The sequence below is a fragment of the Deinococcus budaensis genome, assembly GCF_014201885.1.
Taxonomy (GTDB): domain Bacteria; phylum Deinococcota; class Deinococci; order Deinococcales; family Deinococcaceae; genus Deinococcus; species Deinococcus budaensis.
The window spans coordinates 54,807-110,975 of the sequence record NZ_JACHFN010000011.1 but is presented as its reverse complement, the minus strand read 5'-3'; the positions used below and the strand labels follow the sequence as shown (position 1 = coordinate 110,975).

Sequence of the window (56,169 nt, the reverse complement as noted above, 5' to 3'; positions counted from 1 at the left end):
ATCTGGCTGTTGGCAAGGTCCACCCGCACGACGTACGCCTCGATCTTGTCACCGGGCTTGTACATCTCCTGGGCCTGCTCCAGCGTGACGGGTTCGTCGCCGATCTGGTTGAGGGGAATGGTGCCCTCCACCTTGGCGCCGACATCCACCGCGATGCCTTCCTGGCCGATAAACACCACGGTGCCGTCCACGATGTCGCCCCGGCTGACCGCCTGGTGCTCGGTGGACTCGCTGGCCAGCACGTCCTCCATGGTCATGGCGGGGTACTCGCGCTCCTCAGGGCTGGCCTGGGTGCTGGCGGCCTGCGCCGGGGCGGCGGCCTGCGGGGTGGGGGTCTGCTGCTCGGTGCCCGGCGTGGGCTGAGTGTTCCCGCCCTCTGCGGCGGGGATCTGGGTCTGGTCTTCCATGAACTCCTGCTCCTCCTGCGGAAGCGCTGCCCTGGGGCGGCGCGTCCCGCATAACCTGTACCTGCGCTGTGCGCGGCAACACCTCAGTGTAACACCACCCCCGAGAGGGGGCAAGCGCGATTTGAACGCGGTCCACTCGGCCTTCCCGGTACCCGGCAGGTCTCCCCCGAGGCCCCGGCCCCGGCCCGGGGAGTTGACGGTCCCCCCGCCTCCCGCTATACTCCCTCACGCTCACCCCCGGGAGAGCAGGTCAGAGTGTTCGCGTTGGGGCATCGTCTAATGGCAGGACGACGGTCTCTGACACCGTTAATCTAGGTTCGAGTCCTAGTGCCCCAGCCAGCCCATCCCCCCGCCCCGTGCGGGGGGATTTGCTTGGCCGGGCGCAGGCCAGTGGGAACGGCCTTGTCTCGCGTGCAGGACGGAGTCCGCTTAGCCGGATGCCATGTGCGCCTCCAGGCTCTGGCCCTTCGGCCGCACGACCCGGCCCGCACCGCTGCTTTAAAAAACAAAGCGTGCCCGGCTGACCTTCGGGCCGAAGCCGCTCTGGTAGGCTGCGGGCATGACCAGCGTTCCCCACACGCCCCAGGACTACGACGTGGTGATCGTCGGCGGCGGTCCCGCCGGGCTGACGGCGGCCATCTACACGGGCCGCGCCAGCCTCCGCACGCTCGTGCTCGAAAAGGGCCTGCCCGGCGGGCAGATCGCGCAGACCGAGGAGGTCGAGAACTACCCGGGGTTTCCCGAACCGATTCCCGGCATGGAACTCGCGCAGCGCATGGTGCAGCAGGCCGAGAAGTTCGGCGCCCGCATCGAGATGGAGGAAGTGGAGGCCATCGGGCGTGAAGAGGGCGCGCCCGAGTACCCGTTCACGGTGCGCGGCTACGGCGGCACCTACCGCGCCAAGAGCGTGATCCTGGCGACCGGGGCCAATCCCAAGCGTCTCGACGTGCCCGGTGAGGAACATTTCTGGGGCAAGGGCGTCTCGACCTGCGCCACCTGCGACGGCTTCTTTTACCGGGGCAAGAAGGTCGTGGTGGTCGGGGGCGGCGACGCGGCGGTCGAGGAAGGCCTGTTCCTGACCAAGTTCGCGGAGGAGGTCACCCTGATCCACCGCCGCGATACCCTGCGCGCCAACAAGGTGGCCCAGGCCCGCGCCTTTGCCAACCCCAAGATGAAGTTCATCTGGGACACGGCGGTCGAGGAGATCGAGGGCGAGGGCCACGTGACGGGCGTGCGCCTCAAGCACCTCAAGACCGGCGAGGTCACGGCGATGCCCACCGACGGCGTGTTCATCTTTATCGGCCACGTGCCCAACACCAGCTTCGTGCAGGGCACCGTGGGGCTGCGCGACGACGGGTACGTCGAGGTCACCGACGAGATCTACACCAGTGTGCCGATGCTGTTCGCGGCGGGCGACGTGTCCGACTACGTCTACCGCCAGCTGGCGACCAGCGTGGGAGCGGGCACCCGCGCCGCGATGAGCGCCGAGCGGGCGCTGGCGGCCCTGGAGGTCGAATCCGGCGACGCCGGCGACGCCGCCGCCGATTGAGCGCCCGCGAGACGGTCCGGGGCCGCGCCGGGCCTTCTTCCCCGGAGCGGGGCGGGGTGGAGGGCCCCACGGCCCGCCTGCCCCCAGTGGTTCCGCCGCCCCGTCTGCCGGCCCTGACCCTGGCCGCCCGGCTGGAGCGCAAGGCGCGCGGTTACCTGGGCAAGGTGCGGCGGCTGGCCCGCAGCCTCAGCCCCCGGCTGGCCTACCCGCAAGACGCCTGGGCAGGGCCGTGGCTGACTCCTGCCGAAGTGCGGGTGTACCTGGGCATGGACCCCCGTGACCGCGAACACGCCTGCCGGGTGGCGCGCCACCTGCTGCGCGATCACCCCGGCGCCGCCCCGGAGCTGGTGGCGGCCGCCCTGCTGCACGACTGCGGCAAAAGTATCCGCCCCTACCGGGTGGCCGAGCGGGTGCTGGTGGGGGCGGTGCCCAACCGGGTGGCCCGGCTGCTGCCGTTCGGAGCGCTGTCGGTGCGGGCCTATCACCCCGAACTGGGAGCGCAGCTGCTGGCCCGCGCGGGCGCCCGGCCCCAGGTGACCCGCCTGGTGGCCCGCCACCACCACGCGGGCGGCGACCCGGGAGCGGCGCTGCTGCACCACTACGACGACCTGGAATGAGATGGGGGCGGCGGCGCTTGACTTCCCGGGGACTTCCCCGCTACACTCTCTCTTCGCGCCTGACACCCGCCCACCCGGGCGGCGCACCCCCCCGGACGGCCCCATCGTCTAGCGGTCAGGACAGCGCCCTCTCAAGGCGCAGACACGGGTTCAAGTCCCGTTGGGGTCACCACCCTGCACGCCGTTTCCGCCCCGGAGACGGCGTCTTTTTTGCGGGCCTGTGTGCCGGGCGGTTATGGCCGCCGTTCGCGACAGCCTCGCGGCCCGGAGGGGCCGGCGCTGCGGCTAGTCTGACGGCATGTCGTCTTCCGGGCTGCCCTCCGTTCTGGCCGAACTGGTGGCTTATTTCGCTCCCCTGGCGTCCGAGCGGCGCGACCGGGGCGGCGCGGTGACGTTGCAGACCCCCGGGGTCAACGTGCTGGCCCTCAACGCGACCTTTCTGCCCGGCGCGGACTGCGCCCCGGACGGGACCTCGCCGCAGGGCCGCGCCCGGCTGGTGGCGACCGCCGTGCCCGTGGCTGGAGAGGAGGTCGGGGCGGTCCGGGTGGGCAGCTACCTGCCGCAGGGGCGGGCCGGGGGCGTGGTGGTCGAGCAGGTATCGCGCCTCTCCTTACCGCTGTGGGCCGGGGTCCTTGCCGAGGCCTACGAGACGCCGGAGTGGGCACCTGCCCTGGCGCGGCACCTGGCAGCCCGCCTGGAGGGCGACCGCGACACCGCGCTGCTGCTGGCCTACGCGGGCGGCGAGGCGCTGGGGGCGCTGCTGTGGCGGGCCGGGCCGGGAGGCGGCGGACACGCCCACCTGTGGGGCACGCTCGACCCCGGTGTGGACGCGCCGCTGCTGAACGCGGCCCAGGCGCTGGGGACCCACCTGCGCGCCAGCCTGCCCGACTCCAGCCCCCTCGCGCTCGTGGGCGGGGAGACGGTGCGCTTCTCGCTGCTGTGAGGTCAGCGGGTCTGAAACGGGCCAGCGGCGCCCCCACCCGTCCATGAGGGCCACGTCTCCTTTACTCATCCTTTACTCGTCGGGGGTGGGTCTACTGGGGGCCATGTGCCTGTTGAAACGCGCCGCCCTCCTCGGAGGCCTCCTGACCCTCGCCGCCTGCGGTTCGGTGCCCCCGGCGGGGTCCTCGCCCACGGCGGGAACTCCGGCTCCCGGCCTTGCCACGCAGCTGGAGACCCAGGCCAGCGCAGGCTCGCTGGTGGTCGGCCAGACCCGGCAGCTCAGCGTCACGGTCGGGGGCCGCGCGCCGCTGCCCGGCGAACTGACCTGGACCACCAGCAACGCGGCGGTCGCCACCGTGACCCAGACGGGCCTGATCACGGCCCGGGGCGCGGGCAACGCGGTTATCCGCACGGCGCTGACGGCCAACCGCAGCGTCTATATCGACTTCACGCTGACTGTGACTGCGGCCACGACGGCTCCTGCGCCGGCCCCGGCTCCGGCCCCCGCACCCACCCCGGGTACCTTTCCCCAGCGGGTGCTGGAGCTGACGAACGCCGCGCGTGCCCAGGCCCGCAGCTGCGGCGCCACCTCCTTTGCCGCCGCCGCCCCGCTGGCCTACAACGCCCAGCTCGCGCAGGCGGCGCAGGGGCACGCGGCAGACATGGCGGCCAAGAACTACTTCAGCCACACCAGCCTTGACGGGCGCACGATGGCCCAGCGCGTCACCGCGACCGGCTACCCCTGGCGGACCATCGGCGAGAACATCGCCGCCGGGCAGCCCACCCCCGAGAGCGTGGTGGACGGCTGGCTGCGCAGCGAGGGCCACTGCCGCAACATCATGAACCCCGCTTTTCGCGAACTGGGCGTCGGCTACGCGCAGGGCGGCTCTTACAGCCACTACTGGGTCCAGAACTTCGGCGCCCGCTGAAGCTGAATAAGGGGGAGTTTGCCTCTCCCCAGTCGCGGCGGTCCCCTTTCTGGTAAGGGGGGCCGCCGCGTCCTGATCGCCCCGGCCTTACAGCGGCAGGTTTCCGTGCTTCTTGAAGGGCCGCGCTTCGGCCTTGCCGCGCAGCATCTCGAACGTCTGAATCAGGCGGCGGCGGGTGTCTTCCATCGGGATCACATCGTCGATATAGCCCTTGGCGGCGGCCACGTAGGGGTTGTCGAACGTCTCCTTGTACTCGGCGATCTTGGCGGCGCGGGTGGCTTCGGGATTGTCTGAGCGCCCAATCTCGCGGCGGTAGACGATGTTGGCCGCTCCCTCGGCGCCCATCACGGCGACGGCGGCGGTGGGCCAGGCGTACACCACGTCGGCGCCCATGTCGCGCGAGTTCATGGCGAGGTACGCCCCGCCGTAGCTCTTGCGGGTGATCAGCGTGATCTTGGGGACGGTCGCCTCGGCGTAGGCGTAGAGCATCTTCGCCCCGTGGCGGATGATCCCGGCGTGTTCCTGCGCCACGCCCGGCAGGAAGCCGGTCACGTCCACCAGCGTCAGGATCGGCACGTTGTAGCAGTCGCAGGTGCGGATAAAGCGCGCGGCCTTGTCCGAAGCGTCGATGTTCAAAGTACCTGCCATCACCCGGGGATTGTTCGCCACGATGCCGACGCTCTGCCCGCCCAGCCGCGCGAACCCGCAGAGGATGTTCTTGGCCCAGTTCGGCTGGATTTCCAGAAAGGTGCCCTCGTCCACGAGTTCGTGGATCACGTCGTGCATCGCGTAGGGCTTGCGCTGGTCCGGCGTCACGATATCGAGCAGCCGGGTGTTGGGGCGGTCCAGGGGATCGAGGCACTCGCGCACCGGCGGCTGCTCGCGCGCGCTTTGCGGCAGGTACGAGAGCAGGTCGCGGATGCCGTCCAGCACCGCCTCGTCACCGTCATAGGCCAGGTGCGCCACGCCCGACTTGCGGGTGTGCACGTCCGCGCCGCCCAGCCCGTCGAACGTCACTTCCTCGCGGGTGACCGACTTGATGACCTCCGGCCCGGTGATGAACATGTACGAGCTGCCCCGGCTCATCACGATGAAGTCGGTCAGGGCGGGCGAGTACACCGCGCCCCCCGCGCACGGTCCCAGGATCGCGCTGATCTGCGGCACGCTGCCCGAGTAGATCGCGTTGCGGTAAAAGATCTCGCCGTAGCCCGACAAGGAATCCACGCCCTCCTGAATGCGGGCGCCCGCGCTGTCGTTGAGGCCGATCACCGGGCAGCCCGTCTTGGCGGCCAGGTCCATCACCTTGGTGACCTTGGCCGCGTTCATCTTGCCCAGCGAGCCACCCAGCACCGTGAAATCCTGGCTGAAGACGAACACCTGCCGCCCCTGAATGGTGCCGCGCCCGGTCACCACGCCCTCTCCCGGCGCGTCCACGCCCGCCATCAGGCGGTTGGGGCCGTGCTCGACAAAGGTCGAGAGTTCCAGAAAGGACCCGGGGTCAAGCAGCCGCTCGATGCGCTCGCGCGCGGTGAGTTTGCCGCCCTCGCGCTGCTTTTGCTGGCGCTCGGGGCCGCCGCCCGCCTCGACCCGGGTGCGGCGCTGCTCCATCTCGGCGATCAGTTCCTGAAGTTCTGTACCCGGTTGAGTCATGTGGCCATGCTACCCGCCTGCCCAATTTGGCCGCCATGTTCCTGCCGGAGGCACAAGGGGGGCGCAGCCCTCTTTCCTCGCCGCCTGCGGCCACGTCCGGGTGCTCCCTGCGGAGGGGGCCGCCGGGGTGAACCGGCAGCCCCCGCCCTGGCCCGCCCCCAAGACGGGACGGCCACGGGCGCCAACGGTTGGGCGGTCCGTTCGTGGCTCCCGGGACTTGACAGGCCACCCCCTCGCGGCGCACACTCGAGACATCTCAATGTAATCGTTTGCAAGACTGTGTGGCGTACTCAAGCGGCCAGGCGCCTTGCCTTCTCGGAAAAGGGTGTAAAGGTTTGCAATGTCGAGCATTCAGGAGGTCGCCGCCCTCGCCAACGTCTCGACGGCCACCGCGTCGCGCGCGCTGAGCCGCCCCGATATGGTGGCCCAGGCGACCCGCGAGCGGGTGCTGAGTGCCGCGCGGCATCTGGACTATCAGCCCAACGTGCTCGCCCGCAGCCTGCGCCAGCGCCAGACGCGGACCATCGGCCTGGTCGTCACCGACATTCTCAATCCCTTTCACGCCACGCTGGCCAAGGGCGTGCAGGACGCCGCCGATCGGCACGGCTATACGGCCTTTTTGTTCAACACCGACGAGGACCCCGGCAAGGAGGGCCGGGCGCTCGATACCCTGCGCGGTCACCTGCCGCAGGGCCTGATCCTGGTGCCCACGGCGCGGGCGCGCGAGAATCTGCGCCTGCTGCCGAACCTGCCGGTCGTCGAGCTTGACCGCGTGACCGGCAATCCGGCCGCGACCACCGTGACGGTGGACAACGTGGGCGGGGCCGAGGCCGCCACAGCCCACCTCGTCGCGCTGGGCCACACCCGCATCGGGATGATCGTGGGTCAGCAGGACATCAGCACGGCGGTCGAGCGCCACGCCGGGTTTCGGCAGGCCCTGCTGGGGGCGGGCGTGCCCTACCGCGAACAGCTGGTGCTGCCCGGTCACCACCGTCAGGAAGACGGCCGCCAAGCGGCGCTGCGCCTGCTGGACCTGCCCGCAGACGAGCGGCCCACCGCCCTGTTCGTCGGCAACAACGAGATGACCGTGGGCGCGGTTCTGGCCGCGCGGGAACGTGGCCTGAACATCCCGGGGGACCTGTCCATCGTGGGGTTCGACGATTCCCGCTGGGCACAGACCATGCTGCCCCCGCTGACGGTGGTCGCGCAGCCGACCTATGACCTCGGCGTGCTCGCGTGCGACCTGCTGATCGCCCAGTTCAGCCGCCCGGCGAGGAGCCGCGCCTCCCCGGCCCGGGTTCAATTGCCCACCACCCTGATCGTCCGGCAGTCCACCGCCGCGCCGCCTCCCTAACCCGACCCCCGGCCGTCCGCCCCGTCTCGCCGCCCTCTTTCCCTCTCCAGGAGCCTGCCATGCGCCACGCCAAGCTGATCCCTGCCTTCACGCTGACCCTGACCGCCGCTGTGAGCCTGGCCCTCGCGCAGAGCAGCGCGCCCCCCATCATCGGGTTGATCACCAAGACCGAAACCAACCCCTTTTTCGTGAAGATGAAGGAGGGCGCGCAAAAGGAGGCCACCCGGCTGGGCGCCAAACTGCTCACCGCTGCCGGAAAGGCCGACGGCGACAACGCCGGGCAGGTCAGCGCCATCGAGAACATGGTGGCTGCCGGGGCAAAGACCATCTTGATCACGCCCAGCGACGCCAAGGCGATCATCCCGGCGATTCAAAAGGCCCGCGCCGCAGGCGTACAGGTTATCGCGCTCGACAGCCCGACCGAGCCGGTCAGCGCCGTGGACGCGCTGTTTGCGACCAACAACTACCAGGCGGGCGTGTTGATCGGCCAATGGGCGAAGAAAGCGATGGGCAACAAGAAGCCCGTGATCGCCACCCTCGACCTCTTTCCCGGTCACCCGGTCGGCATCGCGCGCCACAACGGCTTTCTGGCGGGCTTCGGCACGCGCGGCATCACGGCCAACACGAAAAATCAGGTCAGCACCGGCGTGGCCTGCGCGCAGGATTCCTTCGGAGACCAGGCCAAGGGCCAGACGGCGATGGAAAACTGCCTGCAACGCAACCCCGACATCAACCTGGTCTACACCATCAACGAACCGGCGGCGGCGGGCGCCTATCAGGCCCTCAAGGCCCTAGGCCGCGAAAAGGACGTGATGATCGTCTCGGTTGACGGCGGCTGCGCGGGGGTACGCAACGTGCAGTCCGGCGTGATCGCCGCGACCAGCCAGCAGTACCCGCTGAGGATGGCCAGCCGGGGCGTGGCGGCCGGGGTCGCCTACGCCAAGACGGGCAAAAAGGTCAGCGGCTACACCGACACCGGCGTCACCCTGATCACCAACAAGGCGCAGCCGGGCGTCAAGAGCAGCGACACGAGGTTCGGCCTCGCCAACTGCTGGGGCCAGTAAAGCCCAGGCCCGCCTGGACAGGCTCAGACAGCCGCGCGCGCAGGCAGGAAGCTGCCGGACCGGCGCGCGCGGCTCCGGTTCCCCCACCCCCCGAGTCCGAGGAGGTCTTCCGTCATGACGCAACCTGCCGCCGCGCCTCCAGCACCCAGGCGCCCCGCGCTGCCCAGCCTCTCGACGCTGGGACCCCTGATCGCGCTGCTGCTGGCGTGTCTCTTCTTCGCCACCCAGTCCGACCGCTTCTTGACCGGAAGCACGTTGTCGCTGGTGCTCAAGCAGATTTCTTTCGTGGCGGTCATCGCCATCGGGCAGACGCTGGTGATCCTGACGGCGGGCATCGACCTGAGCTGCGGCGTGATCATGGCGCTGGGCAGCATGATCATGACCAAATTCGCCGTGGAACTCGGCGTGCCGCCCGGACTGGCGATTCTCGCCGCGCTGGCCGTGACCACGACCATCGGCGCCCTCAACGGCGTGCTGATCACCCGGCTGCGGCTGCCGCCCTTCATCGCCACGCTGGGCATGTACGGCATCGTCTTCGCGGCGACCCAGATCTATTCCAACGCGCAGACGATCAGCAACCTGCCGCCCGCTCTGAACTTCCTGGGGCAGACCTTTACCGTGTTCGGAACGGCCTTTACGTACGGCGCGGTGCTGATGCTGCTGCTCTTCGGGTTGGCGTGGTTTTTCCTGACGCAGACGGCGCCGGGCCGCCACGTGTACGCAGTGGGCAACAACCCCGAAGCGGTGCGCCTCAGCGGCATCTCGACCACCCGGCTGCTGATCGGGGTGTACGCGGCGGCCGGGCTGCTGTACGGCGTCGCGGCCCTGATCCTGGTCGGGCGGGTGGGCGCCGGTGACCCCAACGCCGGACAGACCGAGAATCTGGAGAGCATCACCGCCGTGGTGCTGGGCGGCACCAGCCTCTTTGGCGGTCGCGGGAACGTGCTGGGCACCTTCCTGGGGGCGCTGATCGTGGGGGTGTTCCGGGTGGGCCTGACCCTCAGCGGCGTCAACAGCGTGTACCAGATTCTGATTACCGGCGTGCTGATTATCCTGGCCGTCGCCACCGACCAGTTTTCCCGGAGGAAGGCCTAGCATGGACGCTCTTCAGCATGTTCCGGTGCCCGCCCCGGTGCCCGCCGTCCCGCTGGTGATGGAAGCGCGCGGCCTGGTCAAGCGCTACGGACAGGTCACCGCCATAGCGGGCGCCGACTTCGCGCTGCGGCGCGGCGAGATTCTGGCGGTGATCGGCGACAACGGCGCGGGCAAGAGCAGCCTGATCAAGGCGCTGTCGGGCGCCGTGGTTCCCGACGAGGGGCAGATCTTCCTCGACGGGCAGCCGGTGACGTTTCGCAGCCCCAGCGACGCGCGGCGCCAGGGCATCGAGACGGTCTACCAGGACCTGGCGGTGGCTCCGGCGATGACCATCGCGGAAAACCTGTTTCTGGGCCGCGAGATTCTGAAGCCCGGTCCCCTGGCCCGGCTGCTGCGAATCGTGGACAAGAAAAAGATGCATGGCGAGGCGGTGCGCCACATGCAGGGCCTGCAATTTGCCATCAAGAGCATGAGCCAGCCGGTCGAGACGCTCTCCGGTGGACAGCGGCAGGGCGTGGCGGTTGCCCGCAGCGCGGCGTTTGCGCGCCACGTGGTCATCATGGACGAACCCACGGCGGCGCTCGGCGTGCGCGAGGGCAACATGGTGCTGGACCTGATTCGTCAGGTGCGCGGCAGCGGCCTGCCCGTGATCCTGATCAGCCACAACATGCCGCATGTCTTCGAGATCGCCGACCGCATTCACGTGCACCGCATGGGCGCGCGCGCCGCCGTGCTCGATCCCCGCAAGATCAGCATGGCCGACACCGTCTCGGTGATGACCGGAGCGCTGAGACCCGATCAGCTCAGCGCGGACGTGCTGGCCCTGTGAGCGCGGGTAGACCCCGGCCAGAGGGCATCCGGCCCGCGCCTGCCTGCGCGGCGGCGGCAGGGAGCGCCCTCCTGAGTCCGCTCAGCGCGGCGGCAGGCCCGACAGCAGCGTGCGGGCCTGCTCGGCCACGTCGCTGTCGGCCAGGATCACGTACTGCTCGGCGCGCATTCCGCCGACAGAGGTAAAGTCGCGCCGCCCGCCGCTCATGGCGTAGCCCACCACGCCCCACACCACCCCGGTGATCGCGCCCATCACCATGCCGTAGGCGGCGGCGAACAGCAGGTTGCCGCCGCCCAGCCCCAGCAGCCCGAACAGCAGGCCGATGAAGAGGCCCAGAAAAATCCCCTGCCCGAAGCCTAGGCCCGCCGCGCGGCCCCAGTCGAGCCGCCCGGTCACCTGCTCGATGGTCTTGAGGCCCTCGCCCACGATCGCCATGCGCTCCACCGGAAACTTCTGGTCGCTGAGGAAATCCACCGCCCGCTGCGCCTCCGGGTAGGTGGCGTAGGTGGCGACATTCACGCGGGAACGCTGGTCGGGAATCATGGCGGAGCGGGGATCAGGCTGGGTCATGGGGGTCACGTCCTTTGGCAGTTTGCCCCCAGCCTAGACAGCGCGCCGGCGCCTCATCTGAGGGTCAGGTTGAGACGTGCTCACGCTTGGGCGGGCCGCCTGGGTCTGGGCACTGTCCCGGGCAGCGGCCGCGAGTCCCTAGAAAGCCTTCAGGTCCGCTGAGAAACTGAAAGTCGGGGGAGGGGGAGCGGCGCTTAGGCTCAGACATGACCTCTGCCCCTCCGCACGCGGCGGCCCGGACCCTGGCCTGGGCGGCGGCCCTGCCCCTGGGCGCCTGGCTGGCGTGGAGCCTCTACAGCCGCGCGCGCATTCCGCACGACCTCACGCCGCCGCCCGCCCTCGAGGCCGAGCGCCGGACCCTGGACGGCCGCGCGGGGCCGCTGAACGTGTACGTGGCGGGATCGGGCGCGCCCCTGCTGCTGATCCACAGCGTCAACGCCGCCGCGAGCGCCTACGAGGTCCGGCCCCTGTTCGAGCACCACCGCGCCTCCCGGCGGGTGTACGCCCTCGACCTGCCCGGCTTCGGCTTCTCGGCCCGCACCGACCGCAACTATACCCCCCGCCTGATGACCGACGCCATCCACGACGTGCTCGACGAGATCGCCTTGGAACACGGCGGTCCGGTGGACGCCCTGGCCCTTTCGCTGGGCGGCGAGTTCCTGGCCCGCGCCGCCGCCGAGCGCCCGGAGCGGTTCCGGTCAGTCGCCCTGGTCACGCCCACGGGCTTTGGCAAGACCGAGCAGTTCTACGGGGGGCTGGGCAGCACGCGGGGCAGCGCGGCGCTGAAGCGGGCCTACGAACACCCGCTGCTGGGGCAGCCCTTCTACGACCTGCTGGCGAGTTCGCCCAGCCTGCGCTTTTTCCTGGCGCTGACCTTCGGCTCGTTTGGCACGGTGGACGAGGGGCTGTTGCGGTACGACTACCCCACCTCGCACGTGCCCGGGGCGCGGCACGCGCCGTTTGCCTTTATCAGCGGGACGCTGTTCAGCGCCGACATCGACCGGGTCTACGAGGCCCTGACGGTGCCGGCGTGGCTGGCGTACGGGACGCGCGACCGCTTCACCGACTTCGGGGACCTGAGCAACGTGGAGAATAAGCCCAACTGGAGTTTCCAGCGGTTCGAGACGGGCGCGCTCGTGTACTTCGAGCAGCCCGAACGGTTCTTCGCCGCCTACGGCGCCTTCCTGGCCGGGGTGCGGGCGGGCTGAGCGTTGCCCCGCGCCCCTCACCCGCCGAGGTCGGTGATCTCCGGCCGGAAGCCCACCTCGCGGATGTAGCGCAGGTACTCTTCTTCGCTGAGCGCCTCCCGCCCGCCGCTGAGGGCCACGAAAAAGGCCTCCAGCACGTTGGTGGCGAAGTTGCGGCTGCCCATGCGCGGGGTGGTGGTGACCAGCCGGGCCACCCCGCGCTCCTTCATCCAGGTGCGGTCGGCTTCGGTGATGGTCTGGGTCAGGATGGTCTTGCCCCTCAGGTCGCGCGGGGCGTAGCGCTTGGCGTAGTGGGTGTCTCCGGCGATCACGTCGGCCCAGGCGTAGTAGCGGGTGCCCTTGCCCTGCACGCTGGAGTCCTGTTTGTCCCCGGTGGGGTAAAACCAGTCCTGCGGCAGCCGGGTGATCGCGGGCAGCGCGAGGTGCGCGACCCGCCGCAGCGCCCCGATGGACCGCAGCGGCACGTCGAGGTTCAGCCCGAAAATCAGGTCGCCGTACACCACGTCGGCGCCCGACCCCGCTAGGGCCTCGGCCATCCCGAAACGGTCCACGGCGCTCACCATCAGCACCTTTTGCGCCTTCCAGTTCAGCAGCGGGTCGAGCTGGGCCACCGCGTCGCGCTCCAGGGTGTTTTTCAGGCCGCTGCCGTCGAGCACCGGGGTCAGCTTGGCGTGCGAAACCAGCTTGCGGACGTTGCCGAAGGTGTAGCGCCGCCCCGCCGCGATCACGTACAGGTCGGCGCCGCCCAGCCCGAAAGCGTCCACCCGCCCGTCGAGCGCCTGAAAGAGCGCCGCTGCCCTGCCCACGTCGCCGTCGGTGCCCAGGCGCTCGAGCACGAACGGCTGGCCCAGCACCGTGAGTTCCTCGCGGGCGTTGCGCTTGCTGCCCCCCAGCGACACGCTCACCACATGCTTGAAGCCTGCGGGGGCGGGCTGCCAGCCGCTGAGAAGATCGGTCATGGAGGGCATTCTAAGCGGCGGACCCCCTGTCCCCGGGGCGGGGGGCGGGCAAGGGGCGGCGCCGAAGGTGAAGCGGGCTTAAGCAGGCTCGGGAGCGCCGCGCCGCGCCCGCGTGAAACCCTGGGCGCATGACCGACGACCAGACCCCCAGTGTGCCCGACCAGCCCTACACCGAGACGAACAGTGAAGGTGTGAGCGGCGCGGACCCCGTCTACCAGCCCCCCGCCAACGCCGAGGAGAGCGACCTGCTCGACGCGGCGGTGGACGGCACCAGCGCTTCACACTACGGGGCCAACGATCCGGCGCTCTACGAGGAGACGGACGGCGGCCAGAAGCCGGGCGGCAGCTGAGGCGGGAACGCGGCCCCACACGGAGACGGGAACCTGATCGCCAGGTTCCCGTCTCCGTGCCGCTTGGCCGCAGGCTCAGGGGTACAGGCCGCGCAGCGCCCGCGCTTCGAGCACCCGGGTGCAGGCCACGATATACACGGCGGTCCGCAGGGTGACGCCGTGGCGCTCCTTCACGTCCCACAGGCTCAGGAACGCGTCGGACATGATGCGGTCGAGCCGGTTGTTGATCTCGTCTTCCGTCCAGAAAAAGCTGGAAAAGTCCTGCACCCACTCGAAGTAAGAGACGGTCACGCCGCCCGCGTTGGCCAGCACGTCGGGCACCACCGTCACGCCGCGCTCGGCCAGCAGGTCGTCGGCGGCGGGAATGGTGGGGCCGTTGGCGCCCTCCACGATCACCCGCGCCTTGATGCGGCCGGCGTTCTCCAGCGTGATCTGCTTTTCCAGGGCGGCGGGAATCAGCACGTCGCAGTCCACGTCCCAGAACTCGCTCTTGCTCAGCTCCTCGGTGCCGGGCAGCCCGGTGATCTTGCCCGTCTGGCGCAGGTGCGCGAGGGCCGCTGCCGGATCGATCCCGGCGGCGCTGTAGACCGTGCCCGTCACGTCCTGAATCGCCACGATCTTGGCCCCGTGCGCGTGGAAGATGCGCGAGGCGGCCTCGCCCACGTTGCCGAAGCCCTGCACGGCGATTCTCGCGCCTTCCAGCGGCATCCCCAGCTTCTTCATCGCCTGGGCGCCGGTCACGAACACGCCGCGGCCGGTCGCGTCGGCGCGGCCCAGCGAGCCGCCCAGAGTCACGGGTTTACCGGTCACCACGCCGGTCGCGGTGCGGCCCACGTTCATGGAGTAGGTGTCCATCATCCAGGCCATCGTCTGCGGGCCGGTGTTCACGTCGGGCGCGGGGATGTCCTTGTCCGGGCCGATGATGAGGCCGATCTCGGTCGTGTAGCGGCGGGTCAGGCGCTCGAGTTCGCCGGTCGAGTACTTGCGCGGGTCGATGCGGATGCCGCCCTTGCCGCCGCCGTAGGGCAGGTTCACGGCGGCATTCTTGACGGTCATCCAGGCCGAGAGCGCCATGACTTCACTGAGGGTCACGTCCTGGTGGTAGCGGACGCCGCCCTTAGCCGGGCCGCGCGAGGTGTTGTGCTGCACCCGGTAGCCCTCGAAGTGCGCGACCGTGCCGTCGTCGAGGTGGATGGGCACGTCCACCACCAGGATGCGCTTGGGCCTTTTCAGGGTCTCGACCCAGTAGGCGAGCTTGCCCAGATACGGCGTGACGCGCTCGACCTGCTCCAGAAAGATCTCGTAGGGGCCGAGATTGTTGGGGTCGAGGTAGCTGGGAATGGGATGCTGGCCGAGCCGCTGCGGGCTGAGGGCCTGGGCCTGGGGGTCTTCGGTGGTGGTCATAGGGAGAGCCTCCGTGGGGCGAGAAGAAGAAGCGGTCAGGAGTCCGCCGTCCGCTTTCAGCAAGAACGTGCGGTGCCTGACGGATGAGCGCTGAGCGCCGACGGCTTCATGGATACACCCCGCGCATCACCGCCGCCTCGTGCAGGCGGTTGAGCGCCAGGGCGTAGGCGGCGGTGCGCATGTCCACCTCGCGGGTGCGCATCAGGGCAGTCACATGGTCCACGGCGGCGTTGACGCGCAGGTCGATGGCCCGCTCGATCTCCTCGGGGGTCCAGAAGAAGTTGCTGGCGTCCTGCACCCATTCGAGGTAATTGACGACCACCCCGCCGATGCTGGCGACGAGGTCGGGCAGCACGGTCACGCCCTGGCCCTTGAGAAAGCGCTCGGCTTCGGGCAGCACCGCGCGGTTGGTGGCCTCCACCACGTAGCGGGCGCGCACGGCGTGGGCGTTTCCGGCGTTCACCGAGCCGTAGTCGTAGGCGAGCATCAGCACGTCCACGTCGAGTTCGATGACCTCTTCCGGGGTAATGTCGGTGGCAAAGCCCTGCACGCTGCCGCGTTGCTCACGCCATTCGGAGAGGGCCGCGAGGTCCAGGCCGCCGCTGGCGAAGGTCGCCCCCTGCTGGTCGGACACGGCGATCACCAGCGCGCCCTGCGCGGCGAGCGTCTGCGCGGCCTTGCGGCCCACGTCCCCAAAGCCGTAGACGGCGACCCTGGCCCTGTCGAGGCTCTCGCCCCGCGCCTCCAGCACCCGCGCGGTGACCAGCGCGGCGCTGCGGCCCCGGGCGTCCTTGCTGCCGTAGCTGCCGCCCAGCGGGAGGGGCTTGCCCACGACCACGCCGTTCGCGGTCGAGCCGGTGCTCGCCCCGTAGGTGTCGAGCATCCAGGCCATCATCTGTGCGTCCGACCCCACGTCGGGTGCCAGGATGTCCTCGGACGGCCCGACGAGTTCGACGAGTTCGCTGGTAAAGCGCCGGGTCAGGCCCTCCAGCTCGTGAGAGGTCAGGGTCTGCGGGTCCACGTCCACGCCGCCCTTGGAGCCGCCCAGCGGCAGGTCGGCCACCGCCGACTTGAGGGTCATGATCGCGGCGAGCACCTCGCACTCGTGGGCGTTGAGGCCCGCCTTGAAGCGCACGCCGCCCATGCTGGGGCCGCGCGCGGTCGAGTGGACGGTGCGGTAACCCCGAAAGACGCGGATGCTGCCGTCGTCCATGCGAACCGGCAGGTTCACGCTCAGGGTGCGTTTGGGATACTTGAAGTAGGCGAGCGACTGGTCGCTCACCTCGCAGTGGGGCAGCGCTTCTTGGAGTTGTTCCATGAGGCCCTGCCAGTTGAGTCCTGATGCCCTCATCACGCAGTCTCCTTTGGGTGGTTCTGGCCTCCCGAGGATACACGTGGGTCGGCCCGGCGCCGCCGCCGCCGGGCGTGCCCGGACCGCCGCAGAACCGCCCCCCGTTGTATCCACGATCCTGCCGGGCGTCAACCGCCCTGAAGCCGCGCCCAGCGCGTGCCAAAGCTGAAGCGCTTCCAGGCTTCAGCGGTCCGCGCTGCCCGCTTCCTACCTGGCATTTGCTAGGCGCGTCCCGGGGCGCCAGGCAAGCTGACCCCCTCCGCGCTGTCCGGATAGGCGGGACAGGGGGGAGGGGGGTTCAGGAGGCGCGGCGGCTCTCGTGCAGGGCCAGGTCGGCCAGGGCGTCCCGCGCCCCGGAGGGCGGGAGCGCGCCCAGGGCCTGAACGGCCAGACCCGCGTGGCGGCGGATCTCCTGGCGGGTGCTTTCGGCCGCTCCCTCCAGCAGGGCGAGGTCGCGCACGCGCGCCGCGTCGCCGGGTTCGGCGGCCCGGCGCTCCAGCACGGCGCGCACCTCGCGGGCGTGGGGACCTTTCAGCAGCTCGAGCACCGGGAAGGTGGCCTTGCCCTCGCGCAGGTCGCCGCCGACGGGCTTGCCCAGCGCCTGCTCGTCGCCCATCAGGTCAAGCAGGTCGTCTTGCATCTGAAAGGCCAGGCCGTACGCGCGCCCGAAGGTGGCGAGGGCCGCCTGCTGCGGCGCCGGAGCCGCCCGCAGCAGCGCCGGGGCCGAGGCCGCCAGTTCGACCAGCGCGGCCGTCTTGCCGTGAATCACGTCGAGGTAGTTGTCCAGGCTGTAGTCGGCGTAGGCGGCAACCTGAAACTGCAAGACCTCGCCCTCGCAGATGCGGGTGGCCGCCGCGCCAAACGCCTGGGTCAGCGCCGCGCCGTGGGGCATTCCGGCCAGCAGCGTCAGCAGCCGCGCGAGCATGAAGTCGCCGCTCATCACGCTGACCACGTTGCCGAATCTGCGGAAGGCCGCCTGCTGGCCCCGCCGGGTGTCGGCGTCGTCGATCAGGTCGTCGTGCAGCAGGGAGGCCGAGTGCAGCAGCTCCACGCACACGGCGAGGTCCGTCACGGCGCTCCAGGCCGGGCTGTCGGGGTCGGCGCCCAGGGCCTGGGCCGCCAGAAAGGTGACGCCGGGCCGCGCCCGCTTGCCGCCCGCCGCGACCAGGTCGTCGCCGATCAGTTCGATAAAGGCCACGCGCGAGCGCAGCACCTCACGCAGCCGCGCCTCGAAGACGGCACCGGGGAGGGTCAGGGCGGCCACGCCAGTCATGCCCGCAGTATAGAAAACCTGCCCTGGGCGGAACGTACCGGCGCCCGCAGGAACGGGGCCGGGTCCGGGGCGCGCGCGTGCGTGCCCCGTGCCACCTTTGTCCCTCGCCCCGGTGCGGGGGAGCGTGGTAAAACCGGAGGAATGGAAAGCGTCGTTGCCCTCTTTCGCGAACCGCAGCAGGTCCAGGGTGCCTTGAGGGACCTTCAGGCGCGCGGGTTTGACCGTGACCACCTCGGCTTTGCCCTGACCGACGCGGTCGCCGAGAACGATCTGGCGCAGGCCACCGGCATCAGCCCCGAGGAGGGGGCGCCCGGCGGCTCGGCCAACGTCATTCGCGGCGCGCTGATCGGCATCTTTGCGGGCCTGGCGCTGACGGTTCCGGTGTGGCTGCTGCTGCTCCTGATTCCCGAAACGCGCGTCTATCAGGAAGGCGGCCTGATCGCGGTCCTGTTCGGCGTGCTCGGCGGCGGCGGCCTCGGCGGCCTGTTCGGCGCGCTGGCTGGCAGCGACCACGGCGACTACGTCAAGCTGCTGCGCCGCATGGGCGTGCCCGCCGCGCAGGCCGAGCGTTTTTACAGCGGCCTCAAAGACGGCCACATCCTGGTCATCGCCCGCGACCCCGACGGCTCCCGCGCCGACGAGGCCCTCAGCCTGATGCGCCGCCACGGCGCCCTGCGCCTCGACGAGGCCAGCGGCGGCGGCCGCCTCCAGAGCGAGCGCGTGGGCCAGGACGGGCGCTGAAGCAAGCTGGGCAAGCAGGCGGGGCGGTGGGGGAGACTTCACCGCCCCTCTTTCGTTGCTGATTTCGCAGCTGATCGCGGTGCTGCGTTACGTTGATGGGGGAAAGCGCCCCATCAACTCCACTACGACCGCTCACCGTCACGGTTGCTCGCTTTGCTCGAACCCCATGAGTTGCTGGGCTTGCAGCAACTCATGGGGTCACCGCTGTGAGGCGTTAGCCCGGGTCCTCTGCGGGCCAGACGAGCTGCGGGTCGGTCGTCCCGGGCCAGCGGGCGGGCAGGCCGAGGCGCCATCCCTCCGCGCTGATCTCGCGCACCGGGACCACCCCCACCCCGCTGCCACAGACCCAGGCGCGGGTGACGCCCGGCAGCGCCCCTGTCGAAACGGGCCGCTCCTGCACAGGCCGCCCCGCCAGAAAAGCCGCCCGCGTCAGCCCCGGCAGCCCGCCCGCAGGCACCACCAGCTGCCCCGCGATCTCCAGCAGCGGCGAGGTGCGGCCCCCGTCCACCACCCGGCCCGCCGCGTCGGTCAGCCAGCCCTCGAACGCGCCCGCCCGCGCGGCCTCCCGCCCGGCAAGCAGGTACGGGAGGTAGTTGCCGGTTTTGTGGCGGGCAAGCTGGGGATGGACCTGCGCGGCCGTCAGGTGAACGCGCACGCCGCCCGCCGGACGCGGCCCCGGCGCGAGCGCCCGGTGTGTCCAAAAGACGCCCTCCCGGGTGGCCGTCAGCCGCAGCAGGCCCCAGGGCAGAGGGTCGAGGGCGGGAGGCGGGGGGTCGCCCGGGGGCGCGGGCAGGTCCAGAACAGCGCAGGTGTGCGCCAGCCGCGCCAGATGCGCCGCCCACAGCAGCGGACGGCCCCAGCGGGTGCGAACGGTCGTGAAGGCCGACTCGCCGTGCCGCCAGGCGCCCGAGTCGAGGTGGGGCGGCAGCGGCCTCAGCCCGGGCCGCGTCACGGCCCCGCCGGGCGGCTGGCGGCGGCGGGGCGGCCCGCCGCCTGGGCACTCAGCCGCAGCCAGTTGCCCAGCAGCACCCGGCCCGCCGGACTCAGGACGCTCTCGGGATGAAACTGCACCCCCCAGGCGGGTTGCCCGGGCAGCTCCAGGGCCATAATCTCGCCCCCTGCGCTGCGGGCCGTGACCTGCTCCGGCGGCAGGCCGCGCACGACCAGGGAGTGGTAGCGCCCGAACGCGGCGCCGTCCGGCACGCCCGCGAACAGCCCGGTCCCGCCGTGGCGCACCCGCTCGGCCCGGCCATGCACCGGCTCCGAGCGCACCACCCGGCCGCCCAGCACCTCGCCCAGCGCCTGATGCCCCAGGCACACGCCCAGCAGCGGCACCCCGCGCGCCAGGCACAGCCGGGTCAGGGCCAGCGTGCAGCCGCTGGTCTGCGGCGTGCCCGGCCCCGGCCCGGTCAGGACCGCGTCGGGGCGGGTCGCGAGCAGCGCCGCTGCGTCCTCGTCCTGGCCTCGCAGGTCCACCCGCGCCCCCAGCGCCAGCAGGTCGTGCGCGAGGTTGAGGGTAAACGAATCGCGGTTGTCGAGCAGCAGCACCCGCAGGCCCACGGGCGTGCCCTTCGGCGCGGGCGGCGGCGCCCAGGCCCGGCCCGGCACCGGGGGCGCGGGCGGCTGCGCGGGCCGCCCCGGTTGCCCCGACAGCACCGCCAGCAGCGCCTGGGCCTTGTGGACGGTTTCCCGCGCCTCGCGCGCCGGGTCGGCGTCGATCACGGTGCCGCCCCCGGCGCGGACGGTGACGGTCCAGCGGCCGGACCCCGGGCTGGAGGCGCCGTCCGCCTCCAGCCGCCGGAACTCCGCCGTCCGGATCAGGATATTGAAGTCCACCCGCCCCCCGCCGACGATTCCCACCCCGCCCGTGTACCAGCCACGCGGGCCGGGTTCGAGGTCACGGATCGCGGTCATCACCCGGGGTTTGGGCGCCCCGGTGATCGTGCCGCCGGGAAAGGTGGCGGCGAGCAGCTCGCGCACGCTCAGGCCGGGCCGGGCGGTGGCCGTCACCTCCGAGACGAGGTGCATCACGTGGCTGTAGCGCTCGACCAGGCCGAGGTCGGGCACCGTCACCGTGCCGGGGGCCGCCACCCCCCCCAGGTCGTGGCGCACCAGATCGACCAGCATGGTGTGCTCGCTGGTCTCCTTGGGACTCGCGCGCAGCTCACGCTCCAGCGCGGCGTCCTCCTCCGGCGTCTCGCCCCGGCGCCGGGTGCCCGCGATGGGCCGGGCGCCCACCGCCTCGCCCGCCCACCGCACCAGCCGCTCCGGGCTGCACGACACGACGGTCTCCCCGCCCATCTCCACAAAGGCCATGAAGGGGCTGGGATTGACCTCGCGCAGCCGCAGGTAGGCGGCGAGGGGATCGCCCTCTGCCCCCGCCCGCACCCCCCGCGACAGGTTGACCTGATAGACCTCGCCCGCGCGAATCAGCTCCTGCACGGCCCGCACGCCCGCCGGGTAGTCCACGTCGTTGGCGCCGAACGCGCCCACGTGCAGCGCCGGAACCGGGGCCGGGTCGAGCGCGAGCACCGCCGCCCAGTCCACGTGCCCGGCCTCGCCCACGGCTGCCAGCGTGCCCGCCGCGCGGTCCCACACCAGCCCGCTGGGATACAGCCCCCACCACCCGGCGGGGCCGTCCGGGTCATGGGTGTCCAACCCGAACTGCCGCGCCGCCTCGTACTTCAGGCCGCCCAGCCACGCGGGAAAGAACCCCTCCCCGGCGGGCCGCTCGGGCACCTCCGCCTGCACCCGCAGCGGCCAGGCGCTCAGGAAAGAAAAGCGGCCGTACTCCACCAGCGGCCCCAGCGATTCCAGCAGCGCGGCCCCCGGCGCCCCCGCCGCCCGCAGGCGCAGCAGCGCGCCCGCCGGGGAGAGGGAGGTCAGGGCGGCGGGCAGGGGAGACAGCGCCTTCACGGGCTGGATTGTAGGGGACAGGAGGGGAGGCGCCGGGGCGGAGAGGCCCCCGGCTCCCGGCCCCCCCCCCGGCCTCAATTCCCCCCATTCCGTCCGGGTTTACGCGGTACACTGCTCGCATGTGGGTCTCGACCAGAGCACAGTACGGCCTGCGCGCCCTGATCGAGATCGGGCGCCGCGACGGCGAGGCGGTGCCGCTCAAGGACGTGTCGGAGCGCCAGGGCATCAGCCAGCATTACCTCGAGCAGATTGCCAGCAACCTGCGCCGCGCGGGCTTTATCCGCAGCGTGCGGGGCGCGCACGGCGGCTACCGGCTGGCCCGCCCCGCCGCCGAGATCAACGCCTACGACGTGGTCACGGCGATGGAGGGCAGCATCGCGCCGGTCTCCTGCGTCGAGGACGACCACGTCTGCGACAAGGGCAGCGTGTGCGGCACCATCGACCTGTGGCACCGGGTGGACGCGGCGCTGCGGGACGTGCTGGGGGGCACCAGCCTGGCCGACCTGATCGCCGACAGCGAGCGTCAGGAACACGCCCGGCTGGTGCAGCTTGACCCCGGCTTCCCGGTCTCGCGGGCCTGAAGCGCCCTTCCCTCCGGCGAACCACCCCTTATCCTGAAGGCGCGATGTACCGCCGCCTCAAATCCGCCCTCTTTCGCCTCGACGCGGAGGACGCCCACCATCTCACCCTCGCCGCGCTGGGGGCGGCCTCGCGTGTGCCGGGGTGGCCCGGCCTGCTGCGCCGGGTGACGGCCCCCACCGACCCGCGCCTCACGCAGACGCTGTGGGGGCGGCCCTTCGCGTCTCCGGTCGGGCTGGCAGCGGGCCTCGACAAGAACGCGCAGGCGGTCCCGGCCTGGGGCGCGCTGGGCTTCGGCTTCGTGGAGGTCGGCACCGTCACGCCGCTCGCGCAGCCGGGCAACGCGCGGCCCCGCCTCTTCCGCCTGCCGGAAGACGAGGCGCTGATCAACCGCATGGGCTTCAACAACGCCGGTGCCCAGGCCCTGCACGGGCGGCTCGCGGCCGGGTCCGCCCGCCCGGTGCCGGTGTGGGTGAACGTCGGCAAGAACAAGGCGACCCCCAACGAGGAGGCGACCGCCGACTACCTGAGGTGTGTGTCGGCGCTGCAAGACGTGGCCGACGCCTTCGTGGTCAACGTGAGCAGCCCCAACACGCCCGGCCTGCGCGCCCTGCAAGCGGCAGGCGACCTCGCCGCCCTGCTGCGCGCCGTGCTGGACGAGGTGGAGCGGGGCCGCGTCCGCCGCGCCCGACGCGCTCCCCCGGTGCTGGTGAAACTCGCCCCCGACCTGCATCCCGCCGACTTCGAGGCGAGCGTGGCGGCCGTGCTGGCGTCGGGCGCCGACGGCCTGATCGTCAGCAACACGACCCTCTCGCGGGAGGGCCTGACGCACCTGAACCGCGCCGAGGCGGGCGGCCTGAGCGGGCGGCCCCTGACGGCCCGCAGCCGGGCGCTGGTGCGCGACGCCTACCGCCAGACGCGCGGGCGGGTGCCGGTGGTGGGGGTGGGTGGGCTGTTCACCCCCGGGGACGTGTACGCCTCATTGCGCGCCGGGGCCGCCCTGACGGAGGTCTACACGGGGCTGATCTACGAGGGACCCGGCCTGCCCGCGCGCCTGAACCGGGAGCTGGCGCGGCTGCTGGAGCGCGACGGCTTCGCAAACGTGGCCGAGGCCGTGGGCGTGGACGCCTGAGCGCGCTCCGCTTTGCCTGCCGCGGGGCACCCGCAGATCAGAGATGGCAGATCAGAGATGGCAGATCAGAGATGGCAGATCAGAGATGAAGGTCTCTCTAAAGGCTCTTTGTGGGGGGTGAGACGCTGCGGCGCCGCGCCCCCGTGCCAGCATGCGGGCGGCCGGGACCCCGGCACACCACCGCCACAGGAGGCGCCCCAGCATGACCGATCCCGGAGACCTTGCCAACACCGACGCCAATACCCGCGACGACATGGACCAGACCAAGCAGGTCAAGCCCGGCGTGGGAGAGGACAACCGCGAGGAAGTCCTCCAGAACAACGACCTCGACCAGGGCCGCAAGGGGGCCGAGAACCCCGACCCCCTCGACCTCTGAGGCCAGTATTGTTGCGGCTCCGGCTGTCCTGTACGGGAGGCCGGAGCTTTTTTATTCGCGCCGGTAGGCCACCTGCCCGCCCACCAGCGTCAGCGTCGGCCAGCCGCGCAGCGTTTCGCCCGCCCAGGGCGTGAACTTGGCCTTGCTCAGGAACGTGGCGGGATTGACCTCACGCTCCGTGTCCAGATCGAGGATGACCAGATCGGCGGGGGCGCCCGGCTCCAGGGTCGGCTCGTGCCAGCCCATCACGCGGGCGGGGGCCTGCGTCATCAGGTCCAGCAGTTTTTCCAGCCCCAGCCGCTCGCCGAAGCGCGTCCACATCAACGGAAAGGCCAGTTCGATATAGGCGATGCCGGAGGGGGCCTCCAGCAGGTCGCGTTCCTTTTCGGCCCGCGTGTGCGGCGCGTGGTCGGTGGCGAGGCAGTCCACCGTGCCGTCGAGCAGCCCGGCGAGGAGGTGCTCGGCGTCCGCCTGGGTGCGCAGCGGCGGCGCGACCTTGTAGAGGGCGTCGAACGACCGCAGCGCCTCGTCCGTCAACGTGAGGTGGTGCGGGCAGACCTCGCAGGTCACTGGCAGGCCGCGCGCCTTGGCCTCCCGCACGAGGTCGAGCGCGCGGGCGGTGGAGAGGTGCTGGACGTGCAGCCGCGCGCCCCCGCCGTGCTGACACAGCTGGGCGACGATCTCCAGGTCGCGCGCCACGCGGGCCGCCTCCGCCGCCGCCGGGTTGCCGGGCAGGCCCAGTTCCTCCGACACCGGCCCCTCGTGCATCACGCCGTCCGCGCGCAGCGAGGCGTCCTCGGCGTGGACGCTGACCACCATGCCCAGCGAACGGGCGTATTCCAGCCCCAGCCGCAGCACCCGCGCGTTCTCGTTGGTGCGCCCGTCGTCGGTGAACATGGCGGCGCCCGCTTCCTTCAGGAAGGCGAGTTCCGCGAGCTGCTCGCCCTGCTGGCCCTTTGTCAGCGCGGCGGCAGGTTTCAACCGGGCGAATCCCAGCCCCCCCGCCTTCTCGATCAGCGCCCGCACCAGCGCGGGTTCGTCCACGACCGGCGACGTGTTGGGCATCGAGACGACCGTCCCGTACCCGCCCGCCGCCGCCGCCGCGAGGCCCGAGGCGAGGTCTTCTTTTTCCGTCTGCCCCGGCTCGCGCAGGTGCGCGTGCAACTCGATCAGGGCGGGGGCGACCGTACCGCCCTGTCCGTCGATGACCTCGCCCTCGGGAGGCAGGTTCCAGCCTTTGATGACGCCGTTTTCGGCGGTAACGGTCTCCAGGGCGTTGGAGCCGGGGCGTTTGATGTTGGTGATGGTCAGCATGAATACCTCTTCTCAACTCTTCTGGTGGATAGGGAGGCCGCCGCAGTTCGCGCCGTCGTTTGGAAACCAGAGGTAGCGCCCCGCCGGGAGGCTGGCGTCTGCCGCCCTCACCACGGTGAACTGAAATACCCGCGCCGGGCCGAACTGCGGCGACCGCCCCCAGCCACAAGCCTGGACGGTAAAAGCAACGTCGCGCGTCAATCCGGCCTGAGAGCAGGTGCGCCACCGCGCGGACCGGGCGTCTGGGCGGTTGAGCCGCTCCGAGAGCTGCTCGTAAGCCGTGTGGGTGTCCCTGATCTCGCGGACGCTTCCGCCGGGCGCGGCGCGGATGAGGGCGGTTCGCCCCGACTCGGCCCGCTCCGTCACCGTCCAGGTGTTCGCGGTGCGCCGGGCCGGCGTGCCGTGGGCCTGGGCCAGCAGCCGGGCCACCGCCGGGGGGGACAGGCGGTAGACGGTACAGTTCGCCGGGGGTCGTGGACGGCAGGGGGCCTGAGCCACTCCGGCCGAGGCGCGTTCCAGCGCCTGGAGTGCCCGCACGACCCCCGGCGGGGCCTCCACGGGAGAGCAGGCCGCCGCCCACCCCTGAAGGGCCAGCAGCCCGACCAGCGTCGCCCGCCTCATCCCTACTCCCGCCCCACCAGCAGGTGATAGAGCACGCTCATCCGCACGGCCTGCCCGTTGTCCACCTGCCGCAGAATCCGGCTGCGCGGCCCGTCCGCCACGTCCGCGCTGATCTCCAGGTCGCGGTTCATCGGGCCGGGGTGCAGCACGATGGCGCCGTTCTCGGCCTCCCGCATCAGGCGCTCGTTCACCTGATAGTGCTCGGCGTACTCCTGAAGGCTGGCGAGGTAGCCGCCACTCATGCGCTCCTGCTGCAATCTCAGGGCCATGACCGCGTGGGCGCCGCGCACCGCCTCGCGCGGGTCGGTGGTCAGGGTCACGCCGGGCAGGGCCGCGAGATCGGCGGGCAGCAGCGTCGCCGGGCCGCACAGCACGACCTTCGCGCCGAGTTTGGGTAGCAGTTCCACGTTGCTGCGCGCGACCCGCGAGTGGCGCACGTCCCCGACGATGGCGACCGTCTTGCCCGAGAGCGAGCCGTATTCCTGCCGCACCGTGTAGGCGTCGAGCAGCGCCTGGGTGGGGTGCGCCCGCCGCCCGTCGCCCGCGTTGATGACCGGCTTGCCGCTGTAACGCGCGACCAGATGCGCCGCGCCCGCCGCGTGGTGGCGCACGACGTAGGCGTCCACCCGGTAGGCGGTCAGCACCTCCACCGTGTCGCGTAGGCTCTCGCCCTTGCCCAGGCTGCTCGCGCCCGCCGCGAAACTCACCACGTCGGCACTCATGCGCCGGGCGGCGAGTTCAAAGGACACGCGCGTGCGTGTGGAGTTCTCGAAAAAGGCGGTGCAGACGGTCAGGCCTTGCAGCGCGGGCACTTTCCTGACCGGGCGGTCGAGGACCTGGCTCATGGTGTCGGCGTTGTCCAGCAGGGCCGAGAGGCGCTCCGGCGTCCAGTCCGCGAAGTCGAGCAGATGCCGGGGGCGGGCGGGGCTGGCCGTCATTGCAGCGTCTCCAGGTCGTGCAACTCCACCAGGTCCACGCCGTCCGTCTCCGCCAGTTTCACCTTCACGACCTCCGTGCGGGCGGTCGGCAGGTTCTTGCCCACGTAGTCGGCGCGGATGGGCAGCTCGCGGTGCCCCCGGTCCACCAGCACGGCCAGCTGGATGCTCTCGGGACGGCCCAGGTCGATCAGGGCGTCGAGCGCCGCGCGCACGGTCCGGCCGGTAAACAGCACGTCGTCCACCAGCACCACCCGGCGGCGGGCCAGGTCAAAGGGCACCTGCGTCTCGCGGATGATGGGCTGGTGCGCGACTTCGGAGAGGTCGTCGCGGTAGAGGGTGATGTCGAGCATCCCGGTGGGCACCGCCACCCCCTCCAGCTCCCCGAGCTTGTGCGCCAGCCGCGCCGCCAGCGGAATCCCGCGCGTGTGAATCCCGATCAAGGCGAGCTGCTCGGCCCCCTTGTTGCGCTCGATGATCTCGTGCGCGATGCGGGTCAGCGCCCGGCGCACCTCGTCGGCGGTGAGGATGGTGGCCTTGGGCGTCATGCCCGGCTCCGGCCAGAAAAAATGCCGTCCAGCACGCGCTGTCGGCTCATGGGGATAGGCTGCATAGAACTCCTTCTCCTGCCTCACGGGGCGGGTGCGGCCTCACGGGACCGCTGCTGAGAAAGTGGGGTGCTGCGTTGTGGTCGGCCGGGGGCGCCCGGGCCTCCTGCCTGGCGGAGTGTACACCGGGACTGGGGCGGAAGGGCCGCCTGGCCGGGTCCCCAGCCGGGTCGCCGCCCCCTCTCCCGCTGAGCTTCTTCCTTAACACGCACTAAACTTGACACGGCGGCACTCAGGTTTTACTCTATCGGCAGTTGAGCGGGAGGCCGCGCGAGTGGCGGCCGAACGCTTCCCATCTCAGGAGGTAACGACCTTGATGCGTTTTGACCCCTTCCGTGAAATCGAAGAACTGACCCAGCGTATGGACCGCGCCTTCGGCGGCAGCGTGAACGGCCAGCTGGCCCGCCTGGCGCCCCCGGTGGACGTGCACGAGGACGAGCAGGGCCTGGAACTGACCCTGGATCTGCCGGGCGTGCAGCCGGACGACATCCAGATCGAGGCCGAGAACCAGACGCTGACCGTGCAGGCCAAGCGCACCTACAACCGGGGCGAGGGCCGCACCGCCCACCGGGTCGAGCGCGCCTACGGCACCTTTTCGCGCACCTTCAGCGTGCCTGCCAAGTACGACCTCACCAAGGTCGAGGCCGATTTCGACCACGGCACCCTGACCCTGCGCGTGCCCCGCAGCGAAGCCGCCCAGAAGCGCACCGTGCAGGTCCGCAGCGGCGGGCAGCTCAGCGCCCCGAAGACGGTGGACGCCGAGCAGGGCGGCACCCAGCAGGCGGAGCAGGCCCAGCAGGGCTGATCCCCCGGCGCTGTCCCTAAGCGCCCCATCCACCAGCATCGTGAGCGGACGCCCCAGCCTTCCTGCGCTGGGGCGTCCGCTGTGGGGGCGAGGGCCGTTACCCGTTATCCCCGCGCCCCGTACTGCCGCTGGCGTTCGCGGAAGCCCGCCTTCTGCTCTCCGGTGGTCGTCCCGAAGCAGTGCGGGCAGCTCACGCCGCGCTCGAAGTGGGGATGGCGGGTGTCCTGCGGGGTCAGCGGCCACCCGCAGGAGTGGCACCCCTCGCTCTGGCCGGGCGTCAGGCCGTGGCCGACTGTCACGCGCCCGTCGAACACGAAGCATTCGCCCTCCCAGCGGCTCTGGGCTTCCGGCACCTCCTCCAAGTAGCGCAGGATGCCGCCGCGCAGGTGGAACACATCGTCAAAGCCCAGCGTCCGCAGCAGGCTGGTGGACTTCTCGCAGCGGATGCCGCCGGTGCAGAACATGGCGACCCGCCTGCCCGCGAGGTCCTCGCGGTGCGCCTCGACCCAGGCGGGAAACTCGCGGAAGGAGTCCAGTTCAGGATTGACGGCGCCCTGGAAGGTCCCGGCCTGCACCTCGTAGCGGTTGCGGGTGTCGACCACCACCACATCGGGGTCGTCCAGCAGCGCGTTCCACTCGGCGGGGGTGAGGTACTCCCCGACCTGCGCCAGCGGCTGCACCGGCACGCCCAGCGTCACGATCTCGCGCTTGAGCCGCACTTTCAGCCGCTTGAAAGGCCGCTCCTCGCTGAGCGACTCCTTGTACTCCAGCCGGTCGAAGCCCGCCGCGCGCAGGAAGGCGTGCAACTCGTCGGTGGCGGCCCGCGACCCGGCGACCGTTCCGTTGATCCCCTCCGGCGCGACGATCAGGGTGCCGCACAGGTCCAGGCGGGCGGCGAGGCGCTGGAGGTCCGCGCGCAGCCCGGCGGGGTCGTCCAGCGGGCGAAACTGGTAAAGGGCGGCGACGACCCAGTGGGCCGGGCGGGAGGCAGGGGAAGGCAGGGTGGCTTCAGGCATGGTGGGGCAGCGCGCGGCGGCGCGGCTGAAGTATAGGGCGGCCGCCCTGGCGACAGTGCCCTGGCGATAGGGGGGCCTGCCCCCGGCATTGGAAGCGTTCTTCCGCCTGGACCGGGTGCCTGCCTGCTACCCTCCTCCCCGATGCCCACCCTGCTTTCCGCCGAGGCCCTCTCCGTCACCTTTGGGGAGCGGGCGGTGCTGCGCGGCGTGTCGCTGGCGGTGGCTTCGGGCGAGAGGGTCGCCCTGCTGGGCCGCAACGGGGCCGGAAAGACCACGCTGCTGCGCGTGCTGACCGGGGAGCTGCCCGCCGAGGAGGGCACGCTCTGGCGGATGCCGGGGCTGCGGCTGGCGGTGCTCGCGCAGCACCACGCCCACCCCCCCGGCCGGACCGTGCGCGAGCTGGTGGACGGGGCGCACCCTTACCGCGCGCTGGAAGCCGAGCTGCTCGCCCTGGAGGCCGACCTGGGTGACCCGGCGCGGCTGGCCGCGTGGACCGCCCTGCACGCCCGGCTGGAGGACGCCGACGCCTACCGCTGGCCCGCCCGCGCGGCGCGGGTGCTGGGCATGCTCGACCTGACCCGTTTCCTGAACCGCGAGGCGGCGACCCTCTCGGGCGGCGAGCGCACCCGCCTCGCACTGGCCCTGGCACTGGCCCGCGAACCCGATCTGCTGCTGCTCGACGAGCCGACCAACCACCTCGACATCCGCATGCGCGAGTGGCTGGAAGGGTGGCTGCGCGACTTTTCTGGCGGCGTGCTGCTCACCAGCCACGACCGCGACTTTCTGGATGCGGTGGCGGGCCGCAGCCTGTGGCTGGAAGGCGGCGAGGCGGCCGAGTATCCCGGGGGGTACTCGCGCGCCCGGCACCAGCGCGACCTCGAACGCCGCACGCGCGAACGCGCCGCTCAGCTCTCGGGGCGTGAGGCCGCCCGGCTGACCGGAAGCGCCGAGCAGCTCGACCGCTGGGGCCGCCGCTCGCGCGCGGTGAAGACCCGCGCCGGACGGGTGCCCGTGACCGAGGCGCCGCTTCCCGAGCGGCAGCTGCGGATGCGCCTGCTGGCCGGAACCGCGCGGGCGCCGCTGGTCGCCTGGGGCGAGCACCTGAGCAAGAGCTACGGCGAGCGCGTGGTGCTGCGGGAGGCCGCCTTCAAGCTGCGCCAGGGCGACCGGGTGGCCCTGATGGGCGCCAACGGCACCGGCAAGACCACCCTGATGCGCCTGCTGGCGGGCGAACTGCACCCCGATCCCGTCCTGCCCGCTGGGGAGACCGCCGACCCCGTGTTGCGGGTGGCGAACGGGGTCACGGTCGCTTCCCTCGACCAGATCTGGCACGGCCTGACCCCCGGCGAGGGGTTGCAAGCGCAGTTCGGGCGCCGCTTCGGGGAGCAGCGGGCGCGGGCGCTGCTGGGCCGCGCGGGCTTCACCGCCGAGGACTGGCCCAAGACGCCGGAGGTGCTCTCGGGCGGCGAGCGGGCGCGGGCGGGGCTGGCGCTGGTGAGCGCCCTGCGCGCCGACCTGCTGCTGCTCGACGAGCCGACCAACCACCTCGACGTGGAGGCGCTGCTCAGCCTGGAAGGGGCCGTCCACGCCTACGGCGGCGCGGTCGTGATCGTGACCCACGACCGCCGCTTTGCCCGCGAGGTCGCCAACCGGCTGTGGGTGATCGAGGACGCTGCGCTGCGCGAGGTCGCCGGGTGGGGCAGCCGCGAGTACACCGACCCCGCCCGCACCCTGGCGGGCGATCCGCCCCCGTCCCCGCCGCCCCCCACGCCCCGGCAACGCCTCGCGCCGCTGGAGACGCAGCTCGCCGCCCTGCGCCGCGACCTCGACGGCCCGCCCGGCTCGCTGACTGGCCGTGAGGAGGCCCGCTTGCGGGCGCAGGCGCACCAGTTGCAGGGGCAGCTGTATGCCCTCTACGCCCAGGCCTACGCCGCCCCGCAGTACGACGCCGAGGTGCGCGAGCCGCCGCTGACGGTGCGCGCGCAGCGGCTGGGCGACAGTACCGGCAGCCTGGGAGGCGGCATGTTCTGGGCCGCCCGCGACGAGGGCTGCCCGCACCTGGCCTGGGACGGCGAGACGCTGCGCTTTTCCGCGCCGCCGCCCGCCTGGTACGGCGCGGCGCTGCTCGCCGGAGCCTTGCGGATTCTCTTCGAGCATTGGAATGTGGGCCGGGCGCGGCTGGGCGAGGGCGGGCCGCTGCTGACCCGCCGGGCGTATTTCGAGCGGCTGGGGCTGATCCGGCTCTCCGGCTGACGGCCCGCCTCTCCGCCATGCTTTCTCCTCCACATCCCACGTCCTGCCCGGAGCGCCCCGCTATACTCCCGGTCATGGAAGATCTCATCAAGGGCCGCCTCGGCGGTGCGGACGGGTTCAATGTCCGCTGCGCCATCGACGGCGACCGCATCTCGGGCCGCGCGGGCGGCAGGCTGTACGGTCAGGACATCGAACTGGAAATCACCGAGCGCGGCGTGCAGGGCACGGTGGGCGAGGAGAGCGTCAAGATCGAGCTGGAAGAAGGCGAGCTGCGCGGCCACGTCGGCAACCAGAAGCTGGTCCTGCGCGGCGTGGACCGCGTGACCGGTTTTCTGGGCGAACCCATCGTGGGCTGGAACGTCGCGGCGCAGCAGCAGGGCGAGCGGCTCCAGGGCCAGCTCGGCAGCACGGTGCTGGGCCGCCCCTTCGAACTCGACCTGGGGACCGCGCCCGGCTGGGTGGGCACGCTGGTCGCCGTGGTGGCCTTCTACGCGCTAGAGCCGCGCGTGAGCGGCAAGGCGGTCAGTTCTTAACCCTCAGCGAGCAGCCCAACCAGAGAGACGCCCTGGCCTGTGCCGGGGCGTCTCTTCTTTGGGCTGGGCGCGTCCCGCTACCGCCCGAACAGCCGGTACGACACCCCGAAGCGGAAGGTCGTGCTGTCCTCGTCGTTTTGCACGCCCACGCTGACGCTGCTGCGGTTGCCGAAGTTGTAGGCGGCGCTGAACGACGGCCGCACCGTCTGGAGGCCCAGCCCCAGCGGCGTGCTGACCTTGAAGGTGACCCGGCCGTCGGCGGTGCTGTAGGTGGCGTCCAGCAGGCCCTGTCCGCTCAGGTCCACCTGGTACTGGAGGTACAGGTCGCGCGTGAGGTACGACCCCAGCGTGATCGTGGCGCCCAGCGTGCCGTCGGCGGTGCCGAGGTTGGGCGTCAGCCGGAACACGTCCAGGCCCAGCGCGCGGGCCACGTTGCGCTCCAGCTCGCCCAGCACGAAGATGTTCAGCGCCGTTTGCAGGGCGCTGGTGCCCAGGGCCGCCAGGTTGCTGGGCAGCGCCTCGAGATTCGGGACCCCGGTGGCGACCAGCGCGTACAGCTGCGCCTCGGTGTAGGCGTTCCCGGTCGCGGGGTCGGTGCAGGCCGCGCCCCCCGTGGCCGCGCAGCGCAGGTCGGTCCGCAGGTCCAGCACCCGCTCTCCGTTCGGCAGGGTCCGGAAGTCGCCGCGCACGTCGAGTGTGACGGGCACCCGCTGGCCGCTGACCGCCGAGGGCACGGTGCCCCCCGCGACGACCGCGAAGGTGGGCAGGATGCCGTCGCCCGCGAAGGCGACCTGCCCGCTGGAGAGCGCGAACTCGTTCTCGCGCAGGAAGAGGGTGCCGCGCTGGGCCGTGACCTCGCCCGCCAGCCGGGGCTGCGCGCCCGTCCCCGAAAGGGTCAGGGCGCCGCTGAACTCGGCGCGGGCCAGCGCCTCGTCCACCCGGATGCCGCCGGGCGCGCGAATCGGGATGTCCTCGAACACGGTCCGTTCCAGGAAGGGGCGCGCCGGGCGGGCCTGGGCCTCGCCCTCCGCCGCCGGGGGCTTCGGAAAGGTCGTGAACTCGGGGGGCAGCGGGCTGGGGTAGTCGTCGGTGGTGCGCCCGTTACTGGAGGTCGCCGCCCCGCCCACCGTGCTCTGGCCCGGCGCCGGAATGGTCGCCGCCGCCCCAACCCGGCCCAGCGTGAGCCGGGCGAAGGTCGCCGCGCCGCTCACCCGGACCAGCGTGCCGTCGTCCACCGCGCGCAGGTCGGCGTTCAGCAGGCTCTCGCGGGCATAGATCGCCGCCAGCGGCAGGTTGTAGCCGCGCGCCGTGAGGGTCAGGTCCAGACGGGGCGAGAGGGTGCCCGTCACACTCAGGGTGCCCGGCCCGCCCGCCGCCGTGGGGGCGCTGCGGCTCTGGGCGTCGAGTGTCCAGCGCGATTCACTCGCCTGGGTGACGGTCACCGTGCTGTTGGGCAGCGCCCCCAACGCCTGGGGGGCCAGCAGGCCGGTGAAGGTCGCCTGGGTGCCCGAGAGCCGCCCGAGCGTGAGCTGGCCTTTCACGTCCAGCTGGCCGTCGCTGCCGACCGTGCCGCCAGTCAGGATCCGCCCGCCCGCCGTGAAGGCGCCCGAGTCGGGCAGGTCGCCGCTGAGGGCCGGAACCTGCACGCTGAGGCCCGCCACGCTGCCCACGAGGTTCTGCGCCCGCAGCAGGCCGCGCGGGCGGTCGTAGCTGCCGGTCGCCGCCAGGGTCAGCGTGCCCTTGAGGCTGGGCGTGAGGTCGGCCAGGCCCGGAATCAGCCGCAGGACCGGGGTGAAGGTCGTGTCGCTGAAGCGGGCGCTGAGGTCCACCCGCTCGCGGGTGTAGCCGCCGCGCACGTCCCAGGTTCCGGCCCCCGCAAGCTGGATGTTCACGTTCCGCAACTCGCGCGCCGCGTAGTCCAGGGTGCCGGTGCCGGTCAGCGTCTCGGTCACGGCGCCCTCGCCACTGCCGCTGGTGGCGGTCACCCGGATGCGCTCGGCGACCACCGTGGCGCTTCCGGCCAGGGGATCGGCCAGCGGCACGGTGAAGCGGGCCACGCCGGTCACGACCCCCTCGCCGACCGCTTGATCGGTGAGCGCCGAGGCGACGGCCCCCAGCGGCAGCGCCTGAAGGGTCGCCCGCCCGCTGAGGACGCCCCCGGTCAGCGAGGCGAAAAAGTCGGTCTCGCCCAGGAAGCCGCGCAGGCGCCAGTCGCCGCCGATCAGGGTGCCCTCGACGCGGGCACCCAGCGTCTTGGGGCCGATCTGGAGCGCCGGGCTGCTCAGCGAGGCCGTGCCGCCGCCGTTGCTGAAGGTCGCCTCGCCGTTCACCCGGCCCGCGAGGCCCGGCGCGACCGCCAGATTGGCGACCTCGAGGTTGTCCAGGCGGGCGCGCAGACGATAGCCCTCCTCGGTGGGGCGCAGGGTGCCCAGGGCGCTCAGCGCGGGCAGCAGGTCGGCCAGGCCGCCGTCGCCGCTGAGCTGCGCCTGACCCATGTCGTTCCCGGCCGTGAGCGCCGCCGTGAAGGTCTGGCCGCGCAGCAGGGCGCTGCCTTCCAGCCGCAACTCGCTCCCCGCCACGCTCAGCGGGTAGCGCGCCGCCGTGACCGAGCCGGTCAGCCCGCCCGCGCCGGAGGTGACGTTGGCGGTCAGGGTGCCGCCGTCCCGCGTGAGGGTGCCCGTCAGGTTGCCGGTCCAGGCCGTCTCTCCCCGGTTGGCCGTGACCCGCACCACGCCGGAAGGCAGGGCCGCACTCGCCCGCACCTGGGGCCGTCCGCCCGAGAGCGTCACGTCCGCCGCCACGTCGCCTGCCAGCGTGACGCCCAGGTACGGCACGCTGGAGGGGGTTCTCAGGTCGGTCACGCGCAGGGTGACGCTGCCGTCGCCGCTGCGGGTGCCCACGGCGCCGCTGGCGGTCAGCCGCCCGGTCACGCCCCGCAGTTCCAGCCGTCCCAGGTCGAGGCCGGGCAAGTTGGCACGCAGGGTGTCTCCATTCCAGCCCACGTTGCCCGAGGCCAGCCCGTCGGTCACGCTGAGGTCGGCCGCCCGCAGGCCCGCCGTGCCCGCCGCCCGCCACTCGCCCCGCCGCACGCTGAGGGTCAGGGTGGGGTCGGCCAGCGGCCCCGCCGGCGTCACGCTGAGGCTGAGTTCGGGGCGGGTCAGCGCCGCCGTGCCCAGCCAGCGCCAGCGGCTTTGTTCGTCCGGGCGCAGTTCCAGCACGCCGCTGGCGGTGGCGCCGGGGCCGTCCACCAGCCGCAGTTGCACGCCGCCCCGGTTCGCCACCAGCCGCGCCCCCGCGCCCAGCAGTCCCGCGTCGCCCGTCACCAGGGGATGGGCCAGCGGTCCCGAGACCCTCAGCGCCGCCGCCTGGGTCAGCACGCCCGCCGGGCCGCCGCTCACGCGCGCGGTGCCGTGCCAGCCGGTCAGCGGGTCGGCGTCCACGTCCAGCGCGGCGCGCAGGCCCTGAGCGCTCAGGGTGCCGTCCAGCGCCAGGGCGCGGGCGCGGTACACGGCGCGCAGGGTGCCGTCCAGGGCGCCGCTCGCCGCCAGGGTGAGGTCCGCGTCGGCCTCGCCGCTCGGGGTCAGGCGGGCCGTGCCCGTCGCCCGCAGCTCGCTGCCCGCCGCACCCGCGCTCAGGCCATTCAGGGTGAGGGTCCGCCCGTCGAGGGTGGCGACCGCCGCGCCCGCCTGGGTCAGCGTGCCGCGCAGCCCGGCCAGCGTCCCCGTGAAACTGCCGCTGGTGTCGGCCAGCGTGACGCCCGCCGCCCCGGCGCCCCGGGTGCTCAGGGTGCCGCTGAGCTGGGGGGCGGTCAGTGTGCCCGAGAGCGCGAGGTCGGCGGCGGCCGTGCCCTGGCTGCCTTCCACCAGCGCCAGCGGCGTCAGGCGCAGCCCCCCGGCCAGAGCGGGGATGAACCCCTCGCCGGGGGTCAGGGTCAGCTGCCCGCCGCCCAGCGCCCCGGCCGCCAGTGTGTAGCCGCCCTGGCCGTCACCGGTCAGGCTGACAGGAGCGGGCAGACCCGGCACGGTCGCGCTCGCGGTGCCCGCCAGCCGGGGCCAGGCGCCCCGCAGGTCGAGGTCCACCACATTCCCGCCCTGCCGGGCCGTGCCGTAGACCCGCGCCTGAAGGGTGCCCGAAGTCAGATCGAGGGCGGAGGCGTCGGCGTAGAGGGTGCCGCTTTGCCCCGCGCCCCGCAGGGTCAGGCGGGCCTGTGCCCGCGCGTCCCGCAGCGGTCCGGAGAGGGTGACCCGCGCGTCCAGCTCCGGCGAGACGGCCGAGGCGCTGCCCGCCACCCGCAGGTCCCGCAGCGGTCCGGTCAGGGTAAGGTCGGCGCCCACGGTCCCTGCGCCGAAGCCCTTCGCGTTCACGTCCCGCACCGTCACCCGCACCCCGGCGGGCAGCGTGCCGCGCGCCGACAGGACGCCTCCCCGCAGGCTGCCGTCCAGCGCGGCCTCCAGCGTGTCGGGGCTGCCGGGCTGCCGCACGTAGGTCGCCCGGCCGTACAGGCTGAAAGGCCCGGCCGTGCCCTGCTCGCCCCGCAGCGCGAGCTGCCGCGCCTCAACGCGCTCGGGGCCGCCCGCCAGGGTGCCCGCCGCACTCAGGCTTCCGGCGAAGGTCAGCGCGTCCACGTCCCAGGCCGGGGGAAGCAGCCGCGCCAGCCGCAGGGTTTCGGCCCGCAGCGTGCCCTGGTAGCGCCCGCCCGCCAGGCTCAGGCCCCCCGCGACCCGCTCGCCCGCCAGCCGCACGCCGAGGTCCCCGGCGCGGTAGGTGGCGCCCAGGTCGCCGCTCAGCTCGCCGCCCGTGTCCGTCACCCGGCCCGCGAAGCTGGCCTCGGGGCGGCTCCAGCTTGCGCCCGCCAGCGTCGCCCGGCCGGTCGTGCGCAGTTGTCCCGCGCGGCCCCACAGGGCGCCCACGTCGAGCGCGGCGAGGTCGACGGTGCCGCCCGGCCGCAGCGGCAGGCTGGCCGGGAAGCTCCCCGTCACCCGCGCCGGGCCGACCGAGCCATTCAGCGCCAGCGTGCCCGCGCCGGTCAGCGCCGCGTCGAGCGGGCCGCCGGGAACGGTGCCGCTCGCGCGCAGGGTGCCCAGCCAGCCCGTGCGCGCGTTCCAGCCGGTCACGCCGTCGAGCCGGACCCGCGTCTCTCCCGCCACGTACGGGGCGTGGACGGTCAGGCGGGCCTGTTGTAACCCGCCCAGCGCGCCCGAGTTCAGCTGGCCGCGCACCTGTCCTGCCAGCGCCTCGCCGCCGAGGCTGACCTTCCAGTCGCGGCCCAGCAGCCGGGCGCTCAGGCGGGTGCCCGCCGCCTGAAGGCCGCCCACCCCGCCCGTCCCCACGCCGCCCGTCCCCACTCCGCCCGTCAGGGTGCCCTGGGCACGCAGGTCGGGCCTGGACAGCGTGCCCAGCGCCTGCACGGTGTAGGCGCCGGGGAGCAGGTCAGTCAGCGTGGCTTTGGCGCTGAGGTTCAATGCCGGAAAGACCGGGCCGCTCGCCCGCAGGGTGCCCAGCGTGCCGGGCAGGGTCACCTCCGCCCCCCGAAGCCGCAGCACCCTGCCCCGCCACGAGGCCGGAGCGCGGAAGGCCGCGCCCGCCACCTCGCCGTCCGCGTTCAGGCGCAGGTCGGCCAGCGTGCCCGTGACGGTGCCCACCACGCGGCCCGGGGTGCCCCCCGCCAGCGCCCGCAGGTCCGGCGCGGCGAAGCGGCCTGCGGCCCGCCAGTCCCCACTCGCCCGGTTCAGGTTCAGGTTCAGGCTGGCCCCGGCGACCAGCGCATCCAGGGTCGCCGTTGCCTCCGGACCGCTCAGGGCGCGCCCGACGGCGCTCAGGTCCAGCGGGCGGCCCGCGTAGCTTCCGGCCGCGCGCAGGCTCAGCGTGCCCGCCGCGTCGCCGCCCAGGGTGCCGCGCAGGCTGTCGCCCGCAGCGGTCACGGCGCTCAGCGCCGCGTTCGCCCGGGGATACAGCGGCCCGCGCACCCGCAGGGCCACCCCGGCGAGGCCGCTTTGCAGGTCCGCAGAGAGCTGTCCTCGGCTCAACGTCACGTTGCCCGTCGCCCGCTGGCCGCCCGCCGCGAGGTTCACGTCCGCCTGCCCGCTCGCCCGCCCGAGGTCGAGGTCCGGCACCGTCAGGTCGGCGGTCACCCGCCCGGTCGCCTCCAGCACGGGGCGCAGGGCACGGGCATCCAGGACCGCGCCGCGCACGGCGAGAGTCTTTCCGTCGTAGGTCAGCGGCACCCGCGAGCCGGGGTGGGTCAGCGCGGCGCGCGCCGTGACCCCGCCGCGCCAGTTCAGCTCTCCGGTGAGGTCCAGCGGGTCACCCAGGTAACGGGTGCCGCGCGTCCTGAGCGTGGCGCCGCCCTCCCGGACCTGCGCGACCAGTTGCCCAGGCACGACCTGCGCCCGCACGTTCGCAGGCAGCGCCGCCAGGACAGGGGAGAGGTCGGCGCTCAGCGTGCCCCCGAGGCCGGGCAGCAGCGTCAGGCGGCCTCCCAGCGGACCGCCGGGCAGGGCGGTGAGCTGTGTCCCCTCGCCGCGCAGGGCCACGGTGCCCGCCCGCGCGCCCAGCGCGTACCGCAGCGCCGCGCCCCCGCTCCAGCGCCCGCCCGCGTAGGTCAGGCCGCCCACGTTCACCCGCCCGCCCGTCAGCGAGGCGGTGAGGGGCAGGGTCTGGGCGGGCAGGGTCACCGCGAGGTCCCCTGTGCCGAAGCGCTGCTCCCTCAGCCGCAGGGTGCCGCGCAGCCGCTCCAGGCTGCCCGCCGCCTCCGCGCTCAGAAAAGGGCCGCTCACGCTGGCGCGCAGCCCGCGCAGGTCGGTCACCCCGCGCAGCTCACCGCTGGCGGCCAGCGTCTGTCCGGCCAGGGTGCCGCGCAGGTCCACCCGGCCCTCCCGCGCGGTGAGGCGCAGCGGTCCGGCCCGCAGGTCGGCGCCGAGCTGGCCCCGGCTCAACGTCACGCCTCCCACCGCGCGCTCGCCCGCCGCCCGCAGGTCCACCCGCGCCCGCCCGCTGGCCCGCGCGAGGTCGAGGCCGGGCACCGTCAGGTCCGCCGTCACGCGCCCGGAGGCCTCAAGCAGCGGCCGCAGCACCCGCGCGTCCAGCCGGGCGCCGCGCACGGTCAGGTTCTCTGCGTCGTAGCGCAGCGGCACCCGCGAGCCGGGGTGGGTCAGGGTGGCCGAGGCGCGCAGGCCCCGGCGCCAGTCCACCCGGCCGCTGAGCGCGAGGGGGTCGCCCAGGTAGCGGGTGCCGCGCGTCTCCAGCGTGGCGCCGCCCTCGCGGACCTGCGCGACGAGCTGTCCGGGGACGACCTCCGCCCGCACGTCCGCAGGCAGCAGGCCCAGGACAGGGGAGAGGTCGGCGCTCAGGGTTCCCCCCAGCTCCGGCAGCAGCGTCAGGCGGCCCGCGACGGGTCCGGAAGGCCGCGCCGTCAGGCTGCCCCCCTCTCCCGTCAGGCGGAGGGTGCCGCCCTGCCCCGCCAGCGTGTAGCGCAGATTCTGGGCGCCGCTCCAGCGTCCGGTCAGGTAGCTCAGCCCGCCCACCCGTGCCCGCGCGCCTGTCAGCGAGCCGGAAAGGGAGAAGGTCTGGGCGGGCACCCGCACCTGCGCCGCTCCCGTGCCGAAGGTCTGTTCGCGCAGGCGCAGGGTGCCGCGCAGGTCGGCCACGCCCCCGGTCGCCTCGCCGCTGAGGAGGGGGCCGCTCAGGGTGACGCGCAGGTCTTGCAGGGTGGCGGGCAGGGTCAGCCGTCCGCGCGCCGTGACCGTGTGGCCCGCGACCTCGCCCACGGTGTCCACCCGGCCGTCCCGGGCGGTCAGGCGCAGCGGCCCGGCGCTGAGATCCCCGCTGAGTTTCCCGTTCCGGGCGCGCAGGTCGCCCACCAGCGGCTGCCCGGCCAGCGTCAGGCGGCGCGCGCGCAGGTCGAAGTCGTCGAAGCCGCGCAGGGTCACCCGCCCGCTGCCCCCGGCGCCGTCGAACACGTCCACCGTGCCGCGCGGCGACAGGCCCGTGCCGCGCACCCGCCCGTCCACGTACAGGCCCGCGACCGGGCCGCGCACGTTCAGGTCGTATCTTCCCTCCGGAAGCGCGGCGGTGCCGGTCGCCCGCAGGCCCTCGCCGTCGGTCAGGAGGACGTTCAGGTTCTGCCACGGCCCGCGCAGCGCGACCGTGTACTGGTCGAGGACGCCGCTGGCGTTCACCTGTCCCCGGAAGCCGGGTCCCCAGGTCGCCGCGCCGCGCACCCGCCCCGCCTGCCCGAAGGCGGTCAGGGCCTGGGTGCCGGTCACGTCCAGCAGCCCGCTGCGCGCGTCGTAGCGCACCTGCAAGTCGCCCCAGGTGCCGCTCGCGGCGGGGCGGGGGGTCAGGCGTCCGGTCAGGTTCACGGCCTGGCCCGGCAGCGTGACCCCGGCGAACGACAGCTCGCCCGTGCGCCCGCTCAGCCGCGCCCGCAGGTCGCCGTACCCGCCCGCGAGAGAGGCGTTCAGGGTCTGCCCCTGCCAGGAGGCCGTGCCGCTCGCCTGCACGTCGGGGTAGACCCGCCCGGCCAGTCGGGCGCGGGCGTCTTCAAAAGCCCCGGTCAGGTCCGCCGTCACCGTTCCGCCCGTCCGCGTCAGCGTGCCGCGCACCGCCGCGCCCGCCGCCGCCGCGCTCAGTTGCGCCGTGCCGCCCTGCCCCGCCAGCGCGAGGTCGAGCGTTCCCCCGAGGTCCTCCACCCCCACCAGCGGGCGCAGCGCGGCGAGGTTCACCCGCCCGGTCGCGTTCCAGTTCTCGCCGTCCAGCACGCCCTGGGCCGTCTGCCCGGCGGTGGTGAGCTGGAAGCGCACGCCCCGGTCCACGCTCAACATGCCGGAGATGTCGGCGCCCTCCACCCGCGCCTGGGTGCGGAACCCCTGGGCGAGCCGGGTGTCGGCCACGACCGTCACCCCGCCCGCCGTGCCGCGCAACCGGGCCACGTCGCCCAGCCCGGTCGCGGTGAGGTCGTAGCCGTTCCCGGTCGCGCGCAGGGTGCCGCTGGCCCGCAGGGTGTTGGTGACGGTCGCCGTGCCGTTGACGCGGGCGCCGCCCACCACCGGCAGGTCCCGCGCGTCCAGCGTGAAGGCGTCGCCGCGCCAGCTCAGGCGCTGGCTTCCCGGCGTGAAGGTGCCGCGCTGGTCGAGGTAGTTCAGGTCCAGCGGTCCCCGCAGCTCTTCCGTCACGCCGGGCAGGGTCGCCGCCAGGGTGCCGCGCACGTCGCCGCCGGTCAGGTCGAGGGTGCCGCTTCCGCCCAGCGTCACGCCCGCGCCGCTCAGCCCCTGGGCCGTCCAGCCGCCCCGAAAGGAGCGGTCGAGGTCGAGCCGCACGGTGCCGAGGTCGGCTTTCAGCCCCTCTCTATTCAGCCGCGCGGTCCCCGCCAGCTCGAAAGGCCCGGCGCTCCCGTTCGAGACCACCGCCCGCAGGTCGCCCGGGGTGCCCCGCAGCGCGACCTGCGCCGAGGCCGCCCCGAAGGCAGGGTTGAGGCTGGCCGTGAGCTGCCCGCCCGAAAGCGCGTAGGTCCCCTCGGCCCGCCCTCCCAGCGCGTCGCCTTCCACGGTGAGGCGGTTTTGCGCGTCGATGGTCGCGGCCAGGGTCAGCGACTTGCCCGCGAAGTCGCCCTCCCAGGTCGCCCGGCCCTCCCGCCCGAAAGCCCAGCGCCCGCTGAGCGCCTGGTTGCCCGCCAGCCGGGTCCGCGCGCTGAGGGCGAGGTCGTTGGTCTGCCGGGCGCCGCTACCCCCCTCTGCCGGGCTGGCCGCGTCCCGGTTCAGGAAGGTGTACTCGGCCCGCAGCGCCTCGAACGGCACCCCCGCGAGCGTGCCCTCGCCCTTGGCGTAACCCTTGACCCGCACGGTGCTCCAGCCGCCCGCCGTGACCCGCAGCCGCGCCGTGCCCTGCCCGGTCGTGCCCAGCGCCCGCGCCAGCCCCGCCACGGTCGGCTCGGCGTCGGCCGTGACGGTCCAGTTCCTGGCCCCCAGGTCCACGCCGCCGCGCGCGGTGACCGGGCCGTTCCAGCCGCGCCCGGCCAGCTTCAGGGTGATGTCGTCCCCCCGGTGGGTGGCTGTGCCCGCGATGTCCCGCACAGTCACGAAGCGGGCCTGGGGCACCCGCAGGCTGCCCTGACGCAGCCGCAGGTCGCCGCGCACCGGCCCGTCTCCCAGCACGTAGCGCCCGGTGATGCGCCCGCCCGTCACCCCCGGCCAGTAGTGGTTGAGCACCCGCGCGTCCGCGTCGAGGTCGAGCAGGTAGCGGTTCCCGGCCGGGACCTGCTCCACGGTCACGTCGGCGTTCAGCTCGCCGTCCCGGGTCCGGCCGCGCACCGCCAGCGCACCGCCTTCGCCCGGCGTGACCTGAAAGCGTCCGTCGGGCACGTTGAGGCCCGAGCCGTCCACGCTGACCCGCGAGCGCTGCACGTCCAGTTCGCCCAGCGCGACCTTCCAGCCGCTGCCCGCCGGGGCGCCCTGCTGGCCGCCGCCGCCCGAGACGAGGTCCCCCAGGCGCAGGTTCACCGCCGCGTCCTCGACCGCCACGTTCAGGCGCACCGTCTTGCTCGCCAGGTCCACGCCCGCGACCCGCACGCTGGCCCGCCCCGCCGTGCCGCTGACCCCCGGCAGCCGCACCCGCGCGCCGCGCAGCTCCGGCGACCACAGCCGCCCGTTCACACCGTCCGCCGTGACTTGCGTCTGCTCGCCGCTGACCTGCTCCAAGGCCCACTGGCCCAGCAGCCGGGGCGAGAACCACCCGGCCAGGCCCAGCAGCGCGGCCAGCCCCAGCAGCAGCCAGGGCCAGCGCCGCCGGGCGGGGCGGGCCGGGGCGCTGGGGGGGGCAGCGGGACGCGGCGCGCCAGTCACGCGCGGACCGGGAGCAGGGGCAGGAAAAAGGCGCTGGGGACGGGGCGGGCGGTCACCCGGGCATTCTAAGCGCTGCCGGGTGAGGCCCTCTCCCCGATCCCTCACCCCGGCGTCAGGAACGCCGCTTCCGGTTGCGCGCCTGCCTGCTCCGCTACCATGCCCCCCATGCGCCTGACCGCTCTCGTTTCCGGCACCGTGCAGGGGGTCGGCTACCGCCGCTACGTGCAGAGATACGCCCGCGACCTGGGCCTGAGTGGCAGCGCCGAGAACATGCTCGACGGCCGGGTGGAGGTCGTGGCCGAGGGGCCGGAAGAAGCCCTGGCCCGGTTGCTGCACTGGCTGCGGCGCGGCCCGCCCCACGCCCGCGTGGACGACGTGCAGACCCAGTACAGCGAGGCGACCGGGCTGGAGGGGTTCCACATGTACTGAGGGGCGCGGCCGTTAACAGGCGGCCGACTCCCTCAGACTGGCCCCCTCAGGCCCCCTGCCTCCTTCACGAGCGGCGCTCCAGCGCGTCTCTCTGCTCTTCCAGGGAGTCCCGCGCTCCCTCGGGCGTGCCCCCGCGCACCCGGTAGTAGCGCCGCAGCGACTGGCTGAGGCCCCCCAGGCCGGGAAAGAGGGTCCGCTCGGTGATGTTGGACTGGTCGAGCTTGTCGCGGATCTCCCACTTCAGCCCGGCGGGGAGGGTCACCTTGCGGGCGCTGCCGGGCTGTCCGGCCAGCCAGTCGTCGAGCGCCGCGTCGGGGTTGGACAGCAGCGAGAAGAGGGCCGCCTGCTGCACGATCCGCTCGTCCAGCGAGGGCGGTTCGAGAAAGAGCAAGAAAGGCTGCTTCGTCTCGCGCTCCAGGTCCTCGAGCCAGCCCAGGTCGAAGGTGGCGGGGTCAGGCAGGGGTGAGCCGTCCTCGGCGGCGCTCTGGCGCCCGCGCGAGTAGGCGGTCAGCAGGTCCACCGTGAAGATGTCGGCGCCCTCCGCCTCCAGCAGGCTGCGCAGCGGGGCCGGCAGGGCCGCGTTGGTGCGGGTGAAGTCGGTCATCCAGATCACGCCGTCCTCGCCGTACAGCTCCTCTTCGGCGGTGGCGAAGTGCATCGCCACCAGCGGCGAGGAGGTCCAGTCGAGCAGCCGGGTCGGCAATCCGTGGTGCTGCCCTACCGCCAGCCAGTACCACGGCAGGTCGCGGTCGACGCCGCTGCGGTGGGCGTACTTGCGAAAGTTCCGCACCAGATGCCGCTCGGTCGCCCGGGTGTCGCCCCCCTGGCGCTGCAGCGAGGTCGTCAGCTTGGCCCCCGCCTGCCCCTGCCCCCGGAAGACGAAGGGCGCCCGGAAACGCCGCAGCTGCGGGTTCCAGGTGTCCGCGTACAGCACCTCGTGCAGTTCGGCCCACGACCCGACCCTGATCTCGTCCATGCCTTCAGGGTAGGGGCGAGCGGCCCGCCGGGCCGGAAGACTAAAAAAAGCCTGATGGCTCAGCTGGGCACACGGGCTGGGGCGGCGGGGCGCGTCCCCGGCTAAAGGCTCGCCCAAGGCCGCGCTGCACCCTCCCCGCTTAAGGTGACCCCATGAGCCTCAAGGACAAGTTCACGCCTGACGAGTGGTTCCAGATCATGACCGGCCCCGGCCGGGTCGGCGCCGCGGTGGTGGCGGCCAGCCCCAGCGGCCTGACCGGGCTGGTCGCGGAGGCGCAGGCCATCGCGGGAGCCATCCGCGACCAGATGGCGGCCGCCGGCCGCACGCCGCTGCTCGAAGCGATGGCCGCCGACCTGATGGGCACGCCCCCCAGCGCCCAGGACCGCCCCCAGGAGGAACGCGCCCGCACCATGGACGAGGCCCGCGCCCGCAGCGTCGAGGCCGTGCGGCAGGTCGTGTGGCTGGTGGGCAGCAAGGCCGGCCCCGAGGACCTCGCGGCCTACCGCCGCCTGCTGCTGACCGTGGCCGAGCGCACCGCCCAGGCCGCCAAGGAGGGCGGCTTCCTGGGCATCGGCGGCGAGCAGGTCAGCGACAAGGAGCGCGCCGTGCTGGAGGAACTGCGGTCGGTGATCGGCAGCGATTCCGAAGCGGGCGCCCTCACCCTCACGCACGAGACGCCCCCCGGCGCCGGGAACCCGGACGGCTCGGGCAACAGCAACTGAAGGCCGGGAAGGATGAGCGATTCTCCCCAGATCCGCCTCGTCAACGTTCCTGCCCTGGGCCACGCGCCGGGGTATTCCCACCTCGCGGAAGTCCGGGGAGGGCGCACCCTCTACCTGTCCGGGCAGATCGCCCTGGACGCCCAGGGGGAGGTCGTCGGGGCGGGCGATTTCGCGGCGCAGGCCCGGCAGGTGTTCCGAAACATCGAGCTGGCCCTGGCGGAGGTCGGCTGCACCTTTGACCACGTCGTCAAGCTGACCTTTTTTCTGACCGACTTCGCGCACCTGCCCGAGATGCGCGCCGTCCGGGACGAGTTCGTGAAGGTGGCCGCTCCTCCGGCGAGCAGCGCAGTGCAGGTCGCGGCCCTGGTGCGCCCCGAGCTGCTGATCGAGGTCGAGGCGGTGGCCGCCGCTCCCTGAACCTGTATCCTGACTTCTGCGGCGGGGGGCGACTGGCGCTGAACGTGGGCCACCACGGGGAAGCTTCCCGCATTTCAAGACTGGATCGCGCGCCTGGGTCGGACGCCCCTGCCACCGTGGCTGGGGGCGTCCGCTTCTTCTGAAAGGGCAGGAGGCGGCAGGCATGACGCAGCAAGAGGCAGGAGTGAGCAGGCGGGCGCTGATCTCGGTCAGCGACAAGACGGGCATCGAGGCTTTTGCGCGGGACCTCGCGGCGCGCGGCTGGGAGCTTCTCAGCACGGGCGGCACACTGGCCGCTCTGCGCGCGGCGGGCATTCCGGCGACGGCGGTAAGCGACGTGACCGGCTTTCCCGAGATTCTGGACGGGCGGGTCAAGACCCTGCACCCGGCGGTCCACGGCGGCATCCTGGCGCGGCGCGAGGAGGGCCACCTGGCCGAACTCGCCGCGCATGGGCTGGGCACCATCGATCTGGTGTGCGTGAACCTCTACCCCTTCCGCGAGACGGTGGCGCGCGGGGCCACCCTGGAAGAAGCGGTGGAGAACATCGACATCGGCGGCCCGGCGATGATCCGCGCCGCCGCCAAGAACCACGCGGGCGTGCTGGTGCTCGTGGACCCCGCCGACTACCCGCTGGCGCTGGAGGGCGAGGTGTCCCCCGCCGAGCGCCGCCGCCTCGCGGCCAAGGCCTACCGCCACACCAGCGCCTACGACGCGGCGATCAGCGCCTACCTGGAGGGCGGGGCGGGAGGGAGCGCGCTGCCCGCCGCCCTGACCCTCCCGCTGTCCCGCGTGGCCGAGGTGCGCTACGGCGAGAACCCGCACCAGCCGGGCGCGGTGTACCGCCTGGGCGCGGAGCGCGGGCCGGTGCTGGACGCCCGGGTGGTCGCCGGAAAGCCCATGAGCTTCAACAACTACGCCGACGCGGACGCGGCCTGGGCGCTGGCGCAGGAGCTGGCCGGGCAGGAACAGGGCGCGGTGTGCGTGGCCGTCAAGCACGCCAACCCCTGCGGCGTGGCGGTGGCGGACACAGTGGCGGCGGCCTGGGAGCGGGCGCGCGACGCCGACTCCCTCAGCGTGTTCGGCGGCGTGGTCGCGGTGACGCGCCCGGTGGACCTGGAGGCAGCCCAGGCGACGCGCGGCACCTTTCTGGAGGTGCTGATCGCGCCCGAGGTGACCCCCGAAGCCGCCGCGTGGTTCGCCGCGAAAAAGCCCGACCTGCGGGTGCTCGTCGCCGCCGCAGGTGCGCGGCCCGGCACGCTCGACCTGCGGCCCCTCGCGGGGGGGTTCGCCGCGCAGCGCCGCGACACCCGCACCTGGGCCGACCTCTGCCCCGAGGGGGTGACCTCCCGGCAGCCCACCGAGGCCGAATGGGCCGACCTGCGCTTTGCCTGGGCGGTCGTCAAGCACGCGCGCAGCAACGCGGTCGTGCTGGCCCGCGCGGGCGTCACGGTCGGCGTGGGCGCGGGGGCGGTCAGCCGCATCTGGGCCGCCGAGCGCTCGGTGGCGAACGCGGGCGAGCGGGCACACGGGGCCGTGCTCGCCTCCGAGGCCTTTTTCCCCTTCGACGACGTGGTGCGGCTCGCGGCGGGCGCGGGCGTGACGGCGGTGCTTCAACCCGGCGGCGCCAAACGCGACCCCGAGGTGATCGCGGCGGCGGACGAACTCGGCCTGAGCATGGTCTTCACCGGCTCGCGGCACTTCCGGCACTGAGATGGCGGCCCAGGAGGGGAGACGGGAAGAGGACCGGGCCGCCCCGCGCGAGCTGCTCGGCAAACCGCTCGCGGCGGAGGTCACGCGAGGGGTGCGGGCGGCGCTGAAGGGGTGGGACTTCGCGCCCCATCTGGTCAGCGTGCTCGCCTCGGACGACGAAGCCTCCCGCGTCTACGTTCACAGCAAGGCGCGCCAGGCCGAGCGGCTGGGCGTGCGCTTCAGCGTGCGCGACCTGGGGCCGAAGGCCACCCAGCAGGCGCTGCACGCGGCCTTGCGCGACCTGTCGGAAGACCCCGGCGTTCACGGCACCGTGCTGGAACTGCCGCTCGCGCCGGGCCTGGACGCCGACGCCGCGCTGCTGTGCGTGGCGCCCCGCAAGGACGTGGAGGGCCTGACGCCCGCCAACCTGGCTTTGATCGCGGCGGGCCGGGAGGCCGAGGCGCTGTTGCCCCCCACGCCCCGCAGCGTGCGCTTTTTGCTGCGGCAGGTGCTGGGCGACGACCTGCGCGGCGTGCGGGTGGCCGTGATCGGGCCGGGGCGCACGGTGGGGCGGCCCCTGACCTTCATGCTGAACAACCGGGGCGTGACCGTGACGCTCTGCAACGAGCACACCCGTGACCTCGCCGGGGTGCTGGCCCCCCAGGACGCGGTGGTCGTGGCCGTGGGCCACCCGGGCCTGTTGGGACCTGAGCACGTCCACGCCCGCCACGTCGTGATCGACGCGGGCATCAACGTCCCGGAGGGAGGCGAGGGCGTTGTGGGAGACGCGCTGCCCGGTCTTCCCGTCCACGCGCAGACGCCGGTACCGGGCGGCGTCGGCCCCCTCACCAGCGCCCTGATGTACCAGAATCTGGTCCGGGCGGTGCGGCTCCAGCGCGGCGAGGCGGTGGAATAGGCGGTGGGGCGCAGCGGCAAAGCGGCACCAGGCCTCTTCCCGGTGCCGCTCCTGCTTTCGGTGCCTGTGGCTCAGTCGCCCGACGTGCCCGACATGTACTGCGCTTCGGGCCGGGGGGGGGGCGGCAGGGGCACTTCGGGGGCCAGGGGACTTCCCCCCTCGGCGTGGCGGGCGGACTTGTCCCAGGTGCGGCGACCGCTGAAGTGGTTTTTGAAGGCGAGCGGCAGGCTCAGGAACAGCGCGAAGCCGTACACCGGAAAACTGGCGGCGGTGAACAGCACCCGGCCCAGGCTCATGCGGTTTTCGAGCTGGTAGCGCACCAGCCAGTTGAGCTGTAGCCCAGCGTTCAGCAGGCTGAGGCCCAGGCCGACTGCCGGTTCCAGCAGCAGGCCGTGCGTTCCGGTCGCCCAGCGCAGCGGCTGGGTCAGCAGCGTCAGCACCAGCACCACGTTCAGCCAGGGGCTGAGGATGAAGTAGCTGAAATCCAGCCGCGCCAGCAGCGGCACGCGGGTGGTCCACAGCCGCCCCAGGTACGGCAGGCATTGCAGGGTGCCCTGGGTCCAGCGGGCGCGCTGGCGCGAGAAGCGCCGCAGGTCGGGCAGGCCCTGCTGGGTAACCGCGCGTTCCAAAAAGGCGAGGCGGTGCCCCGGCTGCGCCAGCCGGATTTCCAGGCCGCTGGCGAAGTCCTCCAGCAACACGTCGGGCCAGGGGTCCACGCCCCGCCCCAGCTGCTCGGCCACGTAGCTGGCCCGCATGAACTGCCCGTTGCCGCACAGCGCGGCGGTGTGCCAGCGCGAGCGCAGCCCCTGAAGGTGGCGGGTGATGAAGAATTCCACGTCCTGCTGCTGCTCCAGCATCCGCCCGATCACGTTGCCCGGCCGCAGGCGACCGACCGACTGGCGAATCCGCACCCGGGCCTGCGCGCCCATCACCTGCGGGTCGCCCAGGGCATGCCGGGCTTCGTCGAGCAATTCCGGCCCGATGCGCCCGTCGGCGTCGATCACCGCGAAGACCTCGCGCCGCAGGTCGGCTCCCCCGGCGCGCAGGTCCCGCAGCAGCCGGGTGACCGCCCAGTTCAGCGCCCGGCCCTTGCCCTGGCGGGCGTCCGGAAAGCGGCGGCGCAGCAGCAGCACGCCGGGGTCCGAGGCGGCCAGCGCCTGCACCTGCGCCGCCGTCTCGTCGTCGCTGCCGTCGTCGATCACGGCCACCCGGCCATCCGGCGAGACGAGGCGCAGGTTTCGCACCGTCGCCGCGATCACCTGCGCCTCGTTGAGCGCCGGAATCAGAAAGGTAAAGCGCACGTCCGGGTCGGCGGCGTGCGGGCGGCGGGGCCGGGGCAGCAGCGCTGCCAGCAGCATCTGAAGGCTGTAAAAGCACAAGAGAGCGAGACCAAGTGCGTCCAGTACGGTGAAAAAGTTCGTCAAGGCTTACCTCGGCAGGCGGGATGTGCCCGCTTCTGGGCCTCACTATGGCGCCTGGGATGCGGCGCGGCCACCCCGCCCGGTGCCGTGCCCGCGTCAGGCCTCGGCATGGCGCAGGGTCTTGGCCCAGCTGTGCTGGCCGCGCAGGAAGTTGTGAAAGGCCAGCGGCACGCTCAGCATCATGATCAGCATATACACCGGCATCCCCACGGCGGCAAAGGCCGCCCGGCGGGGCGTCAGGCCGTTCTCGCGGCTGTAGAGCAGCACCCAGGCCAGCGGCAGGCAGAGGTTGAGCGCCAGCAGCGTCAGCGTGAGCGCCCAGTTCACCTCGCCTGCCAGCAGCCGCTGCACGGCCCGCGCCGGGTAATACAGCCCCAGCGCCAGCGTGACGAGGTTCAGCCACGGCTGCGCCAGAAAGTAGGTGAGGTCCAGCCGCGCCCCCAGCCGCATCGGCGCGCGCCAGACCCGGCCCAGCGCGGGCGCGCATTGCAGGTTGCCGTGCGTCCAGCGCGCCCGCTGGCGCAGAAAGCGCCGCAGGTCGGTGAGGCCCTGCTGGCTGACCCCCGATTCCAGAAACACCAGGCGGTGCCGGGGGCTGGACAGCCGTACCTCCAGCCCGCTGGCGAAGTCCTCCAGCAGCACCGGGGGCCAGGGGGCGCGCCCGGCGTCCAGCTGCGCGGCGAGGTAACTCAGGCGCATGAACTGCCCGTTGCCTCCCAGCCCGACCGTCTGCACCCGCTGGCGCAGCAGCTGGATATGGCGCACCACGTAGAACTCCAGGTCCTGTTGCAGCAGCAGCAGTTTGCCCAGCAGACCGCGCCACCCGGCCTCCCGCGCCGCGCCCTGCCGCACCCGGATGCGGGCCTGCGCGGCGATCACGTCGGGGTCGGCAAAGGCCCGCCGCGCCTCGGCCAGCAGGCCGGGGTCGAGCCGCCCGTCCGCGTCGAAGACGACCAGCACCTGCTCGTCCAGCGGCGTGGGCGGCAGCAGCCCGCGCCGCAGCAGCTCCCGCACCCCCCAGTTGAGCGCCTCGCCCTTGCCGCTGCGGGCCTCGGGCAGGCAGCGGCGCAAAAGCAAGACGCCCGGGTCCTGCGCTGCCAGCGCCGCCACCTGCCCCGCCGTGTCGTCGTCGCTGCCGTCGTCGATGACCACCAGCCGGGCACCGGGATCGGCCGCCCGCAGGTTGTGCAGGGTCGCCGCGATCACCTGCGCCTCGTTCAGCGCCGGAATCAGGAAGGTCAGGGCCAGCGGCGCCTCCCGCTCGGCGGGCCGTCCGGGCCGCGCCAGCAGCGCGCACAGCGAGTACCCAAGATAAAGAGCCAGCAGCAGCAGCCCGGCTCCTTCGATCAGTTGAAAGAACATGGACACGGTCATCAGGCTGGCTCCAGGCGAACAGGCATGGACGGAAGGCAGGCGGGGGGCGGAGTGCCGCCAGCATTCCCCTGAAGCGTGGAGGAGCCGTGTGAGAACCTTGAAGACAGCTTCAGCCAGACCGCGAGACTCGCTCACGGGGAGGCGAGGGACTTGCCGGGCGGACACCCCTGCGCCGCCGCCGCACGTTGCCAAGAAAGGTGCCAAGAAAGCACGTTGCCAAGAAAGGTGCCAAGAAAAAGGCCGTGGAGCGGCTCCAGCTCACCCCACAGCCTGCCCCGCCCGCTTCAGGGATGCAGAAATCCGTCCACCCACTCCGGCAGCGCCTGCGAATCGATCAGGAAGGCGTCGTGGCCGTGGACGCTCTCCAACTCGCGGTACTGTCCCCGGGGCAGCAGGGCGGCGTAAGCCCCGACCTCGCTGGCCGGATACAGCACGTCGCTGGAGATGCCCACCACCAGCACCGGCACCCGGATGCCGCGCAGTTCGGCGTCGCCCGGCTGAAAGCGGTCCATCGCGGCGGTCAGCGCCAGGTAGGAGCGCTCGCAGAAGCGGGAGGCCAGCTTCTCGCCCTGGTGCTCCAGGTAGGTCGTGATGGCAGGCACGCCGGGCCGCCGGGCGCCCCAGCCGGGCTGGGTCCGCGCGAAGCTCTCGGGGCTGCGGTAGCTGAGCATGGCGAGCTGCCGGGCGACCTTGAGGCCCTCGCCGCCGGGCGCCGCGCGGATCGCGCTGCGCGCCGCCGTGTTCAGCCCGATGGCCCAGGGCGAGTGGCGGGCCGGGGCGCCGACGATCACCGCCCGGTCCACCAGATCGGGGCACTCCAGCAGCCAGGCGTAGGCCAGCATTCCGCCCATGCTGGCGCCCACGACCGTCACCCGCCGCACGCCGAGCTGCTCCAGCAGCGCCCGGCCCACCCGCGCGAGGTCGGGCAGGGTCAGGGGCGCGTCCTCGCCGTTCAGTTGCGGCAGCTCCGCCGGGCCGCTGCTGCCCGCGCAGCCGCCCAGCACGTTCGCGCAGACGATAAAGTCGCGCGCGGGATCGAACGGGCGCCCCTCGCCCAGGAAGTCCGGCCACCACTCGTGCAGGGCGCTGGTTCCCGTCAGCGCGTGCAGCACCAGCACCGCGTGCTCCTGCGGCGTGCCGTAGGTGTGGTAGGCCACCCGCAGGTCCGTGACGGCCTGCCCGCCGTCCAGCAGCAGGGGCGAGTCGCGGAAGAGGCGCGCGGTCTGGGGCTGGGGCCACCCCTGCGTCTGTGGGGGCAGGGGCGCCGGGGCGGGCCGGGCCGTCACGGCGGTCACGCCCCCTCCGCGCCCACCAGGGCCGTCGCCAGCGCCTGCGCGAAGTCTTCCTTCAGGTCCCCGATATGCTCGATCCCCACCGAGACCCGCACCAGCCCCGGCGTCACGCCCGCCGCCGCCTGCGTCAGCTCGTCGAGCTGCGAGTGGGTGGTGCTCGCCGGGTGAATCACCAGCGTGCGGGTGTCGCCCACGTTGGCGACGTGCTGCGCCAGCCGCACCGAGCGGATGAAGGCCTCGCCCGCCGCCCGGCCGCCCCGCAGCTCGAAGGTCAGCACCGCGCCCGCCCCGCGCGGCAGGTACGTCTGCGCCCGGTCGTAGTGCGGGTGGTTGGAGAGGCCGGGGTAGGTCACCCGCGAGACGTCGGGGTGGGCGCTGAGCCACGAGGCCAGGCTCAAAGCATTTTGCGCGTGCCGCTCGCCGCGCAGCGAGAGGGTCTCCAGCCCTTGCAGGAACTGCCACGCCTGCTGCGGCGCCAGCGTCGGCCCCAGGTCGCGCAGCCCCTCGGTGCGGGCGCGGGTGACAAAGGCGACGTTGGGCAGCCCCAGCGCGTTGCCCTGGCCGAACGCCTCCCAGAAGTTCAGGCCGTGGTAGCTCGGGCTGGGTTCGGTGAACAGGGGATAGCGCCCGTTGCCCCAGTCAAAGGCGCCGCCGTCCACGATGATCCCGCCGATGCCGTTGCCGTGCCCGCCGATCCACTTGCTCGCGGAGTGCAGCACCACGTCCGCGCCGTGCTTCAGCGGCTGGCAGTAGTACCCGCCCGCCCCGAAGGTGTTGTCCACGAAGACCGCGACCCCGCGCGCGTGCGCGGCCGCCGCGATGGCCCCGAAATCGGGGATGTTCAGCGCCGGGTTGCCGATGGTCTCCAGGTAGACCGCGCGGGTGCGGTCGTCGATCAGGGCCGCGAACTCCTCCGGGCGCTCGTCCTTGCTGGTGAAGCGCACCTCGATTCCCAGCCGCCGCAGGGTCACCCGGAACTGGTTGACCGTGCCGCCGTACAGGTTGGGCGTCGAGACGATGTTGTCTCCGGCCTGCGCCACGTTGGTGATCGCCAGAAACTGCGCCGCGTGCCCGCTCGCCACTGCCAGCGCGCCCACGCCGCCCTCCAGCGCCGCCACCCGCTCCTCCAGCACGGCGGTCGTGGGGTTCTGGATCCGGCTGTAGATGTTCCCGAACGCCCGCAGCCCGAACAGGTCGGCGGCGTGCTCGGGGGACTCGAACACGTAGGAGTTCGTCGCGTAGATGGGCACGGCCTGCGCGCCCGTCGCGGGGTCGGGGCGCTGCCCGGCGTGAACCTGAAGGGTGTCGAAGTGGAACGGTTGGGGCAGGTGCTGGTGGTCGGCCACAGGAAGGCCCTCCTCACAGGAAAAAAAAGTTCGTCTGGCCTGTGGGGACGCGCCTGAAAAAAAAGCGGCGCCCCCTCTCGGAATGTCGAGAAGGGGCGGGGCTGTACCGTCCGCGTGACCTTCCCTGATCGGTCCCGTGCGCGGCGGTCATCGTTGACACCGCGCCGGGCTGGCCTTGGCACCGTGACGCGATGGGGTCCGGTTGCCGCGCCGTCAACGAGCCAGGTCTCTCGGGCGCTCTGGATATGGGTGCGCTCCACGCGGGAGCTGGGAAAGAGCGTAGCGCGGCGCCCCGGAAGGGGTCAAGCCGGGGTGTGGCCCGGCGCCGCTCCTCACGCGCGGCACACCTGCCCCTCCCGAAGCCTTACACTTTTCTGACAAGACACCCCAACCGGGTTTGCGCGACCCAGGAGGCAGCATGAAGCCACGCACCACCGCCGCCACCGCACTCCTCAGCCTTTCCCTTCTGGCGGCCTGTGGAGGGGGTCCCGCGCCGCACACCCCGCCGGGCGGCACCCCGACGGAGTTCGGGCGCCTGTCGGCCCTCAAGCCCGGCGAGCAGGACACCATCCGCGCGGCGCTGAAGGTCAACGTGGTCTTCGTGGGCTACCGCCAGACCTCGCCGGGGCAAGTCGCCACGGCGCGCGACGTGAACACCCGCGACTTCAGCGAGATTCTGCCGAAGTCATACGACACCATCGCGCGGATTCCCAGCGCCTACGGCTCCAAGGAGTTCACCGGCAACGCCTTTGACTATCAATACAACTACGTCTTCGCCGACCAGGCGTTCGAGGACGACTTTTTCAGGTTCATCGGGTCGAACGGGACGGAAAAGCCGCTCACCGTCTTCCAGAAGTACTTCAACTGCCAGTACAAGACGGTCAAGGATCCCGAAACCGGCAAGGACGTGCAGGTCCCCGACGATGCCTGCACCACGCCCTCGCCCCTGATCGACCGTCCGATCACGGGGAACTACGAGATTGACGGCAACCTCACCGAGAACTGGCTGGCCGACAACGTGGCGCGGGTGGGGGTCAAGCCCGGCGAGTACACGGTCTATCTGGTGAACTGGTACGGACGCCCGGACTTCAAATTCCATTCGTACACCCGGGCCGGGGCGACCGATACCGATGTCCTTCCCACAGACCCCGATTTCGTGAAGTTCGGAGACCGCGCCAGCCGCCGCCTGATCGCCTGGGGCGGCAGCGTCCGGGCGAGTGCGCCCGCGCAGCGCGTGTGGTTCTACGACCTCTCGGCCAACCCCGACCCCTGGACGGACGCCTGGGACGTGACCTACCCGGACCTCAACGGCGACGGCATCGAGGACTACCGCATGCCGCCCATCTGGCAGTACGGTACCCGCCGGGCCAGCAACGGCGTGTACCGCAAGGTCAGCCCCGACCTCGCGCGGGTGGTGCGCTACACGGCGCTGAACTTCCTGTTCACGCCCAGCCCGATCTACCGGGTGGCCCTGACGCCGCCCCGGATGCCCGAGGAGATCGAACTTAGCGTCCATGTCGAGCAGGGTGAGGGGGCCGCCGACCCCACCAAGCTCCTGAACGTTGGTCTGATGCAGGAGCGCGTCTCGGTCCTCCAGCCGTTCGCCAAGTTCAGCACCACCGTCAAGCAGACGGCCCTCGACGGCGACCTCGCCGACGTGTACAAGTGCTTTTTCCCGGTGGAACTGGACGACATCTGCTCGCCCAACTTCGCGGACTTCAGCGGCGAGCGCCTGTTTCAGTACAGCCTCAACGAGCTGCGCGAGGAGTACAAGTCGGCGGCGGCGAACAAGTACCTGCTGCCGATCTACGCCTTCAACGACAACGAGAACACCCAGCCGGGCCTGCTGGGCATCGCCTATGACGACGGCGAGACCGGCACCCAGAGCTTCGTGTACTCTTTCCTGACGCCCGACCTGATCGACTTCGGGTACGGCTTTACCGACACCACCGTCCACGAGATCGGCCACCACCTCAGCCTCTCGCACCCGCACGACGGCTACGACAGCGAGCAGGACATCTCCTACGGGCCGGACGGCCAGTTCTACTTCACGAATACGGGCGACCAGAGCGCCACGATCATGTCGTACAACGACCTGTCGCGCGGCTTCGGGCAGTTCAACCTCGACAGCCAGTACCGCTACCTGACGGCCGCGTACCTCAACAACGCCAACGCGATCCTGGAACTGACCCGCCGCGCGGGTAAGGCCGGTGGCGTCTCGGCCGCCGCCCAGAGCGCCGACAGCCTGTTCGTGCAGGCTAAGGCGAGGTACAGCGCGCTCGACTACCTGGAAGCCGCCCGGCTGGGGCACCAGGGCTACCGTGCGGTCCTCGACGCGGCCCTCGCGGCGGGCGTCGAGGTGCAGCCCTACAAGTGGTACGAGCGCCTGGGCACCCTGTCGACCCAGACGGCGGGCCAGAAGCCGCGCGTCAGCCGTGACCACCTCGCCAAACCCGGCGCCTGGATCATGCCCGAGGAGACGGCCCGGCAGCGGCGCCTGCGCACGGCTCCCTGAGCCAGGACACGGGCAGCGGGGGAGCGGCGCGCTGTGGCAGCTCCTCCGCCCATAGCGTGTTTGACAGAAGACCCATCACCCTGACCTGCCAAGCTGCGGCGCAGGGTGAAGCAGGGGGCGTCCTCCACGACGTGTTGAGGGGGTTCGCTTGCGCTCGGCGTGACCATGGCCCTGTCCAATGTGGGAGGGGCCGCCGCCGTCTGCTCCCTCTCTTTCGCCCCCTTCAAGCGCAACCTTCTGCGAGGCGTGTCAGCCTGTTGTCACCCTGGCCCGGTACGCTGGGTCATGACCCGCGCCCTGCTGCTCGCCTGCCTGACCCTCGGCCTGGCAGGCGCGGCCTCCTCCCCCCGCATGAGCGACCCGCCCCGGCCCCCGCTGTCCCGTCCCTCTGCCCACACGCCCGCCCAGCTCGGGCAGGCCCGGCCAACCCTGGACCTGCTGGTCACGCTGCGGCTGCTGGCCGACCTGCTGGAGCGCGGCACGTTTGCCCCCGCCACCGGCGCCCGGGCCGAACTCCGGGAGATGCTGGGCGACCTGGCTGCCCGGCCGACGCTGGGGCCGCTGGCGGCGGGGCGCGCGCTCGAGGGGGTGCGCGCGGCCCTGACCGTCTCGCAGCGCGGGATGCTCGACCGGGCCAGGACGAGCCTGGAAGAGCGGGCTGACCTGCTGCTGGCCCGCGCCCGCTTCGCTGCCCCGGACGGTCCCCCCAACCACGCCCTGAACCGCTACGGGTTCATGGTGCCCGGCGGTCTGGCCCTGGCCCGCCGCGTCGCCGCCGCGCCCGACCTCAACCCCTACGCGGAGGCGGGCGTCAATGCCCAGCTGCTGCGCCGTCTGCTGGCGAAGCTGACCC

At 72.6% G+C, this 56,169-nt stretch carries 44 protein-coding genes, 2 tRNA genes and 2 riboswitches (2 of these 48 running past the window's edge); of the genes, 26 read left to right on the top strand and 20 right to left on the bottom strand.

Annotated elements, in window-relative coordinates:
* Positions 1–407, bottom strand: the beginning of a protein-coding gene (locus HNQ09_RS13995) for a 30S ribosomal protein S1 (RefSeq protein ID WP_184030487.1). The gene continues 1,372 nt to the left of window position 1, outside the view; only the first 407 of its 1,779 coding nucleotides appear in the window; the start codon lies at positions 405–407; its stop codon lies off the left edge, out of view.
* A 265-nt stretch (positions 408–672) separates the two neighbouring features.
* On the opposite strand from HNQ09_RS13995, the gene HNQ09_RS13990 reads away from it, so the two are divergent.
* The 6 genes from HNQ09_RS13990 to HNQ09_RS13965 all read left to right on the top strand — a co-directional run bounded on the left by HNQ09_RS13990 (position 673) and on the right by HNQ09_RS13965 (position 4,444).
* Positions 673–746: transfer RNA gene (locus HNQ09_RS13990), tRNA-Gln, on the top strand.
* A gap of 220 nt (positions 747–966) precedes the next feature.
* Positions 967–1,956: a thioredoxin-disulfide reductase gene (trxB, locus tag HNQ09_RS13985; RefSeq protein ID WP_184030485.1), complete on the top strand. Its 990-nt coding sequence runs from the start codon at positions 967–969 to the stop codon at positions 1,954–1,956.
* An 86-nt stretch (positions 1,957–2,042) separates the two neighbouring features.
* On the top strand, positions 2,043–2,573 hold the full coding sequence (locus tag HNQ09_RS13980; RefSeq protein ID WP_380003586.1) for an HDIG domain-containing metalloprotein: 531 nt from the start codon (positions 2,043–2,045) through the stop codon (positions 2,571–2,573).
* A 97-nt stretch (positions 2,574–2,670) separates the two neighbouring features.
* Positions 2,671–2,745, top strand: a tRNA-Glu gene (locus HNQ09_RS13975).
* A gap of 126 nt (positions 2,746–2,871) precedes the next feature.
* A complete protein-coding gene (locus HNQ09_RS13970; RefSeq protein ID WP_184030483.1) occupies positions 2,872–3,516 on the top strand; it encodes a hypothetical protein in 645 nt (214 codons plus the stop codon).
* 103 nt (positions 3,517–3,619) lie between these two features.
* Positions 3,620–4,444 carry a CAP domain-containing protein gene (locus HNQ09_RS13965; RefSeq protein WP_184030480.1) on the top strand — a complete coding sequence of 275 codons (825 nt, stop codon included), beginning with the start codon at positions 3,620–3,622 and terminating at the stop codon, positions 4,442–4,444.
* A gap of 87 nt (positions 4,445–4,531) precedes the next feature.
* On the opposite strand, the gene HNQ09_RS13960 is transcribed toward HNQ09_RS13965, so the two are convergent.
* Positions 4,532–6,094, bottom strand: coding sequence for an acyl-CoA carboxylase subunit beta (locus HNQ09_RS13960; RefSeq protein WP_184030477.1), 1,563 nt, complete (start codon positions 6,092–6,094; stop codon positions 4,532–4,534).
* 340 nt (positions 6,095–6,434) lie between these two features.
* Between HNQ09_RS13960 and HNQ09_RS13955 the strand changes: the two genes are divergently transcribed.
* The 4 genes from HNQ09_RS13955 to HNQ09_RS13940 all read left to right on the top strand — a co-directional run bounded on the left by HNQ09_RS13955 (position 6,435) and on the right by HNQ09_RS13940 (position 10,436).
* Positions 6,435–7,448 (top strand): LacI family DNA-binding transcriptional regulator, encoded by a 1,014-nt coding sequence (locus HNQ09_RS13955; RefSeq protein WP_184030474.1) that lies wholly within the window; start codon positions 6,435–6,437, stop codon positions 7,446–7,448.
* Between the two features lie 59 nt (positions 7,449–7,507).
* Complete coding sequence (locus tag HNQ09_RS13950; protein WP_184030471.1) at positions 7,508–8,512, top strand: sugar ABC transporter substrate-binding protein; 1,005 nt, start codon at positions 7,508–7,510, stop codon at positions 8,510–8,512.
* Positions 8,513–8,626: 114 nt separating this feature from the next.
* Positions 8,627–9,607 carry an ABC transporter permease gene (locus HNQ09_RS13945; protein WP_184030469.1) on the top strand — a complete coding sequence of 327 codons (981 nt, stop codon included), beginning with the start codon at positions 8,627–8,629 and terminating at the stop codon, positions 9,605–9,607.
* A 1-nt stretch (position 9,608) separates the two neighbouring features.
* Complete coding sequence (locus HNQ09_RS13940) at positions 9,609–10,436, top strand: ATP-binding cassette domain-containing protein (RefSeq protein ID WP_184030466.1); 828 nt, start codon at positions 9,609–9,611, stop codon at positions 10,434–10,436.
* Positions 10,437–10,517: 81 nt separating this feature from the next.
* Here the strand turns inward: HNQ09_RS13940 and HNQ09_RS13935 are convergent, their stop codons facing one another.
* Complete coding sequence (locus tag HNQ09_RS13935; protein WP_184030463.1) at positions 10,518–11,006, bottom strand: YflT domain-containing protein; 489 nt, start codon at positions 11,004–11,006, stop codon at positions 10,518–10,520.
* A gap of 206 nt (positions 11,007–11,212) precedes the next feature.
* Between HNQ09_RS13935 and HNQ09_RS13930 the strand changes: the two genes are divergently transcribed.
* Positions 11,213–12,214: an alpha/beta fold hydrolase gene (locus HNQ09_RS13930; RefSeq protein ID WP_184030461.1), complete on the top strand. Its 1,002-nt coding sequence runs from the start codon at positions 11,213–11,215 to the stop codon at positions 12,212–12,214.
* A gap of 17 nt (positions 12,215–12,231) precedes the next feature.
* Here HNQ09_RS13930 and HNQ09_RS13925 read toward each other — a convergent pair whose 3' ends face one another.
* On the bottom strand, positions 12,232–13,173 hold the full coding sequence (locus HNQ09_RS13925; RefSeq protein ID WP_184030459.1) for a quinate 5-dehydrogenase: 942 nt from the start codon (positions 13,171–13,173) through the stop codon (positions 12,232–12,234).
* A gap of 128 nt (positions 13,174–13,301) precedes the next feature.
* Between HNQ09_RS13925 and HNQ09_RS13920 the strand changes: the two genes are divergently transcribed.
* Complete coding sequence (locus HNQ09_RS13920) at positions 13,302–13,523, top strand: hypothetical protein (RefSeq protein WP_184030457.1); 222 nt, start codon at positions 13,302–13,304, stop codon at positions 13,521–13,523.
* A gap of 75 nt (positions 13,524–13,598) precedes the next feature.
* Here the strand turns inward: HNQ09_RS13920 and HNQ09_RS13915 are convergent, their stop codons facing one another.
* The 3 genes from HNQ09_RS13915 to HNQ09_RS13905 all read right to left on the bottom strand — a co-directional run bounded on the left by HNQ09_RS13915 (position 13,599) and on the right by HNQ09_RS13905 (position 17,551).
* Entirely contained in the window at positions 13,599–14,927 is a 1,329-nt protein-coding gene (locus HNQ09_RS13915; protein WP_184030455.1) for a Glu/Leu/Phe/Val family dehydrogenase, read from the bottom strand.
* A 106-nt stretch (positions 14,928–15,033) separates the two neighbouring features.
* A complete protein-coding gene (locus HNQ09_RS13910) occupies positions 15,034–16,278 on the bottom strand; it encodes a Glu/Leu/Phe/Val family dehydrogenase (RefSeq protein WP_184030453.1) in 1,245 nt (414 codons plus the stop codon).
* 298 nt (positions 16,279–16,576) lie between these two features.
* Positions 16,577–17,551: a polyprenyl synthetase family protein gene (locus tag HNQ09_RS13905; protein ID WP_184030450.1), complete on the bottom strand. Its 975-nt coding sequence runs from the start codon at positions 17,549–17,551 to the stop codon at positions 16,577–16,579.
* Positions 17,552–17,692: 141 nt separating this feature from the next.
* On the opposite strand from HNQ09_RS13905, the gene HNQ09_RS13900 reads away from it, so the two are divergent.
* Positions 17,693–18,292, top strand: a complete 600-nt coding sequence (locus tag HNQ09_RS13900) for a hypothetical protein (RefSeq protein ID WP_184030448.1) — start codon at positions 17,693–17,695, stop codon at positions 18,290–18,292.
* Positions 18,293–18,506: 214 nt separating this feature from the next.
* Here HNQ09_RS13900 and HNQ09_RS13895 read toward each other — a convergent pair whose 3' ends face one another.
* Together HNQ09_RS13895 and HNQ09_RS13890 are read right to left on the bottom strand one after the other, a co-directional pair.
* Positions 18,507–19,244, bottom strand: coding sequence for an aminotransferase class IV (locus tag HNQ09_RS13895; protein WP_343057822.1), 738 nt, complete (start codon positions 19,242–19,244; stop codon positions 18,507–18,509).
* Positions 19,241–21,208, bottom strand: coding sequence for a chorismate-binding protein (locus HNQ09_RS13890; protein WP_343057821.1), 1,968 nt, complete (start codon positions 21,206–21,208; stop codon positions 19,241–19,243). The genes HNQ09_RS13895 and HNQ09_RS13890 overlap by 4 nt, the downstream gene beginning before the upstream one ends.
* Positions 21,209–21,327: 119 nt before the next feature.
* On the opposite strand from HNQ09_RS13890, the gene HNQ09_RS13885 reads away from it, so the two are divergent.
* The 3 genes from HNQ09_RS13885 to HNQ09_RS13875 all read left to right on the top strand — a co-directional run bounded on the left by HNQ09_RS13885 (position 21,328) and on the right by HNQ09_RS13875 (position 23,295).
* On the top strand, positions 21,328–21,789 hold the full coding sequence (locus HNQ09_RS13885) for an RrF2 family transcriptional regulator (protein WP_184030446.1): 462 nt from the start codon (positions 21,328–21,330) through the stop codon (positions 21,787–21,789).
* 44 nt (positions 21,790–21,833) lie between these two features.
* The gene (locus HNQ09_RS13880; RefSeq protein ID WP_184030444.1) at positions 21,834–22,919 is read left to right on the top strand and encodes a quinone-dependent dihydroorotate dehydrogenase; all 1,086 of its coding nucleotides are present in this window, start codon (positions 21,834–21,836) and stop codon (positions 22,917–22,919) included.
* 202 nt (positions 22,920–23,121) lie between these two features.
* Complete coding sequence (locus tag HNQ09_RS13875) at positions 23,122–23,295, top strand: hypothetical protein (RefSeq protein WP_184030442.1); 174 nt, start codon at positions 23,122–23,124, stop codon at positions 23,293–23,295.
* 51 nt (positions 23,296–23,346) lie between these two features.
* On the opposite strand, the gene HNQ09_RS13870 is transcribed toward HNQ09_RS13875, so the two are convergent.
* From HNQ09_RS13870 to pyrR, 4 genes are read right to left on the bottom strand one after another with little or no spacing between them, the layout of a single operon-like run.
* Positions 23,347–24,609 (bottom strand): dihydroorotase, encoded by a 1,263-nt coding sequence (locus tag HNQ09_RS13870; protein WP_184030440.1) that lies wholly within the window; start codon positions 24,607–24,609, stop codon positions 23,347–23,349.
* Positions 24,610–24,621: 12 nt separating this feature from the next.
* On the bottom strand, positions 24,622–25,230 hold the full coding sequence (locus HNQ09_RS13865) for a hypothetical protein (protein WP_184030437.1): 609 nt from the start codon (positions 25,228–25,230) through the stop codon (positions 24,622–24,624).
* Positions 25,231–25,232: 2 nt separating this feature from the next.
* Positions 25,233–26,168 carry an aspartate carbamoyltransferase catalytic subunit gene (locus HNQ09_RS13860; RefSeq protein ID WP_184030435.1) on the bottom strand — a complete coding sequence of 312 codons (936 nt, stop codon included), beginning with the start codon at positions 26,166–26,168 and terminating at the stop codon, positions 25,233–25,235.
* Entirely contained in the window at positions 26,165–26,713 is a 549-nt protein-coding gene (gene pyrR / locus HNQ09_RS13855; RefSeq protein WP_184030433.1) for a bifunctional pyr operon transcriptional regulator/uracil phosphoribosyltransferase PyrR, read from the bottom strand. Before pyrR ends, HNQ09_RS13860 begins: the two co-directional genes overlap by 4 nt.
* Positions 26,714–27,086: 373 nt before the next feature.
* Here pyrR and HNQ09_RS13850 point away from each other — a divergent pair, with 373 nt between their 5' ends.
* Complete coding sequence (locus tag HNQ09_RS13850; RefSeq protein WP_184030431.1) at positions 27,087–27,578, top strand: Hsp20/alpha crystallin family protein; 492 nt, start codon at positions 27,087–27,089, stop codon at positions 27,576–27,578.
* Positions 27,579–27,682: 104 nt separating this feature from the next.
* On the opposite strand, the gene trhO is transcribed toward HNQ09_RS13850, so the two are convergent.
* Entirely contained in the window at positions 27,683–28,594 is a 912-nt protein-coding gene (gene trhO, locus HNQ09_RS13845; protein ID WP_184030429.1) for an oxygen-dependent tRNA uridine(34) hydroxylase TrhO, read from the bottom strand.
* A gap of 141 nt (positions 28,595–28,735) precedes the next feature.
* Here trhO and HNQ09_RS13840 point away from each other — a divergent pair, with 141 nt between their 5' ends.
* Both HNQ09_RS13840 and HNQ09_RS13835 read left to right on the top strand, forming a co-directional pair.
* The gene (locus HNQ09_RS13840; protein WP_184030426.1) at positions 28,736–30,847 is read left to right on the top strand and encodes an ABC-F family ATP-binding cassette domain-containing protein; all 2,112 of its coding nucleotides are present in this window, start codon (positions 28,736–28,738) and stop codon (positions 30,845–30,847) included.
* A 74-nt stretch (positions 30,848–30,921) separates the two neighbouring features.
* Positions 30,922–31,380, top strand: coding sequence for a hypothetical protein (locus HNQ09_RS13835; RefSeq protein ID WP_184030423.1), 459 nt, complete (start codon positions 30,922–30,924; stop codon positions 31,378–31,380).
* Between the two features lie 77 nt (positions 31,381–31,457).
* Here the strand turns inward: HNQ09_RS13835 and HNQ09_RS13830 are convergent, their stop codons facing one another.
* Positions 31,458–42,218, bottom strand: coding sequence for a translocation/assembly module TamB domain-containing protein (locus HNQ09_RS13830; RefSeq protein ID WP_246363371.1), 10,761 nt, complete (start codon positions 42,216–42,218; stop codon positions 31,458–31,460).
* Positions 42,219–42,383: 165 nt separating this feature from the next.
* Between HNQ09_RS13830 and HNQ09_RS13825 the strand changes: the two genes are divergently transcribed.
* Positions 42,384–42,647: an acylphosphatase gene (locus tag HNQ09_RS13825; protein ID WP_184030421.1), complete on the top strand. Its 264-nt coding sequence runs from the start codon at positions 42,384–42,386 to the stop codon at positions 42,645–42,647.
* A 64-nt stretch (positions 42,648–42,711) separates the two neighbouring features.
* Here HNQ09_RS13825 and HNQ09_RS13820 read toward each other — a convergent pair whose 3' ends face one another.
* Positions 42,712–43,623 carry an FRG domain-containing protein gene (locus HNQ09_RS13820; protein WP_184030418.1) on the bottom strand — a complete coding sequence of 304 codons (912 nt, stop codon included), beginning with the start codon at positions 43,621–43,623 and terminating at the stop codon, positions 42,712–42,714.
* Positions 43,624–43,775: 152 nt separating this feature from the next.
* On the opposite strand from HNQ09_RS13820, the gene HNQ09_RS13815 reads away from it, so the two are divergent.
* The 4 genes from HNQ09_RS13815 (at position 43,776) to HNQ09_RS13800 (ending at position 47,368) form a co-directional block, all read left to right on the top strand.
* Complete coding sequence (locus HNQ09_RS13815; RefSeq protein WP_184030416.1) at positions 43,776–44,345, top strand: hypothetical protein; 570 nt, start codon at positions 43,776–43,778, stop codon at positions 44,343–44,345.
* 12 nt (positions 44,346–44,357) lie between these two features.
* Entirely contained in the window at positions 44,358–44,762 is a 405-nt protein-coding gene (locus tag HNQ09_RS13810) for a RidA family protein (RefSeq protein ID WP_184030414.1), read from the top strand.
* An 18-nt stretch (positions 44,763–44,780) separates the two neighbouring features.
* A riboswitch (ZMP/ZTP riboswitch) is annotated at positions 44,781–44,868 on the top strand.
* A 57-nt stretch (positions 44,869–44,925) separates the two neighbouring features.
* Positions 44,926–46,473 carry a bifunctional phosphoribosylaminoimidazolecarboxamide formyltransferase/IMP cyclohydrolase gene (gene purH / locus HNQ09_RS13805; RefSeq protein WP_221269841.1) on the top strand — a complete coding sequence of 516 codons (1,548 nt, stop codon included), beginning with the start codon at positions 44,926–44,928 and terminating at the stop codon, positions 46,471–46,473.
* Position 46,474: 1 nt separating this feature from the next.
* Positions 46,475–47,368 carry a bifunctional 5,10-methylenetetrahydrofolate dehydrogenase/5,10-methenyltetrahydrofolate cyclohydrolase gene (locus HNQ09_RS13800; protein ID WP_184030413.1) on the top strand — a complete coding sequence of 298 codons (894 nt, stop codon included), beginning with the start codon at positions 46,475–46,477 and terminating at the stop codon, positions 47,366–47,368.
* Between the two features lie 71 nt (positions 47,369–47,439).
* Here the strand turns inward: HNQ09_RS13800 and HNQ09_RS13795 are convergent, their stop codons facing one another.
* From HNQ09_RS13795 to HNQ09_RS13780, 4 genes are all read right to left on the bottom strand, one after another.
* Positions 47,440–48,726, bottom strand: a complete 1,287-nt coding sequence (locus tag HNQ09_RS13795) for a glycosyltransferase (protein WP_246363370.1) — start codon at positions 48,724–48,726, stop codon at positions 47,440–47,442.
* A 159-nt stretch (positions 48,727–48,885) separates the two neighbouring features.
* Positions 48,886–50,163: a glycosyltransferase gene (locus tag HNQ09_RS13790; protein ID WP_221269840.1), complete on the bottom strand. Its 1,278-nt coding sequence runs from the start codon at positions 50,161–50,163 to the stop codon at positions 48,886–48,888.
* Between the two features lie 284 nt (positions 50,164–50,447).
* Positions 50,448–51,458, bottom strand: a complete 1,011-nt coding sequence (locus HNQ09_RS13785; protein WP_184030408.1) for an alpha/beta fold hydrolase — start codon at positions 51,456–51,458, stop codon at positions 50,448–50,450.
* Complete coding sequence (locus tag HNQ09_RS13780) at positions 51,455–52,801, bottom strand: aminotransferase class V-fold PLP-dependent enzyme (protein ID WP_184030406.1); 1,347 nt, start codon at positions 52,799–52,801, stop codon at positions 51,455–51,457. The genes HNQ09_RS13785 and HNQ09_RS13780 overlap by 4 nt, the downstream gene beginning before the upstream one ends.
* 144 nt (positions 52,802–52,945) lie before the next feature.
* Positions 52,946–53,051: riboswitch (SAM riboswitch) on the bottom strand.
* A gap of 168 nt (positions 53,052–53,219) precedes the next feature.
* Between HNQ09_RS13780 and HNQ09_RS13775 the strand changes: the two genes are divergently transcribed.
* Positions 53,220–55,316, top strand: coding sequence for a zinc metalloprotease (locus tag HNQ09_RS13775; RefSeq protein WP_184030404.1), 2,097 nt, complete (start codon positions 53,220–53,222; stop codon positions 55,314–55,316).
* Positions 55,317–55,601: 285 nt separating this feature from the next.
* A protein-coding gene (locus HNQ09_RS13770; RefSeq protein WP_184030400.1) for a hypothetical protein crosses the window boundary here: on the top strand, positions 55,602–56,169 show its 5' portion. The gene runs 5 nt beyond the window's last position; only the first 568 of its 573 coding nucleotides appear in the window; its start codon is at positions 55,602–55,604; its stop codon lies beyond the right edge, outside the window.

What these genes read in the sequence shown, in the direction of transcription:
- HNQ09_RS13970 (WP_184030483.1), top strand. Translation starts at nt 2,872, where the DNA reads ATGTCGTCTTCCGGGCTGCCCTCCGTTCTGGCCGAACTGGTGGCTTAT.
- HNQ09_RS13935 (WP_184030463.1), bottom strand. Translation starts at nt 11,006, where the DNA reads ATGACCCAGCCTGATCCCCGCTCCGCCATGATTCCCGACCAGCGTTCC.
- HNQ09_RS13930 (WP_184030461.1), top strand. Translation starts at nt 11,213, where the DNA reads ATGACCTCTGCCCCTCCGCACGCGGCGGCCCGGACCCTGGCCTGGGCG.
- HNQ09_RS13915 (WP_184030455.1), bottom strand. Translation starts at nt 14,927, where the DNA reads ATGACCACCACCGAAGACCCCCAGGCCCAGGCCCTCAGCCCGCAGCGG.
- HNQ09_RS13775 (WP_184030404.1), top strand. Translation starts at nt 53,220, where the DNA reads ATGAAGCCACGCACCACCGCCGCCACCGCACTCCTCAGCCTTTCCCTT.
- purH (WP_221269841.1), top strand. Translation starts at nt 44,926, where the DNA reads ATGACGCAGCAAGAGGCAGGAGTGAGCAGGCGGGCGCTGATCTCGGTC.
- HNQ09_RS13870 (WP_184030440.1), bottom strand. Translation starts at nt 24,609, where the DNA reads ATGCTGACCATCACCAACATCAAACGCCCCGGCTCCAACGCCCTGGAG.
- HNQ09_RS13910 (WP_184030453.1), bottom strand. Translation starts at nt 16,278, where the DNA reads ATGAGGGCATCAGGACTCAACTGGCAGGGCCTCATGGAACAACTCCAA.
- HNQ09_RS13840 (WP_184030426.1), top strand. Translation starts at nt 28,736, where the DNA reads ATGCCCACCCTGCTTTCCGCCGAGGCCCTCTCCGTCACCTTTGGGGAG.
- HNQ09_RS13835 (WP_184030423.1), top strand. Translation starts at nt 30,922, where the DNA reads ATGGAAGATCTCATCAAGGGCCGCCTCGGCGGTGCGGACGGGTTCAAT.
- HNQ09_RS13940 (WP_184030466.1), top strand. Translation starts at nt 9,609, where the DNA reads ATGGACGCTCTTCAGCATGTTCCGGTGCCCGCCCCGGTGCCCGCCGTC.
- trhO (WP_184030429.1), bottom strand. Translation starts at nt 28,594, where the DNA reads ATGCCTGAAGCCACCCTGCCTTCCCCTGCCTCCCGCCCGGCCCACTGG.
- HNQ09_RS13800 (WP_184030413.1), top strand. Translation starts at nt 46,475, where the DNA reads ATGGCGGCCCAGGAGGGGAGACGGGAAGAGGACCGGGCCGCCCCGCGC.
- HNQ09_RS13825 (WP_184030421.1), top strand. Translation starts at nt 42,384, where the DNA reads ATGCGCCTGACCGCTCTCGTTTCCGGCACCGTGCAGGGGGTCGGCTAC.
- HNQ09_RS13865 (WP_184030437.1), bottom strand. Translation starts at nt 25,230, where the DNA reads ATGAGGCGGGCGACGCTGGTCGGGCTGCTGGCCCTTCAGGGGTGGGCG.
- pyrR (WP_184030433.1), bottom strand. Translation starts at nt 26,713, where the DNA reads ATGACGCCCAAGGCCACCATCCTCACCGCCGACGAGGTGCGCCGGGCG.
- HNQ09_RS13810 (WP_184030414.1), top strand. Translation starts at nt 44,358, where the DNA reads ATGAGCGATTCTCCCCAGATCCGCCTCGTCAACGTTCCTGCCCTGGGC.
- HNQ09_RS13920 (WP_184030457.1), top strand. Translation starts at nt 13,302, where the DNA reads ATGACCGACGACCAGACCCCCAGTGTGCCCGACCAGCCCTACACCGAG.
- HNQ09_RS13790 (WP_221269840.1), bottom strand. Translation starts at nt 50,163, where the DNA reads ATGACCGTGTCCATGTTCTTTCAACTGATCGAAGGAGCCGGGCTGCTG.
- HNQ09_RS13900 (WP_184030448.1), top strand. Translation starts at nt 17,693, where the DNA reads ATGGAAAGCGTCGTTGCCCTCTTTCGCGAACCGCAGCAGGTCCAGGGT.
- HNQ09_RS13815 (WP_184030416.1), top strand. Translation starts at nt 43,776, where the DNA reads ATGAGCCTCAAGGACAAGTTCACGCCTGACGAGTGGTTCCAGATCATG.
- HNQ09_RS13820 (WP_184030418.1), bottom strand. Translation starts at nt 43,623, where the DNA reads ATGGACGAGATCAGGGTCGGGTCGTGGGCCGAACTGCACGAGGTGCTG.
- HNQ09_RS13905 (WP_184030450.1), bottom strand. Translation starts at nt 17,551, where the DNA reads ATGACTGGCGTGGCCGCCCTGACCCTCCCCGGTGCCGTCTTCGAGGCG.
- HNQ09_RS13925 (WP_184030459.1), bottom strand. Translation starts at nt 13,173, where the DNA reads ATGACCGATCTTCTCAGCGGCTGGCAGCCCGCCCCCGCAGGCTTCAAG.
- HNQ09_RS13860 (WP_184030435.1), bottom strand. Translation starts at nt 26,168, where the DNA reads ATGACGGCCAGCCCCGCCCGCCCCCGGCATCTGCTCGACTTCGCGGAC.
- HNQ09_RS13885 (WP_184030446.1), top strand. Translation starts at nt 21,328, where the DNA reads ATGTGGGTCTCGACCAGAGCACAGTACGGCCTGCGCGCCCTGATCGAG.
- HNQ09_RS13950 (WP_184030471.1), top strand. Translation starts at nt 7,508, where the DNA reads ATGCGCCACGCCAAGCTGATCCCTGCCTTCACGCTGACCCTGACCGCC.
- HNQ09_RS13945 (WP_184030469.1), top strand. Translation starts at nt 8,627, where the DNA reads ATGACGCAACCTGCCGCCGCGCCTCCAGCACCCAGGCGCCCCGCGCTG.
- HNQ09_RS13875 (WP_184030442.1), top strand. Translation starts at nt 23,122, where the DNA reads ATGACCGATCCCGGAGACCTTGCCAACACCGACGCCAATACCCGCGAC.
- HNQ09_RS13880 (WP_184030444.1), top strand. Translation starts at nt 21,834, where the DNA reads ATGTACCGCCGCCTCAAATCCGCCCTCTTTCGCCTCGACGCGGAGGAC.
- HNQ09_RS13965 (WP_184030480.1), top strand. Translation starts at nt 3,620, where the DNA reads ATGTGCCTGTTGAAACGCGCCGCCCTCCTCGGAGGCCTCCTGACCCTC.
- HNQ09_RS13955 (WP_184030474.1), top strand. Translation starts at nt 6,435, where the DNA reads ATGTCGAGCATTCAGGAGGTCGCCGCCCTCGCCAACGTCTCGACGGCC.
- HNQ09_RS13795 (WP_246363370.1), bottom strand. Translation starts at nt 48,726, where the DNA reads ATGCTGCTGGCAGCGCTGCTGCCCCGGCCCCGCCGCCCGCACGCCGCC.
- trxB (WP_184030485.1), top strand. Translation starts at nt 967, where the DNA reads ATGACCAGCGTTCCCCACACGCCCCAGGACTACGACGTGGTGATCGTC.
- HNQ09_RS13960 (WP_184030477.1), bottom strand. Translation starts at nt 6,094, where the DNA reads ATGACTCAACCGGGTACAGAACTTCAGGAACTGATCGCCGAGATGGAG.